This is a genomic window from Hoylesella enoeca JCM 12259, assembly GCF_000613405.1.
Lineage (GTDB): Bacteria > Bacteroidota > Bacteroidia > Bacteroidales > Bacteroidaceae > Prevotella > Prevotella enoeca.
This window is the reverse complement of record NZ_BAIX01000003.1, coordinates 1-57671: the sequence shown is the minus strand read 5'-3', so window position 1 is coordinate 57671 and position 57671 is coordinate 1. Positions and strand designations below refer to the sequence as shown.

38 protein-coding genes and 8 pseudogenes are annotated in these 57671 nt (G+C 47.6%); 10 read left to right on the top strand and 36 right to left on the bottom strand.

The window, feature by feature from the left end; all coding sequences use genetic code 11:
* Positions 1–148: 148 nt before the first annotated feature.
* The 5 genes and pseudogenes from JCM12259_RS01845 to JCM12259_RS01825 all read right to left on the bottom strand — a co-directional run bounded on the left by JCM12259_RS01845 (position 149) and on the right by JCM12259_RS01825 (position 6015).
* The gene (locus JCM12259_RS01845; RefSeq protein WP_025065204.1) at positions 149–931 is read right to left on the bottom strand and encodes a glycosyltransferase family 2 protein; all 783 of its coding nucleotides are present in this window, start codon (positions 929–931) and stop codon (positions 149–151) included.
* Complete coding sequence (locus JCM12259_RS01840; RefSeq protein WP_025065203.1) at positions 928–2202, bottom strand: glycosyltransferase family 4 protein; 1275 nt, start codon at positions 2200–2202, stop codon at positions 928–930. Before JCM12259_RS01840 ends, JCM12259_RS01845 begins: the two co-directional genes overlap by 4 nt.
* Before the next feature lie 475 nt (positions 2203–2677).
* Entirely contained in the window at positions 2678–3712 is a 1035-nt protein-coding gene (locus tag JCM12259_RS01835) for a M28 family peptidase (protein ID WP_025065202.1), read from the bottom strand.
* A gap of 7 nt (positions 3713–3719) precedes the next feature.
* Positions 3720–5536 (bottom strand): annotated as a pseudogene (locus tag JCM12259_RS13245) (membrane dipeptidase).
* Entirely contained in the window at positions 5533–6015 is a 483-nt protein-coding gene (locus JCM12259_RS01825) for an Lrp/AsnC family transcriptional regulator (protein ID WP_025065201.1), read from the bottom strand. The pseudogene JCM12259_RS13245 and the gene JCM12259_RS01825 overlap by 4 nt, the downstream one beginning before the upstream one ends.
* Before the next feature lie 655 nt (positions 6016–6670).
* On the opposite strand from JCM12259_RS01825, the gene JCM12259_RS01820 reads away from it, so the two are divergent.
* Entirely contained in the window at positions 6671–7831 is a 1161-nt protein-coding gene (locus tag JCM12259_RS01820) for a PCMD domain-containing protein (protein WP_025065200.1), read from the top strand.
* Positions 7821–8576, top strand: a complete 756-nt coding sequence (locus JCM12259_RS01815) for a porin family protein (protein WP_025065199.1) — start codon at positions 7821–7823, stop codon at positions 8574–8576. The genes JCM12259_RS01820 and JCM12259_RS01815 overlap by 11 nt, the downstream gene beginning before the upstream one ends.
* Before the next feature lie 414 nt (positions 8577–8990).
* On the opposite strand, the gene JCM12259_RS13240 is transcribed toward JCM12259_RS01815, so the two are convergent.
* The 3 genes from JCM12259_RS13240 to JCM12259_RS01800 all read right to left on the bottom strand — a co-directional run bounded on the left by JCM12259_RS13240 (position 8991) and on the right by JCM12259_RS01800 (position 12704).
* Positions 8991–11495, bottom strand: coding sequence for a M1 family metallopeptidase (locus JCM12259_RS13240; protein WP_051559063.1), 2505 nt, complete (start codon positions 11493–11495; stop codon positions 8991–8993).
* A gap of 117 nt (positions 11496–11612) precedes the next feature.
* On the bottom strand, positions 11613–12098 hold the full coding sequence (locus JCM12259_RS01805) for a hypothetical protein (RefSeq protein ID WP_025065198.1): 486 nt from the start codon (positions 12096–12098) through the stop codon (positions 11613–11615).
* Positions 12099–12242: 144 nt separating this feature from the next.
* Positions 12243–12704, bottom strand: coding sequence for a copper resistance protein NlpE N-terminal domain-containing protein (locus tag JCM12259_RS01800; RefSeq protein ID WP_025065197.1), 462 nt, complete (start codon positions 12702–12704; stop codon positions 12243–12245).
* A 282-nt stretch (positions 12705–12986) separates the two neighbouring features.
* On the opposite strand from JCM12259_RS01800, the gene JCM12259_RS01795 reads away from it, so the two are divergent.
* Positions 12987–13820, top strand: a complete 834-nt coding sequence (locus JCM12259_RS01795; RefSeq protein ID WP_025065196.1) for an OmpA/MotB family protein — start codon at positions 12987–12989, stop codon at positions 13818–13820.
* A gap of 200 nt (positions 13821–14020) precedes the next feature.
* Here the strand turns inward: JCM12259_RS01795 and JCM12259_RS01790 are convergent, their stop codons facing one another.
* The 18 genes and pseudogenes from JCM12259_RS01790 to JCM12259_RS01710 all read right to left on the bottom strand — a co-directional run bounded on the left by JCM12259_RS01790 (position 14021) and on the right by JCM12259_RS01710 (position 31321).
* On the bottom strand, positions 14021–14593 hold the full coding sequence (locus JCM12259_RS01790; RefSeq protein ID WP_025065195.1) for a chromate transporter: 573 nt from the start codon (positions 14591–14593) through the stop codon (positions 14021–14023).
* Between the two features lie 25 nt (positions 14594–14618).
* A complete protein-coding gene (locus tag JCM12259_RS01785; protein ID WP_051559061.1) occupies positions 14619–15188 on the bottom strand; it encodes a chromate transporter in 570 nt (189 codons plus the stop codon).
* Entirely contained in the window at positions 15167–18889 is a 3723-nt protein-coding gene (gene purL / locus JCM12259_RS01780; RefSeq protein WP_025065193.1) for a phosphoribosylformylglycinamidine synthase, read from the bottom strand. Before purL ends, JCM12259_RS01785 begins: the two co-directional genes overlap by 22 nt.
* 176 nt (positions 18890–19065) lie before the next feature.
* A pseudogene (locus tag JCM12259_RS17690) lies at positions 19066–19177 on the bottom strand (IS30 family transposase); the annotation flags it as partial.
* A 156-nt stretch (positions 19178–19333) separates the two neighbouring features.
* Positions 19334–19603 (bottom strand): hypothetical protein, encoded by a 270-nt coding sequence (locus JCM12259_RS17030; RefSeq protein WP_234396511.1) that lies wholly within the window; start codon positions 19601–19603, stop codon positions 19334–19336.
* Complete coding sequence (locus JCM12259_RS13235) at positions 19504–20253, bottom strand: DUF6261 family protein (RefSeq protein ID WP_234396510.1); 750 nt, start codon at positions 20251–20253, stop codon at positions 19504–19506. Before JCM12259_RS13235 ends, JCM12259_RS17030 begins: the two co-directional genes overlap by 100 nt.
* A 63-nt stretch (positions 20254–20316) precedes the next feature.
* Positions 20317–20580 carry a hypothetical protein gene (locus JCM12259_RS01770; protein ID WP_025065192.1) on the bottom strand — a complete coding sequence of 88 codons (264 nt, stop codon included), beginning with the start codon at positions 20578–20580 and terminating at the stop codon, positions 20317–20319.
* Between the two features lie 30 nt (positions 20581–20610).
* Positions 20611–21027 carry a hypothetical protein gene (locus JCM12259_RS16400; RefSeq protein WP_051559059.1) on the bottom strand — a complete coding sequence of 139 codons (417 nt, stop codon included), beginning with the start codon at positions 21025–21027 and terminating at the stop codon, positions 20611–20613.
* Positions 21027–22208, bottom strand: a complete 1182-nt coding sequence (locus tag JCM12259_RS15695) for a hypothetical protein (protein WP_148299541.1) — start codon at positions 22206–22208, stop codon at positions 21027–21029. The genes JCM12259_RS16400 and JCM12259_RS15695 overlap by 1 nt, the downstream gene beginning before the upstream one ends.
* Positions 22209–22248: 40 nt before the next feature.
* On the bottom strand, positions 22249–22467 hold the full coding sequence (locus JCM12259_RS01760) for a hypothetical protein (protein WP_025065191.1): 219 nt from the start codon (positions 22465–22467) through the stop codon (positions 22249–22251).
* Positions 22468–23016: 549 nt separating this feature from the next.
* The gene (gene rnc / locus JCM12259_RS13225) at positions 23017–23898 is read right to left on the bottom strand and encodes a ribonuclease III (protein ID WP_374188295.1); all 882 of its coding nucleotides are present in this window, start codon (positions 23896–23898) and stop codon (positions 23017–23019) included.
* Positions 23899–24024: 126 nt separating this feature from the next.
* Positions 24025–25287 (bottom strand): beta-ketoacyl-ACP synthase II, encoded by a 1263-nt coding sequence (fabF, locus tag JCM12259_RS01745; protein WP_025065190.1) that lies wholly within the window; start codon positions 25285–25287, stop codon positions 24025–24027.
* Positions 25288–25395: 108 nt separating this feature from the next.
* Positions 25396–25632 carry an acyl carrier protein gene (locus JCM12259_RS01740; protein WP_021584835.1) on the bottom strand — a complete coding sequence of 79 codons (237 nt, stop codon included), beginning with the start codon at positions 25630–25632 and terminating at the stop codon, positions 25396–25398.
* 167 nt (positions 25633–25799) lie between these two features.
* A complete protein-coding gene (locus JCM12259_RS13220; RefSeq protein ID WP_081784139.1) occupies positions 25800–26738 on the bottom strand; it encodes a lysophospholipid acyltransferase family protein in 939 nt (312 codons plus the stop codon).
* Positions 26739–26993: 255 nt separating this feature from the next.
* Positions 26994–28819 (bottom strand): annotated as a pseudogene (locus JCM12259_RS13215) (ABC transporter ATP-binding protein).
* Between the two features lie 185 nt (positions 28820–29004).
* Positions 29005–29544 (bottom strand): RNA methyltransferase, encoded by a 540-nt coding sequence (locus JCM12259_RS01720; RefSeq protein ID WP_025065189.1) that lies wholly within the window; start codon positions 29542–29544, stop codon positions 29005–29007.
* A 1-nt stretch (position 29545) separates the two neighbouring features.
* On the bottom strand, positions 29546–30022 hold the full coding sequence (locus JCM12259_RS01715; RefSeq protein ID WP_025065188.1) for a SufE family protein: 477 nt from the start codon (positions 30020–30022) through the stop codon (positions 29546–29548).
* Positions 30023–30040: 18 nt separating this feature from the next.
* Positions 30041–31321 carry a peptidase U32 family protein gene (locus JCM12259_RS01710; protein ID WP_025065187.1) on the bottom strand — a complete coding sequence of 427 codons (1281 nt, stop codon included), beginning with the start codon at positions 31319–31321 and terminating at the stop codon, positions 30041–30043.
* Between the two features lie 276 nt (positions 31322–31597).
* Here JCM12259_RS01710 and gpmI point away from each other — a divergent pair.
* Positions 31598–33117, top strand: a pseudogene (gene gpmI, locus JCM12259_RS13210) (2,3-bisphosphoglycerate-independent phosphoglycerate mutase).
* Between the two features lie 138 nt (positions 33118–33255).
* Here the strand turns inward: gpmI and JCM12259_RS01700 are convergent.
* The 10 genes and pseudogenes from JCM12259_RS01700 to msrA all read right to left on the bottom strand — a co-directional run.
* Positions 33256–36495, bottom strand: a complete 3240-nt coding sequence (locus tag JCM12259_RS01700) for a S41 family peptidase (protein ID WP_051559053.1) — start codon at positions 36493–36495, stop codon at positions 33256–33258.
* 319 nt (positions 36496–36814) lie between these two features.
* Positions 36815–37654, bottom strand: coding sequence for a pyruvate formate-lyase-activating protein (gene pflA / locus JCM12259_RS01695; RefSeq protein ID WP_025065185.1), 840 nt, complete (start codon positions 37652–37654; stop codon positions 36815–36817).
* A gap of 140 nt (positions 37655–37794) precedes the next feature.
* Positions 37795–40041 (bottom strand): formate C-acetyltransferase, encoded by a 2247-nt coding sequence (gene pflB, locus JCM12259_RS01690; protein WP_025065184.1) that lies wholly within the window; start codon positions 40039–40041, stop codon positions 37795–37797.
* Positions 40042–40692: 651 nt separating this feature from the next.
* On the bottom strand, positions 40693–41745 hold the full coding sequence (locus tag JCM12259_RS01680) for a discoidin domain-containing protein (RefSeq protein ID WP_025065183.1): 1053 nt from the start codon (positions 41743–41745) through the stop codon (positions 40693–40695).
* Entirely contained in the window at positions 41712–42875 is a 1164-nt protein-coding gene (locus JCM12259_RS01675) for a DUF1735 and LamG domain-containing protein (RefSeq protein ID WP_025065182.1), read from the bottom strand. The genes JCM12259_RS01680 and JCM12259_RS01675 overlap by 34 nt, the downstream gene beginning before the upstream one ends.
* 19 nt (positions 42876–42894) lie before the next feature.
* Positions 42895–43994: pseudogene (locus JCM12259_RS13205) on the bottom strand (glycoside hydrolase family 18).
* Positions 43995–44021: 27 nt separating this feature from the next.
* Entirely contained in the window at positions 44022–45578 is a 1557-nt protein-coding gene (locus JCM12259_RS01665; RefSeq protein ID WP_025065181.1) for a RagB/SusD family nutrient uptake outer membrane protein, read from the bottom strand.
* A 34-nt stretch (positions 45579–45612) separates the two neighbouring features.
* Positions 45613–48565 (bottom strand): annotated as a pseudogene (locus JCM12259_RS13200) (SusC/RagA family TonB-linked outer membrane protein).
* Positions 48566–49289: 724 nt separating this feature from the next.
* Positions 49290–49787, bottom strand: coding sequence for a Dps family protein (locus tag JCM12259_RS01655; RefSeq protein WP_025065180.1), 498 nt, complete (start codon positions 49785–49787; stop codon positions 49290–49292).
* Between the two features lie 227 nt (positions 49788–50014).
* Positions 50015–50578, bottom strand: a pseudogene (gene msrA, locus JCM12259_RS13195) (peptide-methionine (S)-S-oxide reductase MsrA); the annotation flags it as partial.
* Between the two features lie 497 nt (positions 50579–51075).
* Between msrA and JCM12259_RS13190 the strand changes: the two are divergent.
* The 6 genes and pseudogenes from JCM12259_RS13190 to JCM12259_RS17020 all read left to right on the top strand — a co-directional run bounded on the left by JCM12259_RS13190 (position 51076) and on the right by JCM12259_RS17020 (position 57612).
* Positions 51076–52424, top strand: a pseudogene (locus tag JCM12259_RS13190) (DUF2851 family protein).
* A 245-nt stretch (positions 52425–52669) separates the two neighbouring features.
* The gene (locus tag JCM12259_RS01640) at positions 52670–53077 is read left to right on the top strand and encodes an acyl-CoA thioesterase (RefSeq protein WP_025065179.1); all 408 of its coding nucleotides are present in this window, start codon (positions 52670–52672) and stop codon (positions 53075–53077) included.
* Between the two features lie 122 nt (positions 53078–53199).
* Positions 53200–54327, top strand: coding sequence for a DNA-processing protein DprA (dprA, locus tag JCM12259_RS01635; RefSeq protein ID WP_025065178.1), 1128 nt, complete (start codon positions 53200–53202; stop codon positions 54325–54327).
* Positions 54328–54537: 210 nt separating this feature from the next.
* A complete protein-coding gene (locus JCM12259_RS01630; protein ID WP_025065177.1) occupies positions 54538–56418 on the top strand; it encodes a DEAD/DEAH box helicase in 1881 nt (626 codons plus the stop codon).
* A gap of 58 nt (positions 56419–56476) precedes the next feature.
* Entirely contained in the window at positions 56477–57058 is a 582-nt protein-coding gene (locus JCM12259_RS17025) for a hypothetical protein (RefSeq protein WP_234396509.1), read from the top strand.
* Positions 56983–57612 carry a TlpA family protein disulfide reductase gene (locus JCM12259_RS17020; RefSeq protein ID WP_234396508.1) on the top strand — a complete coding sequence of 210 codons (630 nt, stop codon included), beginning with the start codon at positions 56983–56985 and terminating at the stop codon, positions 57610–57612. The genes JCM12259_RS17025 and JCM12259_RS17020 overlap by 76 nt, the downstream gene beginning before the upstream one ends.
* The last annotated feature ends 59 nt before the right edge of the window (positions 57613–57671 follow it).

Below are 57671 nucleotides of genomic sequence, written 5' to 3'. Positions count from 1 at the left end.
ATGTAGATGCCCACCATCAATTTGATATTGATGGTGGGTTGTCATTATACCGTCATAGTTAGGAAATTAGGGGAGTTTGAGTAGTAACTAAATTCTTTTCCTTTCCTCAATTTTATATATGCTCATTATGAATGAGTCACAAAGGAGCTTAGGTTTGGCATGCGAAAGCAGCACGAACGACAAACCAACCATGCATCATGATCGTGCTAAGAAGACCGTAATGGTGTGTCATCAAGCGAAAACGTTCTGCAAGCGATGCCTTATGATTCTTCACACTCATCCCTCCCTCCAGATAGTCGACCACTACAGCATGCACGTTGCGCAGCGGAAGATGGCGCTTCTCGGCCTCTTTCATTATGCGGATGCACCAGTCTACATCGGCCGACAAATGATAACGCAGGTCATAGGGATTGTTTCTTGCAAGGTCGGTGCGAGCATAAAAAGCTTGATGGCACACCAACATCCCTTGTCTGAATGATCGCCATGTGAGTTGTTCGGGTGCAGCCAGTCGGCGATGATGCAGGAAACGCCCTTCCGAGTCTACGACATCCGTATCGCCATAGAGTACGCCTGGCAATGCCTCGCCATCTCCCACGCTGCTCGCAATGAGGTCGAGCGTGTCGGCAGAGGGCAATGTATCGCCGGCATTGAGATAACAAATATAATCGCCCGAAGCTTTGAATAGTCCTTTATTCATGGCGTCATAAAGCCCGTTGTCTGGTTCCGAGAAGATCGTCACGGTGTGTCCTGTCTTCGCTTCGTCGGATTTTACCTTATACGTATGGGCCATTTCTATGGTGCGATCACGCGAGGCACCATCAATAATCACATGTTCCACATGCGGGTAAGTCTGCATCAAGACACTGTTTGCGGTACGTTCGAATACCGCTTCGGCATCGAACGTTACGGTGATGATGGTAAAGCGTATCATAAATGGAATTCTTTCATAGCCAACGCCTGGTTATATACCTCGATATAGCGGTGCGACACACTGGTCTGTGAATACTGCGCCTGCACCTTCTGTACCGTGCGGCAACGGAGTTCATCGCGATCGGCTTCGCACAGCGTCCAAAATAGTCCCGTGGCAAGGTCGGTAGCATCTTTAAATTCAGCTACATAACCATTTGTTTTGTGGTCGATCATCTCGGGAATACCGCCTACGCGAAACCCGACACATGGCACACCGCATGCCATCGATTCCATAATGGTGTTCGGGAGATTGTCTTCCAGCGATGGAAGTACGAAAACATCGGCCGAATTATAGATGTCTACCAGTTGCTTTTCATCTGAGACGTATCCTAAGGAATAAACGGGCAATGGCAGAGAGTCGGCTATCGCTTCCGAGTGTCCGCCCAAGATGGCCACGCCTAAGCGATCTTTCAATTCAGGATGGGTCTCGGTGAGTTTTCCGACAGCATCGATTAAAAAGTCTATTCCCTTTCGTTTGTCGGTCACACGCTGCGACACGAACAGTATCAACAGTCTGTCGGTGGCGAGTCCGGCCCGTCGTCGTGCCTCATGCTGATCTTTCGGACAAAAGATGCGGGTGTCGATTGGGTTTGGTATAGTCGTTACGCTTTGTCCACGAAGTAGCGCACTCTGCCGTGCCTGACCTCCCAACCATTCGCTGCAAGTGACATAATGAATGTTGCGATGATACAAAACACGTTTCTTTCGACTCCAAATCTTATGGGATAAATCTGTTTTAGATCCGCCACCTGGCAGCAACGGACAATCTTGGCAAGCTGTTTTGAATCTCGGGCAACCGTGTGTGTAATGACAAATAGCCGTGGCTGGCCACACGTCGTGCATCGTCCACACCACCGGTTTACCTGCATCCAATATCTTACGAATCCCTTTCAGCGAAAGCATACCTTGATTGATCCACGCCAAATGGATGACATCCGCTTCCCGAAATTCGGGCAACGATGTGATATCCGAACCAGAGTTGGCTATGTCTATTTCAAAAAGATGATCGCGTGTGAAGTGCAGTCGCCAAAAGATGCACCATCGTTCCCACAGGAAATGCCATTTAAGCAAGGGCGAACGAGGCAACTGGGCCACAGTGATCTGATCCGTCTGTTTGTCCCTAACCAGCATTTTGGCTTTCACACCATTGTTGTTCAGTGCATCCATCAGCCGATGAGAGGCCACAGCCGCACCGCCCGTCTTCTCGCTGGTATTCACTATCAGTACACGCATCGTTATCTTGTTCTTATTCCAAATACAAAGATAACATTTACCGGTGTATCTGCAAAGGAAACCAATTAAAATGCTTCGGATTTCCATTGTGTACGTACACAAATCATTGATATATATCAATAAATGGGCGTTTTGCTATAAAAAGCATCCCGAAAGTATTGTGTGCGCACAAAATTCATCGTATCTTTGCATCGTCAAAAGGTTAATAGATTGTTTAGGTTAGTAGTAATAGATTTAGGTTTTTAGTTATTAGGTTTAAGGTAGATTTTACAGATTGTTTAACGGGTAACAATGAAGGCCGTGAGGTTTTCATTCTGTTCGAAAAAGATTTAAGTTAAACATAAGAGGTGCGCCGCAGTTCGTTGAGAATTGCGGCGTATTTTTATGCTTTCTAATAAAGGCTTATTCAACTCACAAGTAAGTCTTTTTCATCGTGCGATTTACGCTTACTTGGAAGCCGTTTAACCATTAATTGTCAATCCTCCATTGGCAATTGATAGAGCACTTGAATGATGGTCTGCCCCACAGCTTTCAGTGTTTGTGGATCGATGTGCGCCAAATCATCAGACACGGTGTGCCAAGTGGGGCCGAAACTGCTTTGTACACAGTCGGGATAATAGGGTATAATATCTATTGTCGGGATGTTGGCAATCTTGTTGAGAGGGACGTGGTCGTCGGTGATCATCCCTCCTTTGCTCATCGGAAAATAGCTACCAAACCCCGCTTGGCGGGCTGCTTGCCATACTTTTTGCAGCACTTCGGGCGCGTATTGAGCCGACATAGCTTCTTGATAGAACTTAGCGCCTTGACCGCCGACCATATCCAACAGAATGCCGAAACGTGGACGAGGATTCAAACGGAAGTTGCGTGCAAAGTATTGGGCACCCAACGCCCAGCTATCTTCATTGTCTTCAACGTTCGCCCAACGTGGTGTACCCCAGTCTTCGGCATCGAAACAAATGAAGTCTACGCCGATTTTCAATTGCTTGTCGGTGCTGATCAGACGCGCAATCTCCATCATCACGGCTACGCCACTGGCTCCGTCGTTGGCCGCAAGGATAGGTTTGCGCCAGTTGATAGAGTCCGGATCGTTGTCGGCCCACGGTCTGGCGTCCCAATGGGCACATAAAAGTACACGCACAGGAGCCGTCGGGTTGAAGCGTGCAATGATGTTTTGGCTTTGCAACGCAGTACCGTCGTAACCTTTCAATGTGGCTTTCTGTACCTCGGTTTCACATCCGTACTGTTTGAATTGGCTGATAATCCACGCTGCACAACGGTCATGCGCTGTGCTGTTCATCGTTCGTGGACCGAAATCGCACTGCATTTTGACAAACGTATAGGCACTGTCGGCATTGAAAGCAGGCCCCAACGGATTCGGTTTCTCAGCCTCTTCGACAGTTGCCGACTTGTTTCTCTCGTCGAGATGAGCCATCAATGGCTTGTAGCTCAAGGCCACAACGACAAGCAATGCGATGATAGATGACATTATGATTGTTCTCTTTTTCATACGGATTTCAGTCTTTTTGCTGCTGCGCTTGCGTCATCACGCGCAGCCAATTGCCGCCCCATATCTTAGCAATATCACATTCGCTGTACCTGCGTCGCAGTAGTTGGAGAGTGAATTGAATGAGTTCGGACGAGTCTGCAAGCCCGATGATGCCGCCATCTCCATCAAAATCGGTTCCCAGACCTACGTGATCGATGCCCATTATACGGATAGCGTGCTCGAGATGAGCAATGGCATCGGTGATATTTGCAGCTCCGTCTTTGCGCAAGAAGCCGCCGTAAAGCGTGGTATGTGCCACTCCTCCTTTGGCCGCGAGCGCCCGAAGTTGGTCATCGGTGAGGTTACGCGGTACGTCGCAGAGCGCTTTACAGTTACTATGACTGCACACAATGGGCGTCGAACTGATGTCGAGCGCATCGTAAAAGCTTTTTTCTGCACCGTGACTCAGATCTACCAAGATGCCGCATCGGTTCATTTCGCGGATCACCTGTTCGCCGAATGCACTCACACCATTATGCGTTTGACTGCCACGAGCACTGTCGCAGATGTCGTTGTCACCGTTATGACAAAGCGTGATATAGGTTACTCCGCGTTGCGCAAAGTGTTTGACATTGGCCAAATCACACCCGATTGCCAGTCCGTTCTCGATTCCCAGAACGATAGATTTTCGTTCTTGACGTTTGTTTTCATACAGATCGGCCGGCGTTCGGGCCAAACTCAGATACCGGTTGTTGTTACGCACGATCTCTTCAATCCTATCGAAGATGAGATTTGCATACTCGGTGGGTCCCGAAACATCAAAATCTACCTTTGAAGAGAAGCTCTCTCCCGCCTTCGGTTGTGTAAATAAGCCACCATTGTTACTGCATCTTGCCGCCCGTCGGTCATTTTATGCAGGTCGACTAATATCCGTTTATCGCGTTGGTCGAAGTGAATGCCCTGCGGAAAGAACATCGGCGTGTCGCAATGAGTATCGAGTGTGAGTATCTTTGCGTGCAAATGCTTGGCCGAATGGAAGTCATTCGCCTCGTCGACGAGCCATTTGAACACGCGCATACCGTCTTCTTCCAACCATTCGGGATGCCATTGCACACCCAAAACAGACTTAAACTCGATACTTTCGATGGCTTCAATGGTGCCGTCGGGTGCCGTCGCGGTAACTCGGAAACGCTTGCCCGTATCGCTTACAGCTTGATGATGCAGCGAGTTGACATAGATTTCGTGGCGCCGGTATATATTATATAAGGTAGAATCTACTTCAATCTTCACCGTGTGAGTAGGCTCGCTGTTCTCTGCTTCTTGCGAATGCTTAATGAGTTTTTGAGTTTTTGAGTTTGTAAGTGGATGAGTTTCTGAGTCTTTTTTGAGCTCATCAGCACGATTTTCGGCAATATCTTGCATCACCTTTCCACCCAAAGCGAGGGCCAAAGTCTGTATTCCGCGACAGATTCCAAGCATCGGAATCTGTCGGTTATAAGCCAAACGAGTGAGCAAGAGTTCTGCTAAGTCGCGCTCGGCATTGATTCCGTGCAGATGAGGTGACGGTTGTTCGCCGGCCCAAAGCGGGTTATAGTCGCCGCCACCGGTAAGAAGTAAGCCGTCGATTTGGTCGAGTGTGTTGATGATGACATCTTTGTCGGTCACCGGCGGGATAATAACGGGTACGCCTCCGGCCGCAACAACCTGCTCGTAATAATGATTGCGAAGCATTGCATTGCCGTCGGCGAAATTGGCAGTAAGGCCGATCAGCGGGCGATGCGATGCCTCGGGATAAGCCGAATAGATCGGAGTGAGCACCTCATTCAGGTCAAATGTCTTGGTCATTGCTGTTTGTTTCCTTTCTCGTCGGTATTGATGGGGATTTCACGCTTGATACTTTGTTCGAGCGAAATCAGCGTTTCGGTCGATACCACGCCTGGAATGGTCTGCAACTTGTTGTTGAGCAGATCCATCAGTTGCTCGTTGTCGCGTGCATAGAGTTTGAGAAGCATCATATACGAACCTGTGGTGAAGTGGCATTCCACGATTTCCGGAATCTCCACTAATCTGTTGACGACATCTTTATACATGCTGCCGCGTTCGAGTGTCATCCCCACATAGGTGCAAGTGGCATATCCGAGCGCTTTCGGGTCGACCTCGAATCCGCTGCCAACGATGATTCCGTTTTCCATCAGATGCTGCACCCGCTGGTGTATGGCAGCTCTCGACACCTTGCATTCGGCCGCTACATCCTTGAACGGAATGCGTGCATTGTGCGCCAGAATACCCAAAATCTTCCTATCGAGACCATCTATTTTCTCCATCGCCCAGTTTGTTTTATTTGAATCTAAATGTCAGAATAACGTAGCAAAAATATATATTTTAATTGATATAGGCAACATCTTGCTTTATTTTTTCCTCCTTTTGATCGCATGTGATGCCTTCATTCAACTGGGGATTGAGAGTCGATCATTGAGGATTCTTTGATTGAATTTCAGACAAACAGATACAAGCAAATCGTGTTTCACCATGAAAGAAAAGAATGGAAAAGACAAAAGAATGATCAATGAGAGCTGGAAGGAATTTTAAGGAACCGTTAGTCGCATTGCAAGTAAATGTTAGTTGTCATGCGATTAATGTTTACTTGCGATGCGATTAACGGTTCATGAGAAAAGGGGCAGCCATCAATGATCAATCATGTATTGGTTTTCGCTCTTCTGTCTGAATCTTGATCGAAGCATTTCACTTATTGATGACACTGTTGCAATGCTGTCTTTTTAACCCTGAGGATGAATGATTCTTTTGTCAAGAAACCGCTTGTTTAAATCTCTTTGGGAACAAAATAGATTTTCTTGGGCTATCTACGAGCCTCAAAAAGACTCTTTGAGGAGTTAAAAGAGTAAATTTTGTAAGCAAAACTTTTGCACATTTATCGATTTTATCTATATTTGCAACCGATTTTTAAACATCTTGTAAGTCATGAAGTTGTATCGGATCATTCCATTAGCAGCCTTTTGTTGTCTACTCACTTCTTGTTTCAAAGACGAACCTTTGAATGCAGAGTGCGACATAGAAGAGATTGCTGTTCATGCGGCTAAGCCGTCAGAGACATTCTTCTATTTGTCAGACACGCTGCGTCCTGTGCTCTCCAACGAGCGAAACATTGTCTTCAACGTGCGCCGGAAAGCCGAAGTCGGCTCTTATGCACTGACTTTCAAACTCACACCGGGGGCTGTTGTCCAGCCTGCCAACGGTTCGATGCAAGACTTTTTGAAAGGAAATGTCACCTATACTGTCACTTCTGAGGACGGCTGTTGGCATCGCACCTACACCATCGGATTCCGTCCCACGCTCCGAACAGTCAATGACACCCTTCACTATGACTTCGAAAACTATTATCTTCAGCCTGAATACAAGAAGTTTTATATGTGGCACAACGAGTTGGCTGACGGCAAATGGGGAAATGATTGGGCGTCGGGCAATCCGGGATTTATGCTGGCTGCCTATCAGGATCCACCCGAAAACTATCCCACCATACCTGAAAAGGATGGTTATGATGGTGCTGCCGTGTGTCTCACCACACGCAGCACAGGATCGCTCGGAGCCTTGTTTAAGAAACCGATTGCTGCCGGCAATCTTTTCTTAGGCGTCTTTAATGTTTCGGAATCGCTCACAAATCCTTTGAAAGCAACCTACTTCGGCATTCTGCTTGACAAACAACCGATGAAGATCACAGGTTATTACAAGTACACCCCGGGGCAGAACTTCACAGGACCGGATAACAAAACCATCGAAGGAAGAACTGATCAAGCTTCTATCTACGGTGTGTTTTATCGCAATCGCAATGATGCCGGCGAGGCTGTTTACCTGGATGGAAGCAATGTCAAGACCAGTCCGCTCATTGCAGGATTGGCTGATCTGAAAGAGATTAAGCCCACGACAGAATGGACTCCATTTGAAATCGAATTCCAATACACGTCTGATGTGGACTACGATCTGCTGCAAAACGGTGGTTACAACTTCACACTTGTCTTCTCGTCGAGCAAAGACGGCGATAAGTTTGAGGGTGCCGTGGGCAGCCAACTGATGATAGATAAAGTAAGAGTAATCTGTAAGGAGGAAAACAAAGATGATCGTTAAGAAGTTATTTGCAGTGCTGTTGATCGGCACATCGGCATTTGCAGCACAGGCCAAAGGCATTGTCGACAATGCCACTTTCAATATCCGGCTGGGTTATTCACTCGGAGGAACTGCCCCAGTGGGACTTCCCAACACCATCAGAAGCCTCAACAGCTTTCATTTCCGACCCAATTTCTTACTCGGATTGGATATGAACAGCACCATCGATCAGCGTTGGGGATGGCTTACAGGTGTGCGAGTCGAGCGCAAAGGAATGTATGTCGACGCCACCGTGAAGAATTATCACATGGGCATCGAATATGGAGGTCAGTCTTTGGAAGGCTATTACACGGGCCACGAAGTGACCGAAGAGAAGCAGCTGATGATCACAGTGCCGGTGCAAGCCACCTATCATCTTTGCCACAATGTGAGCCTGCGGCTGGGTCCTTACATCTCATTCGTGATGTCGAAGAAGTTTGAAGGCTATGCCTACGACGGTTATTTGCGGGTCAACGAACCCACAGGTGACAAGGTGGTCATGGGCAATACGCCGAGCAATCGCGGCAGTTACGATTTCTCCGATCGCATGCGCAGCCTGCAATGCGGCCTGAATTTCGGTGCAGATTGGCGTTTCTATCGTCAGGTGGGCGCCTTTGCCGAACTCTCGTGGGGTCTCAACGGCATTCACCACAGCGATTTCAAAACCATCGAACAGACGCTTTATCCCATTTATGGAACCATCGGTCTGACTTACAGAATCAAATAGTCGACCCTCGATTTTTGTTGAATTTTACCATAAACAGCATCCGATCTCTCTCTGATCAGGTGCTGTTTATGATATCGTTTCGTTTCGGGTAGAAAACGAAACATAATTGATAACTTGTTGATAGCATTTTGGATAGAAGGACAAAATCGAATTGTTAATTCACAAGTCTCAATCTCTGATTTTCAATGGGATTTGAAAGAGGATTCTAATGAACCGTTATTCGTCGTGTAACTAACTGTTAATTGCGCTGCGATAGATGCTTCTTTGCTATGCAGTTAACGGTTAAAGGAAAGTCCCCTCAGGCTCCCTCAAAAAAGAAAAGAAATGAGTAAAGAAAATGATCAACTGTCAATAGCCAACCACCAACGATCCACTACCTTAATAAATAATACGCATTTTCTTTCAATTTGTTCATCAATGGCGTAGGATAATGGGGATGAGCGGCAATCCATTGACATACGATTTGCCGGGCCTCAGGGCTTTTGTGACCCGCGAGTAAGGCCGAAAGCATGATCCGGGGAAGAAAATATCACCCGTTTTTTGTATCTCTTCCAAAGCGTCTAAACCCGGCAGGAGATAACGATTGCTGTAAGGCTCGCGCGTTGGGGCATTGAGCAGAGCGAGCATTGCCTGTGCCCATGGTTCGACAGACCGATTCTCACGCTGCAACAGACTGTCGAAAAGCTGCTGTTGAACCAACGTGTCGGGATTGCAGGCACGTGAAACAAAGTCGAACTCACGCTGTGCATCGGCATTTTTCAGCCTGGCACGCTGCACAGTCAATATCTCTCGCCATTGCGCAGGGCGCATTACTGCTAAATGATAAGCCATGTGCGTATAGTCGTTGACAGTGATTGACGAATCGGCACACGTCCTCCAAATCTCGTAAATCGCGTCGATCACATCGGGCGCAACAGCCGATGTGCCCAAGACTCGCAGTATTTTCTTGCGCACCGACGGCAATGCGTGATGGTAACCATACGTCCACAAGTTGCGTTCGGCATCGATTCGTCGACTGTCGGATGTACTATAAGAAGGCATTTCGGCCGAAATACGCCGCAGATAATCGATGCACGTAGAAGCGATGAGGTCATTTCGCTCACCGGGGAAGCCGCGGAACAAATATTGGAAAGCGTATTTAGAATTGATGTTGCGCGCTAAATAATTCTCATAAAGCGTCATCATCATTGCAAAACGAGGTGTCTCGGGCTGCATAAACCATGTGGCAAGCGCTTCGGTCTGTGCCTGATCGGTCGATAAAAAACGTCCATAACCACTCCCATCATAATTGGGATAAAGAGCCAGCGGCTTATTCGCCAGCAGCGCTTCACAGTGACCCGCCAACATGTTTTGCGTGATCAGAGAAAGCGAATCACGGTAAACCGCCCCAACGACAAACTGTTGCGGCCAGACGAGTCCGCGCCCGAAAGGATCGGTTTGATCCGTTTTAATCTTTCCGTCAACATATCGACAGACGATCGTTGGCATCCCTTTCTGTTTCACCCATACATCACTGAAAGCGGGAAGATCGGCTTCGGGTTTCACGCTGTCAAGTATATGAATGAGCAAATCCCATGTTGCATTGCCGTAACTAAACTTTTTCAGATAGCACTGCAATCCTTTTCGAAAAGCTGATTCACCCATTCGCTGTTCCAGTTTACGCATCATCACGGGCGCTTTGTGATAGATAATATAACCGTAAAGCAGGCCAGCGCGATTGAGATTATCCAACGGTTGTTGAATAGGATGCGTTCCTTCTGTGCGATCTGTACTCATTGCGCGGGTTTGATAAGCCTTTAAGAAGTTGAGATCATGATTGATTTCAGGAAATTGTTCACGTGCAATCTTCGTGGCCATAAAGTTTGCAAACACCTCTTTTGTCCACACATCGTCAAACCAACGCATTGTGACTAGATCGCCAAACCACATGTGTGCCGTTTCATGTGCAATCAATTCGAGCCGTTTCAGTTCCTCATCGGGCGTGGGATTAGGACCGAGAAAGAGCGTACGATCACGATACTGAATGGCTCCCGGATGCTCCATTCCTCCGAATTGGTAACCTGGAAGAATGGCGAATCCATATTTCCGGAAAGGATAAGAGATGCCGGTATATTGCTCAAGCCAACGCAATGAGAGAGCTATTTGATCGAAAATTTTATCTAATTGAGCGATTTTCTGTGGGTCAGTCTCACGATATAACGCTTCGAGTTCACGTCCGTCGCGCTGCGCTTTACGCACTTGAAACTTGCCGGCAGTGAAAGAAAAGAGATAGGTTGGTATCTTCTCGGTTTGCGAAAAGATATAAGTTACTTGCTTATTATCTGTATTCGCACTCACGTTTAAGCGTTTTCCTGGTGCATTGGAAATCACTTTCCAATCCTCGGGAACAGTGAGTGATAGGGAGAATTGTGCCTTCAAATCGGGTTGATCGAAGCAAGGAAAAACGCTGCGAGCATGATCTGGTACGAAGAGTGTGTATAAATAGTCGACATTTCGATTAAGAGACTTGTTCTCGGAAGTGCCTGCCAAAATGACTTCATTGTGTCCGTTACGCAACCATTTACCGGGAACAACAATATGTTCGTCATTCACTTGCACTGGTCTTAACCGTCCGTTGACACGTGCTTGTCCCGTTTGCAGAGTTCCTTGAAAGTCGATTTGCAAATCCGTTGAGGCATTTCTGTTAAAGCGAATGGTGTCTATGAACGTAACCTTTTTGGTTAATCGCATAGGAATTTGAAATGAAATGCGATAGGAAACATCACTGATCTCTCGTGCTCTACAAGTTGCCAATGCTCGCGACACGCCCTTTTCCACCTTTGCATTCATTTCCTTTGTGGGGTTGAAAGCCTGCATCGGCATAACCATTGACAGTGTCAGTGCCGTTAAAATACATAGGAATATCTTGTTTGTTTTCATCTTGTATCTGTTTGATTGGGGCAAATCGCTTTATTTTTCGTGGTTATATGTAAGTTCATACCGTAAAAATCGCATAAATTTAAAAGCCTAATATCGCATAAATTCATCCGTTTTCATTCAATAATTCTCGATCGCTTTACGCCTTTTTGCACGTTCTTTTTTCGACACATAACCCTTTTCGAAAATACGTAACCAACCGAGAAAGTCCATTCCCGACGGCGTTTGGCCCGTCTCAAAAGTGCTCTTCTTAATACTTTTCATGATGTCCGGACTGATGCGTGGCGCTTTGGCTGTAATAATCACTTCGTTGACTGTGATACTTTTCGGCAACAGAAAGATTGTGTCTTGCATCTCTTTCCGATTGAATACACGCGGAATGTAATTGTTGTGGGTAACACTAATACTACCAAAAGCTATCGGAATGGCAAACCGACCATCACGACCTGTGTTGTAAATCTTGTTGTTATCGGTATAGATCTTAACGTTTGCGATGGGTGAGCGAGTCTCAATGTCCAACACAATACCCGTTGTTTGTGCCTTGCACACACACTGATTAAGCGCAAGGAGAGTGATAACGGAAAGGTAGAATTGTGCTTGTCCCATCGCTGTTTATCGCTTATCGACAAACCCATACGGTCATTTGTCCGAACGATTAATCATCAAATAAAAGGACAAAAGCCAAACGGCATCTTCTAAATGACAGTCCAACTTTTGTCCCTTTACGCTTATTTCCTTACCGAAGATGCGCTATTTTTTGAGCTTCAAATCATATTTCGCACCACCGGAAACAGCTTCTTTCAAGTCTTTATCCACCATCCGGAGCGTCGAATCGTTGAGAAGCAGGAAATATTCGGCATCTTCTTCCTTACCGAGATTCAGTTTATAACCCGATTTTTCCTTACCATCCACGGTCTTCTTCACATCTTCCTTTTTCCCGTTATAGTAGAAAGCCTTATCAGCTCCGTTCTCTGCTTCCAGATAAGTCATCACGAGCGAGAACCCATCTGTGCTGTCATTAGCCAACGCCAGTTGGTAACGAATACCAGGACCATCGGCTGCCGGAATCACACCTTCATAGCGAACAGAGTCGCTGACCATAGAATCCACTGCGACAGAATCTGCGTTTTCCGCGTTGGCTTCTGTCTTTCCTTTTTGCTGGCAGGACGCAATCAATGCGCAAGCAGCCAGTGCCATCAATGCTTTTTTCATCATACGTTGATTTGTTTTATTATACGCCACAAAATAACAGACATTTTCTCAATATCGTGTATTTTGCCCGTTAAATAATCTCAATCTATCACCTCTTGACGTGTTTCCCAACAAATCGTAATCTCTCATCATAAACGTAACAGGTTGAGAACAAATTCGTTAATGTAAGATAATCGCTTAGCAGCGAGGTTAATTTACACTAAACACATGTTGTTTATCCATCAAATCATTGTCAAATGAATATCTTTGCAGCACAAGTAACCATTTATTAAGAAAACAAATATGAACAAAAATCTCTTGACATTCATGTTAGTGGCAGGCACACTGATGGTCAGCAGCTGTGCCAGTAAAAAAGCATTGGAAAACTGTCAGACCGAAAACCGCGAACTGACCAATAATTATCGCAATACAAAAGAGCAACTCGCTGCCAGTCAGGCACGCGTCATGAGCCTCGAAGAGCAACTCGCCCAGCAGAAAAGAGACTATGCTGCACTGCAACACTCACTGGATCAGAGCCTTTCAAACACCAACTCCAACAATATCAACATCTCTAAATTGGTGGATCAGATCAATGAAAGCAATCAATATATTCGCCATTTGGTGGAGGTGAAGACCAAGAGCGACTCACTCAACATGGTGCTGACGAACAATCTGACACGGTCGTTGAGCAAGGAAGAGATGCGTGAAGTAGACGTGCAAGTGCTCAAAGGCGTGGTCTATATATCGTTGGCCGACAACATGTTGTATAAGAGCGGCAGTTATGAAATCAACGATCGGGCAGCCGAAACACTGAGCAAGATCGCCAAAATTATCACAGATTATAAAGATTACGACGTGCTCATTGAGGGCAACACAGACAATGTACCCATTTCGAGAACCAACATCCGTAACAATTGGGACCTCTCTTGCCTGCGCGCTTCAAGCGTAGTGCAGTATTTGCAAAATCATTATGGCGTCGATCCGAAACGTATGACAGCCGGCGGAAGAGGTGAATACAACCCGCTGACAACCAACAACACCGAATTCGGAAAGCAACGCAACCGTCGCACACAGATCATCATCACGCCTAAACTCGACCAGTTTATGGATTTGATTGATAAAGCGCCGGAAAACTAATTGGCAATTGACAGCAGATGGTTGATCGCTGACCATTTTCTTTAATTCATTCTTTCCTCTGTCCAGGAGATCGAGAGGGGATTTTTATAAACCGTTAGTTGACTTACAACTAACGGTTTATGGTATGATGCCTCATGCTTAGTTATCGTGCAACTAACTGTGAATTGCACAGCGCCAAATGATGAGTTAATTTTCGGTTGTCAATATAAGAGTAGCAGACCGGCTACGGCTGCATAACCGATCATCCGTATAGGATTGATTCGTATTATCTTTGTGCCGACGAAAGTGGCGATGAACAGCCCTATGCTTATGCAAAACTGCCACGGGTGATCGGGGCTGCTGAAGTTTTCGGGAGTCATCAATAGCAGCGCAGCAGCGGCAAGCAGGCCTACGACTGCGGGTCTGAGACCGGCAAAAATGTTTTGAACCGGTGCCGTGTTCATATATTTCATAAACATTTTACTGATGAGTATCATCATAATTAACGACGGAAGCACCAATGCAAACGTTGCGACAGCACTGCCGAGAGCAGCTATCGCATTGCCGTAACCGGCATTATGAACTGCCGTGTAACCGCAATATGTGGCCGAATTGATGCCGATCGGTCCCGGCGTTATCTGTGAAACGGCTACGATATTGGTAAATTCGGCGGCCGAAAGCCAATGGTGATGTACTACCGTTTCGGCTTGAATGAGCGATAACATACCGTAACCGCCGCCGAATCCGAATAATCCTATCTCGAAGAAAGTGATGAACAAATAGACGAAAAGCATATTTTGAGTTTATGAGTTGTTGCATTCAGGTTTCTTTTAAGAACTTCCCGTAAAGATAACCGCCTATTCCTGCGATGATGATTACGTACACGGGATTAACGCCCAAGAGCCAAATTGCAAGGGCAGAGACCAACGGAATCCAACAATTTGTTAGCGAAATATTCGTACTTTTAGCTAAATTGAATGTGGGAGCGGCAATCAATGCCACGACGGCCGGACGTATGCCGCGAAACATTGCAGCTACAATCGTATTGTTTTCAAATTGCTTGAAGAACATAGCTATCAGCAGAATGAGCAGGAACGAGGGTAAGGTTGTGGCTAAACTCGTGCACAATGCACCTCGGAGTCGGCGCAGTTTGTAGCCGATAAAGATGCTCATATTGATGGCGAAAACGCCCGGACAGCTCTGGGCAACGGCAATTAGATCGATGAAATCTTGTTTTTCGAGCCATTTGTATCTATCAACGACTTCGGCTTCGATAATGGGGATCATCGCATAACCGCCTCCAAGGGTGAATGCTCCTATTTTAAAGAAAGTCTTGAAGCTGTCCCAATAGAATCTGTTCGTGTTGCTCATTTTCTCTCTTCTATCCATTTTCGTGCATTGACAAACGCCTCAATCCACGGTGTGATGTCATCAGCGCGGTGCTCATTAGGGTAGAATGCGTTCTGCCAGGGAAATATGGCGCGTTCTAAATGAGGCATCATCGCGAGGTGACGGCCGTTTGCTGAGCAGATGGCTGCAGCGTTATAGTCGCTTCCGTTGGGATTACCGGGATACTCGGCATAGTTATATTTGGCAACGATTTGGTATTGGTCCTCGGGCTCGGGTAAGTAAAATCGTCCTTCGCCGTGGGCGACCCATAGTCCGAGTTTGCATCCGCTGAGACTGCCGAACATCACACTGTTGTTCGATGGGATGCTTAATGTGAGATAAGCACTTTCAAATTTACGCGAGTTATTGTGACAGAGATGGCCCCGATGACGGTGTTCGGGATTGATTAAATTCAATTCTGCCATCAATTGACACCCGTTGCAGATACCCAGGGATAATGTATCGGAACGCGAATAGAAACGATCGAGCGCCTCTTTGGCTTTCGGATTATAGAGGAAAGCACCTGCCCAGCCTTTTGCCGAGCCCAAAACATCGGAATTGGAAAAGCCTCCGCAGAACACGATCAGGTGGATTTCATCCAATGTTTCGCGGCCGCAGATAAGATCGGTCATCGTGACATCTTTCACATCGAAGCCTGCGAGATAAAGTGCATAAGCCATTTCGCGCTCACCGTTGGTTCCTTTTTCGCGGATGATGGCAGCTTTGATACCGGTCGGTTTACGACGGTCGGCATCGAGGTCGTATTGAGAAAGCCTCCCCGTAAAGTCCTTTTTAAATTTGAACTCGATAGGTTGCTTCTTGTAATTCACGTATCGTTTCTTTGCCATTCCGTTCAAACTCTGCTTGGAATCGAGCAAATAAGAGGTCCGGAACCACGTATCGCGCAAGGCATCTATATCGAATGAATGTGTTATTTCGCCTTTCTTAACGATGAGTGTGCGTTTATCAGGGGTCGGATAACCGATTTTTGCAAATCCGATTCCTCTTTCTTCTAAGTAGTTTTGCAGTTCGTGCTTGTGCGAATCGGCCACTTGGATAACGATTCCGGGGTTTTCGGCAAAGAGATTCTTCACTAAGTCGTCGTCTGCTAAATCGTGAAGATTGATGTGTAAACCGCCTTTTGCATTGGCAAAAGTCATTTCCAACAATGTGACAATCAGTCCGCCGGCACTGATATCGTGTCCGGCCATAATCCATTTGCGGTTGATCAACTCCTGAACAGCCTCGAAACAATCTGCGAAATATGCAGCATTAGATACGGTCGGCACGTCATCGCCCACCTTTCCGAGGCTTTGTGCAAAGGCAGAACCGCCTAACCGCTGAGCATCGAAGCTGAAATCAATGTAATAAAGAGACGAGTTCTTATCGTTAATAACCACCGGTGACACCACGTTACGCACATCTGAAACCTCACCTCCACTCGTAACAATAACCGTTCCGGGTGCAATCACTTTCTCACCATCAGGATATTGTTGAGTGAGTGACAGCGAGTCCTTACCCGTTGGGACGTTGATTCCAAGTTCGCAACAGAAGTCCGACAAGGCTTTCACAGCCTGATAGAGTCGCGCATCTTCGCCTTCGCGCGACCGACAGGGCCACATCCAATTGGCCGAAAGCGACACACTGCGCAGTCCTTCACGCAAAGGTGCCCACACAATATTGGTCAACGACTCGGCAACTGACAGCACAGAGCCTGCCGAGGGGGATGCAAGCCCCGCCTGGGGAGCGTGCCCTAAGGCTGTAGCAATACCCTTACGACCGCGGTAGTCGAGCGCAACCACACCACAATCTGATAACGGAAGCTGGATCACTCCTTGACATTGCTGCCGCGCAACCTTACCGGTCACGGAACGGTCTACTTTATTTGTCAGCCAGTCTTTGCACGCAACGGCTTCTAATTGCAGTACGCGTGCAAGGTATTCATCGATTTTTTGCAGGTCGTAAGTTACGTTTTCATAGTGTCGTTCTACCGTCTTATCCGTCATTATAGTCTTAGGCGAATGACCGAACATCTGTGATACATCAAGATCGAACGGCTTGATGCCATCCTTTTGGACAAAAGAGAAATGCGCATCGCCGGTCGTTTCGCCTACGACATACAGTGGAGCACGTTCCCGTTCGGCAATTTTTCGTACGTGATCGATGTGTTTTTCATCGATGAGTAACCCCATTCGCTCTTGGCTTTCATTTGCAATGATTTCCTTGGCAGACAGTGTTCGGTCACCGATAGGCAGCTGATCCATTTCTATTTTACCGCCACATTCCTCGACAAGTTCCGATAAACAGTTGAGATGTCCTGCTGAACCGTGGTCGTGAATGGACACAACGGGATTGTCATCTGCCTCTACCAAGGCACGCACAAGGTTGTAAGCACGCTTCTGCATCTCCGGATTGGCACGCTGAATGGCGTTAAGCTCAATGCCGTTGGCATATCGTCCTGTATCAACTGACGATACAGAGCCGCCTCCAAGACCGATTCTGTAATTGTCACCACCCACAACTACCACTTTATTTCCAGGCTGCGGAGCTTTCTTTAAACAGTCTCTTCGGGTGCCGTAACCGACTCCTCCGGCTAGCATAATCACCTTATCATAAGCCAAGAGGTCTTCGGACGAGGATTCTTCTTGATGTTCGAACGTGAGCACCGAACCGCAAATCAACGGCTGTCCGAACTTATTCCCAAAATCAGAAGCACCGTTCGAGGCTTTGATCAATATTTGTTCAGGCGACTGATACAGCCAGTTACGGGCTGGGATTAAGGCTTCCCAATCTCTCAACGTGGTATCGGCGCCTTGTAAACGGGGATAAGCTGTCATATAAACAGCCGTTCCCGCGATGGGCCAAGAGCCCGTTCCGCCTGCCATTCGATCACGAATCTCACCGCCTGTGCCTGTTGCAGCACCGTTGAAAGGCTCCACTGTGGTAGGGAAATTATGTGTTTCGGCTTTCAACGAGATGACACTCTCTACATCTGTCACTTGGAAATAGTCGCTTGTCGACTGATCCTTAGGTGCAAACTGTTCGATGATCGGCCCCTGTGCAAAGGCTACATTATCTTTATATGCACTCAAAATACGATTCGGATTCTCATGGGTTGTCTTCTTGATCATTGCAAATAGCGACGACTCCATCTCCTTTCCGTCGATGACGAACGTACCTCCGAAAATCTTATGACGGCAATGCTCTGAATTGATTTGCGCAAATCCGAAGATTTCAGAGTCTGTCAGCGGACGTCCGTTGGCCTTTTCAATGGTGTGAAGATATTTTATTTCCTCGGGCGAAAGCGCCAAACCTTCCTGCTCATTATATGTTTCTATATCGTTGATATATTTGATCGGTTCGGGTTTACGGTCTATCGTGAAGATGTTCTGATCCAAACCGTCATACATTCGTTGCAGCATTGGGTCGTGTTCGGCTTCTTTTGAGGCAACGGGAAAATATTCCTCAATACGCAAAATGCCGTTAAGATTCATATTCTGTGTAATCTCAACGGCATTCGTACTCCACGGAGTGACCATCTCTCGACGCGGTCCCACATAATAACCGGTCAGTTCCGGTGCATCGATCAGCGTGGCATCGCCATACAACCAGCACAGCTCGTTTGTCTCGTTTGTACTCGGCCGATGGTCGAAAGCTGTTGCAATCACGGTCTCTTTGGATGTTTTGAAGAAAAGAATCATAGTCGTTCTGAATATAATAGGTGATGAATGATGTTGCAAAGATACGCCAATTCGGTTGAAGAACAAAATAAAATGCAGAGTTAATAGATGGTTGGGCATAGCAGCCGGCGCACCTCTTTGGTCAATGGCTCAGACTTTTTCCCGTGTGGCAGCCTCGTCATGAAGAGCATATTGGTGGAACGCTTTCGACGCTTCATCGCCTTGTCATGTGCCTTGAACCAAGATATACTTACCCGATGGACTGCTGTTGCGTTTTAATTCACGCGAAAGCATAGATTGACAGATGCCCCAACCCAACCTGCCGCACCACCCCCAACCATAGCAAAAGGGTGAAAAGACAGGCTCAACAGCCATCTTTTCACCCCTTCACCTTTTCACTTTTAAATTATCCTTTCACTTTTTCACCTTTAAGACGCCTTTTCACCTTTAAATCGCCTTTTCCTTTTAATCTTCCTTTTCCAGCTTACCCTCTTTGTTCTTCCTGACCCACATCGTCCGTTTCGGGTCGGTGGTATAGGCCAATTCATAGGCTTTCTTTTTACCCGTGCCTTGCGTCTTGCCGGTGAAAGCGAGGACGTTGGGAGCGATGCCGTTTTCTTCTTCGAACTTCCGGATCAGCGGATCGAGTTCTTTGCGGAGCGCCTCGGTTTGTTTGTCGGCGCGGGCTTTGTTCGTGGCGGCCCGACCGGCCAACAGTGTCCGACGGTTGTCCACCAAGTTGTTGTATTGCGTGATGAGCGCAGTGATCGGGGCCGACGGCTCCAGCTCGTCGAGAGCATCGATGCGGCGGAGCACGGCGTTGAGGCTTTGTCGGTGGCGGCGCGCAGCGGTTTGATGTCGAACGAGCCGGCGGGCGCGCCCGACTTCACCCGAGCGTGGAACAGCGTGTCAAACGCTTTGTTGTCGGCATCGAGCAGGTTGATATACACCTGCGCTTGGAGTCGCGCCACGTGCCGCAAGAGATCGGCCGTGCGCAAATCGGCCACGAGGTTTTTGATCAGGCCCGTCTCCTTGTCGTAGTTGCTCGCGGCCACGTCGGGATAGGCTTTCATCACGCGGTCCACGGCTTCGGCGGCGGTCAACACGGCCTTGTCGGCGCTGTTGAGGTGCAGCGCCACGAGCAACCGAAGCGACTGATAGGATTTGTCGCGTTTGCGGTCGGCCTCTTCCAGCGCCTTGGTATCGGCCCCGGTGCGCGGCTGGTTCAGCACCCGATCTTCGTCGGCCACGCAGGCCGCGAGCGGACCCAGCACCGCCGTGAGTTTCTCCACTTTCGCCTCGTTGCAAAGCTGCAGCACGCGCGACGCAAACTGATAATGCTCCATGTTTTGGAGCCGACTGTAATAAATGGTTTGTAGTGTCATTGTTTTTTGATTTTAAAAGTTAAACGTTTGAGGAAAAAAACACAAGCGACGGACTGCTTTTGACTATTTTTTCCCGTCGCTTGCAAGCGAAACGCTGTTTTTCGCGTTTTCTGCATTTCGCTTGCGAGCGAAAGCCAGTTTTCGCTGTTTTTTGTCCGTCGCTTGCAAGCGAAACGCTGTTTTTCGCGTTTTCTGCATTTCGCTTGCGAGCGAAACGCTATTTTCGCTGTTTTCTGTTTTTCCCAAGTTTGGGAGAGATGATTTTTTGCGTTTTCTCATCTTCCCAAGCTTGGGAAAGCTTACGGTTGCAGTTTTTCGCTTATCCATTTATGTGGGAGAGTCGTCTTTGCAGCCTTTCTACTTGAATAATGTGGGCTCTGCTCTTAAGGAATACCCTCCGACAAAGTGGGATATCATGATTTGGGTTCCGTAGTTGAATATTAAGTCATAGTATGCATGTGAAGGTGCATCATGATATGGGCTTGAAGAGAAATAGCATCCTTTCTCTCCAACAAACGACAACATCCCTAGTCCGCCAGCTGATTGATACATTCCCAATGGCGGAAGGAAGAAATAATTTTCGCATTCTTCCGCAGTTGGCAGAATGTTCGAGGGGAGCGAATAATGGTGAGACTCTCCGCTTGTCCGATAGTCGGTGGTAACGCCTCCTTCTGTATACCCGGCTTTAATGTCGGCTATGGTAACGCCTTCGTCTTCTGCTATTTTGGATTGCTTTTTCAGCCATACGCCATTTCCTTTGTAGAGGTGCCCCATCAGGTATAAAGCTCGTCATTGTCCGCTCTTGCCTCCCCTTTCATAACATACCATATCATCTCGTTCACGTTGGGACAGTCTTTGCAACTGTTGGAAGCTTGCTGCAATGGGGAAAGAGCCCCTTGATTGTGCCATCGGTCAGGGTCGGTTGCGGCGCTTTGCGGATAGTGGCCCGTGGTGGGAGGCGTTTCATCGTTAGCGGTAGGCTGTGCACTCTCATGTCCGTACCAGCAGTCTTTCTGAGCGTCCCACATGTAGTACTTATTATCGTAGGCGCGGGTGTCGAGATTGGCGGTGAGGTCGTGGATTTTTCCAGCTTCGTATTGCTTGGCAGGAATTGATTTTGTAATCGTTCCCTCGATGTTGGTAACGTCGTCTTTCAGCCAATAGCGTATCTTCAGTTTGTGGGTGCCTGGCGCAATCACCATGTAGGCACCATTTTTGGTGATGTCGGTGGTAGAGGTGTTAAGGTCGAAGCCTGCACCGGTATGGAGTGTTATTTCTTTGCTGGCACCACTTATGGGCGAAGCGGAGAGACCTGCGGAGGAGATGCCGTAGGTACCGGCAATGTCGTTGTCGGCACTCACTTCGATCTTGATGAGTTTGCACCGCTGGAAGATGGCGTCTGTGGTGCGTGGTATCAGGCATAGGTAGGACGCCTTGTGGTCTAACTTGAAGCCATATTTGCCTGACCCGCCCGTGGCTGTGGCTACACCGCAGTCGCCCGATGCGCCGGCATGGTCGAAGTTGTTGGGGGCCGACTGTGTCTGCGTGGACTTGATCTCTACCTGTGGCGTGCCTGTGATGGGCAGGTTGGTATAGATAACGTCGTGCGTGGCACCCGTGTAGGTGCCGTTCAGGGTGAACATGGCCTTGGCCTTGTTTGGCAATTCGTGGAATGAGGCTGCGTCACTCTCGTGCCATGTATTCGTGTTGTCTTTCACCCAAATTTTGTCCGTGGCAGCCCAGATTACCTTGGCACTCCCGCCTTTCGTGTGGTCTACGATCGCTGTACGCGTTGTGGTGCTCGGACGGGTCTCCCCGCTGAATACGGTTGTTCCGGCAGGAATGCCGTTAGCGCCCTGCTGCTCGTTCTTCGCTACTTCGTCGTTGGCGCATCCTGCCGCGATGAGCGTCAGAGCCAGCAACATGCTTACTTGAAATAATCTTATCGTTTTCATTTCTTCTCTAATTTCATTGTTTGTTATTACGTTCTTTTCATCAGTCTTCCCAGAGGGAGCCAAACTTATTCTCATCAGAAGAAGCGGTTTTCTCCTCTTCCTCTTCAAACCATCCTTGCTTGGCATCACCGCCACCGGCGCCCGGTCCAATCATACCGGCGTTGCCACTGGCCGCCTGCAGCAGTTGCTCCGCTTCGACGGTGAACGATTCGCACACGGGCTCCATATATGCCCGCTTGTCTGTTTTCTTTTCTTTCATTGTCTAATATTTAATTGATTTTGGGGTTAAATATGCGCTTATATTTCTCTTGTTGGCTTAATCCTAAGAGCACGCGTTGCCGAACAAAGGGAACTCTGTTGAGCCCTTTGTTTATTGGTGTTCAGCCGTCTCCTTACGCGCGCGCGTAAGCGAAGACCTAAAATGTCTCTACGCCAGGTGCGATGTGTGTGTGTGTGTGTGTGTTAAGACTTTTTCCGAGATATGCAAATATAAAGCGTTAAAAGATGCAAGAGAGTTGCTGCTCTTTTGCATCGCGCTACGGCTGTTTATATTTGTTCTTATTGTCATATCTTTATTTGTTCAAGCCCCGTCCTTCTAACTTAGGGGGCGAAAGTCGGGGGCAAAGGTAAGGAAACTTTTTAAAACAACAAAAGAAAAGAGTAATTATTCTGCATTGTGTCCAAGAACACTTAGCTTTAAGAAGCGGTTTGATTTCATAAAAGATGAAGCGGAGCAACTCTCAATGGAGTTACTCCGCTTGATCTTTTGACTTAATTTCAAGTCGATATGGCAACAATGAGCTATGGCTCAATTGTTTTCGGAAAAGGCGGCAGCCTCTGCGGCGGCGATGATCTCTTCTCGATCCATATCGTCTTCGGTCTTTACCGCAATGTCGCTCAGGTCGAAATCGGGATCTTTTGAATCTGAATCGACTGCCGGCTCTTCATACGAAACTGGTTCGGTAATAGCTGATTCCGTTTCCGATTGCGGGATAATAAAATCGTCTTTGACCTCTGTTTCAGGCACGATTTCAACTGGTTCTTCCTCCATCTTGGTACGTTCGGTCTTGGCTGCAAATACTTCGTCAATGAATTGCGGCTCTTTTTTCAAACGCTCCAAGGTGAGTTTAGAGGCCAACTGTTGGCTTTCTTTCTTGCTGAACCCGCTTCCTTCGCTGCATTTGACGGTTTCTAACACCACAGCAAACTTGAAAACAGGATTCCCTTGTGAGTCTTTCTCCTGCTTGATCAGCTCGAATCGCATCTTGATTCGGTTCTTCTGACACCACTCGATCAACTTACTTTTGAAGTTAACTTCCTTATATGCCACACGATCGATATTGATCATCTTACCGAGAATGCGTCGTTCGATAAATTGCATACACGCATCGTAGCCTCGGTCGAGGTAAATGGCGCCGACAAGAGCCTCGAACGCATTTCCTCCCATAGAACTGTTATGAGAAGAACTGCGTCCGGATGACATTATTAAACGGCTTATACCCATCTCATCGGCTAATCGATTGAGTGTCTCGCGTTGCACAAGTTTACTGCGTGTATTGGTAAGAAAGCCTTCGCGTTTACCCGGAAAATGTCGGTAAACGATGTCGCCCACAGTGGCGTCGAGGATTGCATCGCCGAGAAATTCAAGTCGTTCGTTGTTCAATGGCTTGCCTTTCTTGTTCCGATGCATTACACTCTTGTGCATCAAAGCTAACTTATAATGCTGATATCGTGCGGATAAAAGCCGATTACATTGTATAAAGACAAATAAAGCTCCTTATCCTTGCGGAAAGGGAGCCTTATTCTGTCGATCAAATCATTGAGCATACTTCTTGAAGATAACGCAGGCGTTGTGTCCTCCGAAGCCAAACGTGTTGCTTAAAGCAGCACGCACTTCGCGCTTTTGAGCCTTGTTGAACGTGAAGTTCATCTTGTAGTCGATCGCCTCATCGACATCTTCATCGTTGTGATTGATCGTTGGCGGAATAATATCATTCTTTACGGCCAGCACACAAGCCATAGCCTCTACGGCACCGGCAGCTCCGAGGAGGTGACCAGTCATCGATTTGGTAGAGCTTATATTGAGTTTATAGGCTGATTCGCCGAAAACATCCTTGATAGCTTTGGCTTCTGAGATGTCGCCGACAGATGTCGATGTGCCGTGAACATTGATATAGTCAATGTCTTCGGGCTTCAAACCGGCGTCTTCGAGGGCGCGTTGCATCACAAGTTTGGCTCCGAGACCCTCCGGATGACTTGCCGTGATGTGGTAAGCATCGGCACTTGCACCCTCGCCAACCATCTCTGCGTAGATCTTTGCACCTCGCGCTTTGGCGTGTTCGAGCTCTTCGAGGATCAGACAACCTGCTCCTTCGCCCATCACAAAGCCATCTCGGCTTGCGCTGAACGGTCTCGAAGCGTGCTCGGGATCGTCATTGCGGGTTGAGAGAGCGTGCATTGCGTTGAATCCGCCCACTCCACAGGCACAGACTGCTGCTTCGGCACCGCCCGCAACGATGATGTTGGCTTTGCCCAAACGTAACAAATTGAATGCGTCTGCCAATGCATTGCTTGACGAAGCACACGCAGATGTCGTGGTGTAATTGGGCCCGTGGAATCCGAAATGGATGGAAATCTGTCCCGCTGCGATGTCGGCGATCATCTTCGGAATGAAGAAAGGACTGAACTTCGGTCCTTCGTCGATGTGCTGACCATAATAAATCACTTCATCTTCAAAGGTTTTGATTCCGCCGATACCCACTCCATAGACCACGCCGATACGTTCTTTGTCTTCTTTTTCCAAGTCGATACCGCTGGCTTTCACACCTTGTATAGCCGAAATCAGTGCCAACTGCGTGTATCGGTCGAGTTTGCGAGCTTCTTTGCGATCGATAAAATCGTTCACATTGAGGTCTTTCACCTCGCAGGCAAAGTGTGTCTTGAATTTGGAGCTATCGAAATGCGTAATAGGTGCAGCACCGCTTTTGCCTGCAACGAGGCTCTGCCACGTTTCTTCGGGTGTGTTGCCCACAGGAGTAACGGCACCTAAGCCTGTTACGACTACTCTTTTTAATTCCATGCTGATTGGTTTAGATAAAAAGAGACTGATGAGTGTTAGTTGTTCCTTTATATATTAACAAAAAGCGGAGCAACTAACACTCGTCAGTCGCGAGTGATTACGGGAGACTTACTTTGCGTTCTCCTCGATGTATGCGATAGCGTCGCCCACAGTCTGAATGGTCTCTGCCTTATCGTCGGGAATAGAGATTCCGAATTCTTTTTCGAACTCCATAATCAACTCAACCGTATCAAGCGAGTCAGCGCCAAGATCGTTTGTGAAACTTGCTTCAGGCTTTACTTCTGCCTCATCTACACCGAGTTTGTCTACGATAATAGCCTTTACTTTTGATTCAATTTCTGACATAATCTTTCTTTTTAAATGGTTTGTAAATCATTTCAATGATAAAAATTCGGCTGCAAAGGAACAACTTTTTATTCATTCATGCAAACTTTTTGGACAAAAAAGCACTGTCTATTGCACACTTACCTATCAATTGTGCAAGAAATAGGTGAGTGAATGAGCAAAAGTGTCTACTCTTTCACTCTTTTCCTTGCATTATACTCTTCGTGTGTACGCTTCCAACGGTTGTGACTCCACAAATAATATTGTGGTGATCGACGGATATTTTCTTCGAGAAGAGCAAAGAATCGGCGTGTGATTTCGTATTCGGGAAGCGTGGCCGGTGTTTTGGTGATGAGTCGGTAAGTGCAAGTGTAGTAGCCGCGGCGCGGTCTTGACATCTCAACATAGTAAACAGCATTGTTCATTTTGCGCATGATGCGTTCGGCACCGGTGAATACCGGCGTATCGTGATGCAGAAAAGGAACCCACAAATGGATGTTTTCCCAGCGCGGCGCTTGATCTGAGATGTAACCGAAAATACTCATGATGCCTTGTCGACGATAGTCAACGAGATAGCGCAAGATGTCGTTTTTGGGTACGGGAACACCACCTACGCGCGAGCGAATGGCTCGGAAAAGTCGGTCGAAAGCTCGGTTGCGCAACGGTTTGTAGATGAGTCCAGACCGGGCCGAACTCGGGAGTTCGATGCCTACACACGAGAGCCACTCCCAATTGCAGTAATGCCCGAGGATGGCGGCCACAGATTGGCCCTCACGAAAGCATTCGACGATTTCTTCGGAGTTGTGGATGGTGAAGCGTCGACGCAATTCTTTGTCGCTGATGGTAAGCAATTTGACGGCTTCGAAGAAGTAATCGCAAAGCCAATGATAGAATTGTTGCTCGATGTGTCGTATTTCTTTGATCGATTTTTCAGGGAAAGATGATGTGAGATTATATCGCACTGTGCGACGCCGATACCGCAAGACTCTATATACAATAAGGTATTCGAAATCGGAAATGCCATAAAGCAGGCATAGCGGCAGACGCGAAAGAAGACGGAAAAAACCGACAAGCACGGCTCCGCCTATTGTCGAAAAGGGGGAGGATTGATCCTTTGAGGTCCACATTTTTCGCTCTTTTATTCTTAAATTCAACTCAATTTCTGTCGTTTTCTTTCCCTTTTGAGGAAGAGAGGGAGCCAAATCCCTCGTTGTGTTTAACTGTTAGTTACACGGTGATTAACAGTTAATGGCGTGGTGATTAACGCTTAGTTGTCTCGCAGGTAACGGTAATTTGCAACCTCTCTGATATTTCACTGAGAATCAAAGGATGCCGTTCCTTGTTGTCGATTCAGTTTCTTTCGGAGAGCATCAAGCTGCATTTTACTGCTGCATTTCATGAAGTTTTCGGTAATAACCGTTTTGCGCCATCAGTTCGTCGTGTGTTCCGCGTTCCACAATGCGTCCGTCGTGGAGCACGCAGATTTCATCGGCGTTCTTGATTGTAGACAGTCGGTGAGCAATGGCAATTGTTGTGCGTGTCTTCATTAGTCTTTCGAGGGCGTCTTGCACTAATCTTTCGCTCTCAGTATCTAATGCGCTGGTTGCTTCATCAAGTATAAGGATGGGCGGATTCTTTAAAATCGCACGGGCAATACTTACTCGTTGGCGTTGCCTCCTGATAAACGGCCGCCTCGATCGCCGATATTCGTGTCGTAACCGTGTTCTGTCGCCATAATGAAATCGTGCGCGTTAGCAATGCGAGCGGCCTGTTCTACCTGTTCGATAGTTGCATTTTCTACGCCGAATGAGATGTTATTGAAGAACGTGTCATTGAAAAGGATGGCCTCTTGATTGACATTTCCGATGAGCTGACGCAGGTCGTGGAGCCGCATATCACGTACGTTGATTCCGTCAATGAGTACTTCACCCTCCTGCACATCATAGTAACGGGGAATCAAATCGACCAATGTCGACTTTCCGCTGCCGCTTTGTCCCACGAGGGCTACGGTTTTTCCTTTCTCTATTTTGAGGTTGATATGGCGCAAAACCCATTGTTCTCCATAGCGGAAAGACACGTTGCGAAACTCGATGCAGTGGTTGAAGCCGTTGAGTGGAACGGGCTTTTCGGCATCGTGAATCTCTACTTCGGCTTTCAAAATCTTATCCACACGCTCCATCGAAGCCAATCCTTTGGGGATGTTATACCCTGCTTTGGAGAACTCTTTGAGCGGATTGATGATGCTGTAAAGCATTACTAAGTAATAGATAAACGTAGGACCGTCGAGTGTGTGGTTGTTCAACACGAGCGTTCCACCAAACCACAGCACGACAACAATCATTACCGTGCCGAGAAACTCACTCATCGGGTGAGCCATTTGTTGTCTGACGTTCACCCGCAACAGGTTATTGCGATAGTCGGAATTCACTCGATCGAAGCGTGCATTCATCTTTTCTTCGGCACAGAACGCCTTGATGATGCGCAGACCGGTAAGCGTTTCCTCCACCTGACTGATGGTATCGCTCCACAAAGACTGTGCTTTGATACTCTTCTGTTTGAGTTTTCGGCCTACGAACCCCATAAACCAACCGAAGATTGGGACAAAGATGATCGTGAAAAGTGTGAGCTGCCACGAAATGACGAGCAGCGTAACGAAGTAAGCGATGATTAAAACGGGATTCTTAAAAAGCATATCCAACGACGACATAATCGAACTTTCGATTTCCTGTACGTCGCCACTCATCCGCGCGATGATATCTCCCTTACGCTCATCAGAGAAAAAGCCGATCGAGAGTGATGTAATTTTGCGGTATAACTGATTGCGAATGTCGCGCACAATACCTGTTCGGATGGGGATGATTGTGGCCGAAGAGAGGAAGTAAGCACCTGTTTTGAGGAACGTCATTAATGCTAAGAAGAGGCCGATGGCAAGTAATGTGCCCGTGGCTCCCATCTGATTGATTAGCATCTGGACGTAATAGTCGACATTATTGGTAACTACTCCTTTCAGGTTATGCCAATTCCACGCCATCAGTTGGCTGGCTTTTGCGGCACCATCTGTCTTAAACAGGATCTGCAAAATAGGTATAAGGGCGGCAAAAGAGAAGATATTGAGCACGGCCGAAAGGACATTGAACACTACCGACAGCGCCAAATACCGCTTATAAGGAGGCACAAACCGCCTGAGAACTTGTATAAATTCTTTCATCGAATGATTGTCTTTACTTACAAAACAGTGGCAATTCGTAGATACTAATCAGTATGTCTTGAATGCGAGTATACCTCCATGGGTATATTGTTTTATGGGTTTTAGTGAGACAAAGGTATCATTTATCGACGTGATTTGCAACAGAGTAAACCGAGAAATGAGGATAATTAACGTTTCTCTCCGCCTCATTTGCCCGGTAACAACAGACTTTTGGCAAACTCCCAAACCACGATTCCGGCAGCAACCGATACATTAATGGAGTGTTTGGTACCGAATTGCGGAATTTCCAAACAGCCATCGCTCGCATTGATAACGCTCTGTTGAACACCTTTTACCTCGTTACCCAAGACCACAGCATATTGTTTTCGGGGATCCAAAACGAGTGTTTCTAATGACGTCGAACCCTCAACCTGCTCAATACTATATACGAAATAGCCTGTGGAATGAAGTTGTTTGACGGCCGCCTCGGCACTGTCGAAATACAACCAGTCAACAGACTCCTCCCCACCGAGTGCAGTTTTGTGGATCTCTGCATTGGGCGGGGTGGCTGTTATACCGCAAAGATACACTGCCTCTACACGAAATGCATCGCAGCAGCGAAATACCGAGCCAACGTTATACAGCGACCTGACATCGTCGAGCACGACAATGAGCGGCAGCTTCGGGGCTTCCTTAAATTCTTCTACCGTCAAACGGTGCATCTCTATGGTACGAAGTTTGCGCATGTCAACTCTTTTTCAGTGCCAGCGCATACATCTTGATCTGCTTCACCATTGATAACAGACCGTTGGAACGAGTAGGAGACAGGTGTTCTTTCAGGCCGATACGGTCGATGAAATAGAGCTCGGTGTCGAGGATTTCCTGTGGAGTGTGCCCGCTGACTATGCGAATCAGCAAGGCGATAATGCCCTTGGTGATGAGCGCATCGCTGTCGGCAGTGAATACCAAAAGGCCATTGTGCAGGTCGCATTGCAGCCAGACACGACTCTGACAGCCGTCGATCAGGTTGCTTTCTGTTTTATATCTCTCGTCCAATGGGGCCAATTCGTTTCCCAAGTCGATCAACATCTGATACTTATCCATCCAATCCGTGAACGCGGAAAACTCCTCAATCACTTCATTTTGAAGGTCATTAATCGACTGGCTACTTTTAACTTCTCCCGAAGAAAAAGACTTTTCGTCGTTATATTCGTTATTGTTCATATTTCAAATCTTTATCTGTTATCGGGTTTCCCCTCTTTTGGAGGGAGCAGGGGAGGCCGCTCTCACGATTTTAAACACCTTATCTCCCGGTCTCACTTTTCCCGGAACGGGAATTGAAACGTGCCAACCTTTCTCGGCTTTCGGCACCGGTTGTAATTCATAACGAATCTCTGCGGCATCGAAATACAGTACACCCGTAGTGGTACCGGTGATGAGTAATCGATCGTTTAACGTAATCTCGGATGCCTCGACAGCCAATTCGGCCACGCCCAAACGTGAGAAATACTTGACCACTTTGCCCACTAAGACTTTCTTCTCGGTAGCTTTATTGCCGTAATTCTTCGTCCATTCGCCCATCGTCTGACCCTGATAGTAACCGTCCCAGAAGCCTCTGTTGAAGACGGTAGCCAACTGTCGGTCCCACGCATCTTTCTTTTCGTCGGTAAAAGTGCCATCGACCACGCTCCGAATGGCCTCTTTATAACATCTCACCACGGTATAAACATATTCCGGTCCGCGTGCTCTGCCTTCGATTTTAAATACCCGCACGCCTGCATCCATCATCCGATCGATGAAGCGCACGGTCTTCAAGTCTTTCGGACTCATTATGTATTTGTTGTCGATTTCAAGTTGGTTGCCCGTCTCATTATCCGTAACCGTGTACGACCGACGGCAGATCTGCACGCATTCACCACGATTCGCCGACCTGTTTGCATCGTGAAGACTCATATAACACTTGCCGCTGACGGCCATACACAGCGCTCCGTGGCAGAACATCTCAATGCGAACCGTTTCTCCCCCGGGGCCTGTGATGCGCTGTTCTGAGATCTGTCGGTGAATCTCCGCTACCTGATCCATATTCAATTCGCGTGCCAACACAACTACATCGGCAAACTGCGCATAGAATTTCAGTGCCTCGATGTTGGATATATTCAGCTGAGTGGAGAGGTGAACCTCCACACCTACCGCTCTGCAATACATCATTACGGCAATGTCGCTGGCAATAACAGCCGATACATTGGCTGCTTTTGCCGCATCGATAATATCGCGCATCGCCTGCAAATCGTCGTTATAAATCACGGTGTTCACCGTGAGATAGGTCTTGATCCCGTGCTCCCGACACGTTGCGGCAATATCTTTCAGATCGTCGATAGTGAAATGGTTGGCTGAGTGCGACCGCATATTGAGCTGTCCCACACCGAAATATACTGACCCGGCACCTGCTTGTATGGCTGCCGCTAAGCTCTCTCTCGAGCCCACCGGAGCCATTATCTCAAATTCATTAATGTCCTTGTTCATCGCTGCAAAGTTACTGTAATTTATACATTCGCCCAAATCCGCACTCCAAATTATTCATTGACTGTCGATGGTTGACTGCCGATCGCTCACCCGTTGGTGTATCTCCTCCGCTCAGGGAGAGCCTAAGAGGAATTTGATCAACTGTTAATCGCATCGCAACTAACCGTTAATCGGCGTGCAACTGACCGTTAATCGCTGAACAACTAACCGTTATTCGGAAAATAATGGCTACCTTTGCACGCAGAACATGATGATGATTGAACAAATAAAAACATTATGACAAAGAAAGCTTTATTGATGATTCTCGACGGTTGGGGAATCGGAAAACATGGCGTGGGAGATGTGATCTACAACACGCCGACACCTTATTTGGATTATCTAAACGCTGTCTCGGCTCATGCAGAACTGCAAGCCTCGGGCGAAAACGTGGGACTTCCCGACGGACAAATGGGTAATTCGGAGGTAGGCCATCTCAATATTGGGGCCGGACGCGTGGTGTATCAGGATTTGGTGAAGATCAACCGCGCTTGCAAGATGGTTCGATTCGAGAAAACAAAGGCATCGTTGAGGCTTACACTTATGCCCGGGAGTCGGGCAAGAAACTCCATCTGATGGGGCTGACAAGCAACGGCGGCGTGCATTCTTCACTCGATCACCTCTTCAAACTCATCGAAATTGCCAAGGAATACGGGCTCAAACAGACCTACATACACTGTTTTATGGATGGCCGCGACACCGATCCGAAAAGCGGTGCTGGATTTATTCGCGAACTTACTGATCATTGCGCGAAAAACGATGCAGCTGTGGCGAGCATCGTGGGACGCTTCTATGCCATGGACAGAGACAAGCGTTGGAATCGCGTGAAAGAGGCTTACGACCTCTTGGTTATGGGGAAAGGCGCGCAGGCCGACGATATGGTGCAGGCTATGGAAGCCAGTTATGCCGAGGGAGTGACCGACGAATTTATCAAGCCTATCCACAATTCGACTGTCGATGGAACGATTTCGGAGGGCGATGTTGTGATCTTTATCAACTTCCGTAACGACCGTGCAAAAGAGCTTACACAAGTTCTCACTCAGCAGGATATGCCCGATGAAGGTATGCATACGATTAAGAATCTGCACTATTATTGCATGACGCCTTATGATGCAAGTTTTAAAGGCGTGGAGATTTTATTCCCGAAAGAAAACGTTGAAAACACACTCGGCGAATATCTCAGCGCTCAGGGCAAACGGCAATTGCACACGGCAGAAACCGAGAAATATGCGCATGTCACGTTCTTTTTTAATGGTGGACGCGAAACTCCGTTCGAAGGCGAAGATCGTATACTGGTTCCTTCGCCCAAAGTGGCCACTTATGACCTGCAACCGGAGATGAGTGCCTATGAAGTAAAGGATAAATTGGTGGGCGCTATCAATACACAGGAATACGATTTCATTGTCGTCAATTTTGCCAATGGCGACATGGTGGGTCACACTGGTGTGTATCATGCCATCGCCAAAGCTGTTCACGCCGTCGACAATTGTGTGCGTGAGGTTATCGAAGCTGCTAAAGCTAATGGTTATGAGGCGTTGATTATCGCCGATCACGGCAATGCCGACAATGCTATCAACGAAGATGGTACACCAAATACGGCACATTCGCTCAATCCGGTACCCGTGATTTATGTGACAGACAACAACAGTGCAACGATCCGTAACGGTCGTTTGGCCGACGTGGCACCATCTATTCTGCACATCATGGGACTCGAACAACCTGCTGAAATGACTGGAGAAAACTTGATTTCAGATCATTGAAAGATGATTACTTGCAGCTCATTAACTCGCTGATTTGTCTACTCATCACCTTGTTTACTTGATAAACAAATCAACGAAAACAATTACCGGGAGGATATTCAATTGCAGAATATCCTCCCGGTTTTTGTATTTCAGCCTTTATTTAGACGAAGATAGCGGCGCAAGATTGAAACTTCGGACGGCCTTCTCAATCTGTCGGTCGTTGCCATTGAGATAATCCTCGGGCGAGTTATATACTTCGATGTCAGGATTCAGCTGTGTATTTTCTCCCCATCTGCCGTGCATATCTTGGCAACCGACTTGTGGAATACCAAAGACCATTGTCGGATCGATGAGCGATTCCCACCAAACGGCGGTCATCGTACCTGCTATCGGAGCGCCGATCAGCTTGCCGATGCCCAACTCTTTGTATACGAACGGGAAGCCATGACCGTTGCTGTAATCGTCTTCACATATCAAAACACACGACGGTTTAACCCATTTGTTGAACGGATCGCGTCCGATATACTTGCCGTGTGCAATGAATTTCTGATACTCTTTGCCGCTGAGCAGCGTGCAAAGATCATCGTGCAGCCAGCCGCCTCCATTGTGACGCTCGTCTACAATGACAGCTTCACGATTACGATTCTTATCGCTCAGCAGTTCGTTATACACCGTTCTGAAGCTCTGACTGTTCATTGCCTTCACGTGAACATAGGCAATCCGCCCACCTGAAAGACTGTCTACAAGTTGGCGGTTGTGGTCAACCCACCGTTTGTAAAGCAGTTCTTGTTGTGCATATTTGCTGATAGCGCGTATCGTTACATTGAAACGCTTGTTCGTTTGAGGGTTGAACACGGAGAGACGAACGGGCTTTCCGACCTTGCCGTCAAGCATATAGTTGTAGTCGGAATCGCGAACGATCTTCTGTCCGTCGATTTTTTCGATGATACATCCGGCCTTCACACTCGTGTTTTGGAGTGCAAGCGGACTGCGTTTGATGACTTCTGCGATTTTGAGCCCGTCTCCGTTGTAGTCTTGATCATAGAAAACTCCGAGACAAGCCGTAGGTAAATTCGTTCCATAACCAAAGTAACGGGCGCCTGTATGAGATGCATTCAACTCGCCGAGCATCTCGCTCAGCATATCACGAAAGTCAAAATTGTTGTTGATATACGGCAAGAAGCGTTCGTAAGTCTTGCGATAGCCGTCCCAATCGACGCCATGTAGCTTAGGATCGTAGAACTTATCCTTCACTTGTTGCCATATATGGTCGAACATATAACGGCGTTCCGCATACGGACGATAGTTAAACCGAGCCTCGAAGTCGATGTTTTTAATGGCTTTTGAGCCGATTTCGATCTTTTTAATGCCTCGATAAGCACACAGATAAAGATTCTTAAATCCTTTGTCGGGCTGTAAAGCGCCGCCTCCGACACCTTTCAACACAATCTCGGTTTTATTCTCTTTCAAGTCGTGTTTCCACAAATCATAGTCTCCTTCGAATGCAGCCTGATAATATAAGGTGTCTCCTCCGGGGCTGAGAACGGCATCGCCGAGATGCGAAGAATTAACAGTGAGCCGCACGATACGGTCTCGACAGTTAGCAAAATCAAACCGGAGCAACTTCGATGTGTCGTCTTTCTCTGTTTTGTTTTTCTTCTTTCCTTTCTTATTCTTCTTCGTTTGGGCAACGGGTTTGTTGTCCTTTGCGATCTGATCGGCCAATTCCCGCTCTTCTTTCGACATCCGGAAACGGTCGTAAGCATCAAGATCGAAGAACATAATATATACATCTTCCTCGGTACCCCAGCTGCCGTGGCTGCGGTATCCGGCTCTATCGCTGCTGAAAATCATTGCTTTTCCGCCCAATGCCCACTTGCCATTGCCATCGCTGTAACCGCTCTGCGTAAGGTTGTGAATCTCTCCCGTGCCGGCCGCATTGACCAAAGCGATGTCACGGTTGTTCCAACCGCCGTTGCCGATATAGGCAGAAAGCAACCATTTACTATCCGGACTCCATTCGAACCAGATATCGCCGTCGCTGTAAGAATAGATATATTTGCCGTCCATTGCCGTGTGAACAGCCTTTGTTTTGACGTCGATCACGCGGAGATCACCGCGATCTTCAAAGAAGGCTACGCTCTTTCCATCGGGGCTGAACTGCGGCATCTGCGAGGTTTTAGCCGACTTTACCAACTGTTCTTCAATGATATCGGTGGCGTAAGTAAAGTTTTTCTCATTGCTGTTCTTGGGCTTTGCCATATAGATTTGCCACAAGCCGCCGCGCTCTGAAGCGTAAACAAGACTCTTGCCGTCGGGTGAAAAGTCGATGTCTCGCTCTTGTTCGGGCGTGTCGGTAATCTGTTTCGTCGTCTTATAGTCCACAGATGTTACATAAACATCGCCGTGAAGAACGAACGCAATTTCATTACCCGTGGGTGAAACTTTGATTTCCGAGGCACCGTAAGTCCAATTCTGCCGCTCGAGATCGAGGTCGCTGCGGTCGGCAACAACACTCACATTCACCCGCTGTGGCTGTCCGCCGTCACGCAAGGTATAGATTTCGCCATCGTATCCGAAGCAGAGTGTGCCGTTGTTCGACACCGTGAGAAAGCGCACCGGATTGCCTTTGAAGTGTGTGAGTTGCGTTGTTTCGGCTCCGTCGGCACTGCGTTTGTAGACATTGAACGTGCCGTCGGTCTCGCTGAGATAATAAAAGTGCGTGCCGTCTGGCGCCCAAACAGGGTTTCGGTCTTCGCCTTTGAAAGTGGTAAGCTGTGTATATCGGCCATTCTTTAACAACCAAATGTCGCGTGTTATCGGCGACTGGTGGTGTTTCCGATACGGATCCTCATAGCCTTTTTGGTCGTGATAGAGAATGTCTCCACGTTGGTTGATGCTGATATTGAGCATTGTCAGACCCGAAAAGAGCCTGGGACGACCGCCGTTAGTACCTACTTCATACACCTGCGGGAACGATCCGCCTGCGAAAATGATGGATTTCTGCGTGGGCATACCGTTTGCTGAGAACAGGATATGTGTGTTGTCGCGGAAGGTCTGCGGGTATTCGTCGCTGCTATCGGTAGTCAATCGTTTGGGCGCACCGCCGTTGCGGTTCATCAAGTAGATGTCCATACTGCCCTCACGATTCGATGCAAAGGCGATGTTTTGCCCATCGGGACTCCACACGGGATAAGCATCATAGGCCGCATTGGACGTCAGTTGGCGGGCATTCCCGCCTCCGACAGGAACGGTGTAGATGTCGCCCTTGTAAGAAAACGCGATGGTCGAGCCATCAGGAGAGATCGCACTATAACGCATCCACAGCGGATGTGTTTGCGCACTTGCTGACAATGAGAATGTCAAAGCAGCCAAGGTGAGTAGTTGTTTTATCATTTGAATTATGGGTTAAACTGTTTGCAAATATACGAAATATTTGTCAACACCGGTTGGTTTGTGGTTAGAAAAATCACCATTCCGCAAGATTTAATCGTCGTGAGATCATGAGACTGGTTTCAACTAACTGTTAATCGCAGTGCAACTCATGCTTAATCGCCGTGTCATTCACTGTTAGTTGTCGTCTAACTCACGCTTCGTGAAAACAGCACGCGCACTGCCAAATGAAACGTCCCTCTCCGTTTGAGAGAGGGATTGGAAATAAGGCGACTTTCGACCCACCATTTGTCGAAAGCAGGAGCAATAAAACTTGTGCTTATCAGACAGTTCTTTCCTCTTGGGAAAGAGGGAGATCGAGGGCCTCGTTCAATATCCGTTGTGCATTGTCTACACGCTCCTGCGTGGGCGGTTCGACGTCGCGGAGGGTATAAGGAATACCGAGTTCGTCCCATTTATACACTCCGAGGGCGTGGTAAGGGAGCACTTCGATACGCTCGATGTTGTGTAATGTTTTTAGGAAATCGCGCAGACGGTAAAGGAGTTTGTCGTCGTCGGTGACGCCGGGAACCAAGACGTGGCGGATCCAAATGGGCTTTCCGATGTCAGACAGATAGCGGGCACAGTCTAAAATGTTGCGATTGGTCCAGCCGGTAAGCTGCTTATGCCCTTCGTCGTCGATGTGTTTGATGTCTAAAAGTACAAGATCGGTGTACTTCATCAGCTCTTGAAATTTCCCGAAAAACGGTTCGCGACAGGTAAACGGGCGTGCAGCTGTGTCGAGACAAGTATTGACTCCCTGTGCTTTTGCCTTGCGGAAGAGGTCTGTAAGGAAATCGATCTGCAAGAGAGCTTCGCCTCCGCTCGCCGTGATTCCGCCTTTCCGGCCCCAATAAGAGCGATAATGGAGTGCCTGTTCGAGCACTTCGTCGGCCGTACGAAGGTCGTCTGACTGCGGATCCCACGTGTCTGGATTGTGGCAGTAGCGGCATCTCATCGCGCAACCTTTTAAAAATACGATGAAGCGAATGCCCGGACCGTCTACTGATCCGAATGTTTCGACGGAGTGGATGCGCCCGAAAGGAACTCTCTTCGACTGTTCGGGAGAAGGCAAAGAGGAATCAACCGGGTTTTCTTTTGAAGTTAAATCACTGTAAATCATAATGCTATTTGTTTTCGGAAAGAAAAAAGTCCTCCTGTAAGAGGAGGACTTCTAAACAATTACTAACTTTAAACTGTCCTCCGAAAAATAATGACGGAGAATGTGGCCTCTCGTCACCGAGAAGCTGGCTGAAAACAATCTTACATCCGTTGGTGAGCTTGACGTGCAATGACATCGAGTTGTTGTTCTTTCGTCAAGTCGATGAATTTCACGGCATAACCGCTTACCCGAATGGTGAAATTAGCGTATTCCTCCTTTTCAGGATGGTTCATCGCATCGATTAACTTGTCAACTCCGAAGACGTTCACGTTCAAATGATGTGCACCTCGGTCAAAATAGCCGTCCAATATGCCAACTAACGTGTCTACTTGTTCGGCTTCTGAGTGGCCGAGAGCAGACGGGCTGATGGTCTGAGTATTTGAAATGCCGTCGAGGGCGTATTCATACGGCAGCTTTGCAACAGAGTTAAGAGAAGCCAATAGGCCATTCTTTTCTGCCCCATAAGATGGATTTGCACCCGGTGCAAGCGGTGCTCCGGCGGGCCGTCCATCAGGCATCATACCCGTATATTTACCGTATACCACGTTGGAAGTTATCGTCAGGATACTCGTTGTGGGCTCAGAATTACGATAGGTGTGGTGCTTTCGGATCATCTTCATAAACGTTTTGAGCAACCAAACGGCAATTTCGTCGGCGCGATCGTCATCATTTCCATAACGCGGGAAGTCTCCTTCGGTCTTAAATTCGACAGGGAAACCGGTCTCATCACGCACGATCTGCACCTTTGCATACTTGATTGCGCAGATGGAATCAACCACATGGCTGAATCCGGCGATACCGGTTGCAAAGGTTCTACGCACATCCGTGTCAATGAGTGCAAGTTCGGCAGCCTCGTAGAAGTACTTATCGTGCATATAATGGATAAGGTTCAGCGTGTTGACATAGATGTCGGCGAGCCACTCCATCATATTTTTGAAACGTGGCATAAACTCTTCGTAGGTCACGATATCACCCTCGATAGGCCGTAAAGCAGGGCCGCACTGCTCGCGAGTACGGGCATCTACGCCACCACTGATGGCATAAGTGAGGCACTTTGCTAAGTTAGCGCGGGCTCCGAAGAACTGCATCTCCTTGCCGGTTTGCGTTGCGGACACGCAGCAACATATCGAATAATCGTCTCCCCACACCGGACGCATCACGTCATCATTCTCATATTGAATGGAACTCGTGGTGACAGAGATCTTCGAAGCATAGTGTTTGAAGCCTTCCGGAAGGCGAGAGCAATAGAGAACGGTAAGGTTCGGCTCAGGCGACGGCCCCATATTCTCAAGCGTATGGAGGAATCTGAAATCGTTTTTCGTTACCATCGAGCGGCCGTCTTGTCCCATTCCGGCCACTTCGAGAGTAGCCCATACGGGATCGCCAGAGAACAATTGATTGTAAGAAGGTATACGAGCGAACTTCACCATACGGAATTTCATCACGAGATGATCGATGAGTTCTTGTGCTTCCGACTCCGTTAGCGTGCCTTCTTCGAGGTCTCTCTGAATGTAAATATCAAGGAATGTAGACACGCGACCTACCGACATAGCGGCTCCGTTTTGTGTTTTGATGGCTGCAAGATAACCGAAATAGAGCCACTGTACAGCCTCTTTAGCATTCGATGCAGGCTCGGAGATGTCGTAACCGTAAATCTTTGCCATCTCTTTCATTTGCTGCAAAGAGCGGATTTGCATTGAAACCTCCTCACGAAGACGGATAATATCCTCGGTCATCACACCGCAACCGACGTGCGCCAAGTCGTCTTTCTTCTCCTCGATAAGGAAATCTACACCATAAAGAGCTACTCGACGATAGTCTCCTACGATGCGACCGCGACCGTAAGTATCAGGTAATCCCGTGAGGATATGATTGTGACGGACCAACTTCATTTCGTCCGTGTAAGCGTCAAAGACACCGTCATTATGGGTCTTATGATACTCACTGAAAATCTTGTGCAACTCTTTCGAAGGTTCATAACCATATGTTGTGCACGCCTGTTCGGCCATTTTGATGCCTCCGTAAGGCATAAACGCACGTTTCAGAGGCTTATCTGTCTGCAAGCCTACGACTTGTTCAAGCTCCTTAGTGCCCTCTCCGATATATGCTGCACCATAAGCCGTAAGACTCGAAACCACTTCCGTCTCCATATCGAGCACTCCACCCTTGGCACGTTCTTCCTTTTGGAGTCCTTTCAAGATAGTCCACAGTTTGTCGGTGGCTGCTGTCGGACCAGTAAGGAAGTCTTCGTTGCCATCGTAAGCAGTGTAGTTGTTCTGAATAAAGTCACGAACGTCTACCTCATCTGTCCATTTGGTTCCTTTAAAACCTCGCCATTGTTGTTTCATAGAAATCACTTTTGTTTAATGATTAAAAGTGCCTTACGGCACCCGTTGTCTGTATTGAATTTGAATTTCGGTGCAAAGGTACTACTGTTTTTTCGTTGTAACAATACCCATAAGTAATGATTTTGCAATCTCTACATTGCAAAACATAAAATAAGTAGAAGTGATTGAGGAGGCCAAAAGCGTGGTCTCGCGCATCGGAAGTTGATTCACTCACGATAAGTGAGTATGGACGCATCGGTTCGATGACTGTTCTCATAGCCGCTTGATCGATTGATAATCACTAAGTTTTCTGTCAGTTGATAACTGATGAGATCGTGCGCAAAGATAGACAATATATATGACACCAGCTATGAAATAATTGTTAAATCTTTTATTCACGCTAAAGTCTATTCTCGAAAACTATCGGGGAATCTCGTGCTCCTCACTCTTGGACAAGTGATGGGGATCAATGGGCATGTGAACGAACGGTTGGTTGCGCGCTGATTAAGGGTTAGTTACAATGCGATTAACCATTGGTTGCATGACGACTAACCGTTAATTGGAATTTGAAAATTAGCAACTCTCAATTGAACTGAAACGTAAAAAAATCCCCCGCACACTCGAAAGCAGTGCGGGGGATCATAAACGGTGTGGCCGTTGGGCTGCACTCGTTTATTGATAAACCTTCACTTCGCCGATGGCCATATATCCACCGGTATACGTTTTAAGTGGAATCACGCGAAGATAAAGAGCCGTTACAGGATTGTAAAAACGAATATGGAGCGGTGTCGGCTCATCGACTCCGGAGAGTGTGATGGTTCCTTGGTCGGTCCATGTGCTCCAATCGTCGCTCGTTTCAACTCGTGCCTGCGTCAGGAAATACTCTGAATAGCTCCCGTATGTCGTAGGATAAATGGTGATTCCGGCCACAGACACACCGCTTCCAAAGGTGAACACCAACTTGGGATTGCGTCGGAGATAGCTGGAGTAATAGTTTTCCATATCGCCGTCGACTAATTGTGACAGCGTGCGATTATACGCATCATAGAGTCCGAAAGACGAACCGGGAATCTCGGTGAGACCATCCATATTGCCGTTTGGTACGATATTGGTAGACCGTACGTCAGCATTGATCTGCACTTTATTATAATTTGTGCCCACAGCAACACCTTCGGCCGACTCGATCATCACTGCCGTAACGCCATTTTTGCCGCCGGCTGCCAATTGATCGATGCTTTTTCCTTTCTTGATCACCACCTTTACGGGAGCCGCAGACTGAATTTCGCCTTTGGCAATGGTAACGGTGGCGTTGAGAATGTCGATGGAACCGGCATCCATTACAACTGCTCCATCATTCTTGACAGCCGCAGACGGTGCTTCCTTGACAGTGACTCTCACGTCCTGTGTTACCGGTTTGTTCAGCTTTACATAAAAAACGGCGGTGTCGTTAGGCACGATTGGCCCTGCGGGTGTCTGGAAAACACGGAGCGAGAAGTTGTTGCCTTTGGGCGTATTGGTATTGATATATGCCTTAGCATCATAGTTTTCGGCCGGCGTGGGATAGAGTGTACTACCACTTCGGGCTCGCTCTGGCAGGCTGCCAACAGTAAGGGCAGCGCCAAGAGAGCGGGAGTTGTTTTCTTTATGATATGTTTTATCATTTTCATTTTCATCTAATGGTTGTTGATTGATTACTTGCCGTCGATGCGAACATCCTGAATCCATTCGGGAACAGATACCACTTTACCTGTGTTCCCGTGTCCGGTAGCGTCGTTAATGATATCGCCCTTGCCTTCGTTCATCTTCCAATAAGCCTCGAGTCCGGATGTTTTCGGAGCGCACGAATACATATTGTTGACGATTTCAGACTGTGTGCGAGCCTTGGTCCATAGCCGAAGTTCACTCACTTTGACATTAGCGCGGAGGTAATCGGTGTTACCGAAGTTGAGATTCTTAGCCAGATTGGTCACCTTTCCGGGCAGATCCATTGATGAGTCGAGCACACCGTTGACATAGAGAGAGAGCTTTTTGCCTTCGCAAACAAATGCGAGGTGATACCACTTGTTGGTTTCGAAAAGCATATTACTATTCATCTGCGTGCCCTGTGTCTTGATTTGGAGTCGGTTTCCTTCGATAGGCGCATCGCCGAAACGGGTGTAAATCTCACCGCTTTTACCTGCCGGAGCCCATCCTCCGAATAAAGCCTGGTTGTTAAGATGACCTATGCCGGTGCCCAGTTGGTCGATATTGACGCACATTTCGAGTGTCCACTCTGTGAGCGCCAGTTCTTCGCGCATGGTGAAATGAATGTTATGAGTGGAATTAATGACCGGAACGGGCTGGATAACAACCTGATCCAAGATATAGACAATGGTGCTTCCGGAAGGCAACACATTCTTGTGCCCATCCTTACTCATGACTTTTAAAGCCACGGCATACTTCGCTCCGCTTTCCTTCAAAGCTTTAGTCAGCGGATTGACAATGAGTTTCAACGCCGGTGAAGCAGACTGTCCGGGATCGATCGAAACCTCGCTTGCAGAGAGAGTAAACTGTTCTTCGGGCAACGCTTTATATGAAGTTTCGTTGCGTTGGTTATAAGCAGAGATAGCTGCTGTATCTGCCACGACCGTAAATGTGCATTTCTCGTCGGTCGGATCAGACAGACGCACGTTCAGATCTTGAGTCACCGCCTCTGTACCAAGCGTGATTTTGACAGACGTGTTACCGTCGGTCTGTGTCTGAGCAATATAGGCCTGATCGGTCAATACGGAATATTCGGCATTGTTGCACGATGAGAGTGCAAACGTTCCGACAGCCATACCGCACAGAATCCATGATGATATGTTGTGTTTCATTTTGCTTATTGTTTAGAGATTAATTAATGGACGGATTCATGATTTGTATGGCCCGACGCAGGAAAGGATAAGTAACAGTTGCTGACGAACCGTATTCATATTCCATATGATAACTTCCCACGCCTCCTTTTCGATAAGACTTGCCGTTGTATTCGGGACTCCAATAAGCGAAACCGAGCAGCGACGGCACCACAGTTCCATCCGGAGTGGTGAAGTTTACACCGCCGGAGCTGGCATAACGCTCGAAGTTTTCGCAGACGATCAGCTTCTTGGCTACCTGCTCGGGAGTAAGATATGCCTTGAAATGTTCGACTTGTCGGGCATAGCGTCCATTCAAACCGCTGTTAGAACTGCCGCCATACGCCTGCAAAATGAAGTAATCGAAATGCGAACCAAGTGAATCTAAGAATGCTTCGGGCTCTCCGTCGACCACCAACAAACGGCCGGTGCCCGACTTGGGACCGATTCGTTTCGAGAGCGTTTGCACAAACTTGGTCATTACCTTTTTGTTTTCCCAAAGCTCTCTATCGGTTGCAAAGGGTTGTGCATAGCTGGGTTCAGCATCGATATCGAAGCCATCGTAACCATATTTATCAATTGTATCACAGAGCGCATTGGCATATTTCTCTGTTGCTGCGAGCTGAGAAGCCTCGTCGTTTCCCCATCCCCAGAACTCATGTCGCCATTCCTTGAAAGACATTCCGGCAGCTCTCTTATCCTCAGGAATCTCTGGTGTGATCTGATCTCCTATGTCAAAAACCAGGCAACAGATAAGAGCTTGGTGCTTTTGGTCTGTTGTACGAAGCGAAGATCACGCAATTGAGCTTCCGATGGATTCTTCCAGTTACCCCAAAGAGACACGAAATCGGTGCTGTCGGGCAGTCCGGCAAGTGAGTTTTCAAGTACAACGCCGCTACCGGTCCAGTTTCCGAACCAGCCGAACGACATCTGGTGATCGCTCTTTTTGTATTCGCGAAGCTGCGCATAGTAGGCTTCGCTCTTGTTGGTTTTTGTTAAATCTGCCGGGTCTTTAATCTCTGTGTCGGTCCAATCGCTGCAAGACGATAGGGCCATTACGCCGCAGGCAGATAACAGAAACGTCTTCAATATATTCTTCATTGTGTATATTCGTTTTACGTTTTACAATTATTTCTTCTGCCACCACATTTTGGTTGCATAGTCATCGGCACCGCCCAAGAGTTCGACTGCTTTGACATAGTTGGCCGCATTGTTGATGGTCTCATCGTTATCGAATGGGATTCGGTTCGGCACTTTTATGGTATAGCTGCCCGTACTCTGTGCAACGGGGAAGACTTTTGGGTAACCTGTGCGGCGAATTTCATTCCATCCCTCTTGTCCTTCGGGGAAAAGCGCAATCCATTTCTGCGTAATCAGACGCTCGAGTTTCACCTCGTCGGATGCCGAATCATCCCATTTGATTGTGATAGAACTTACTGCCGACTGGTCTTGTCCATATCCTCCAGCTGCGTCTTGATAGTTTGCCTCGGTGGAAGTGGCATCTGCCAGGTAAGCATCTGCACCAGAAGCACCCCATTGGTCGAATGAAAGCTTTACGCCTTCTTCATACAATGACTGGACGGATCCACCCATTCCGCTCCATCCGATCAATGCACCCTCGGCGCGGCAGAAGGCCATTTCGGCTGCGGTCAACCACACACCGCGTGTGTTTTGCGTCACATTAGCGGCCGAATAAAGCTTATCCGCATTGGCTTTATTGCCTATTTTGGCGCCAGCTAAGCATCCAATGATAGCCCGCGAACCCGAAGTGACAGGTGCTTTGAAGTATTTTGTGATACGAGGATCCTTGAATCCTGTCATAAAACTCTCCAAATCAGCGCACGCCCGACTGTCACCCCACTCTATGGAAGTCTTATATTGTCCGTTGGGAATATACGTAATGGCGCAGTTATCAGCGTTTTCAGTAATCACACCAGCCTTAACAGCAGCCTCACCAACCTGCTTTGCCCATGTGGGATCAGCATAACGAGCACGGATAGCAATGCGGAGTTTCAGCGAATTGGCAAATTTGAGCCAGCTACTGAACTTTCCTCCGTACACTTTATCATACTCTTCACTTGATTTCAAGTCAGGATTTGCAGCCAATAAAGGTTGTAAAATCGTAGTGGCTGTATCAAGACAGGCAATCAAATGCTTGTAAACTTTCTCCTGAGAAGAATATGCATTGGGATCGCTTTCAGCCCCGATGGGTAGCGGTCCATACATATCTGTCAGACGAAGAAACTCTTGACTACGCAAGATCAATGCCCAAGCGTAGTTGATTCCAGAGCGATTGGTCAGGCGAGCAACTTCATTAAAGGCTGAGACTACTTTCGGCATCGCGTCTTTAAAAGGATAACGCACCCAGCCGTTAGGGGCATTGAAGCGTGCGAAATTCTTCTCGGCAAAACCGTTGTTGGCGTAAGTCATATAGCGACCCAGGTAATTTCCGATGAGATCTATATTCATTTGGTAAGCGTTTTCCTGCTCGGGGAACGCTTCGTTCTGCATCTGTATAACAAAAGATGCAGTGATATAGTTGTCTCGTTTGAGCTCTTCAGCCGACGCTTTGGTACCCGGTCGGTTGGCCGATTCAAAGCCGTCGGTGCACGAAGTCAATGCTCCGAAACCCGCAGCAATGATTGCACAAGAGGCGAAAGCTTTGCTTATATTGTTGTATTTCATATCAATCTTATCTATACATTATATATATGGTTGCTTAAAACTTCAACTTTACGTTGAAACCTAACGTGCGGAGACTCGGCTGCATAAAGTAGTCGAAACCCTGATAGTAGGTTCCTGTGGACGCTGTTGACTCGGGATCGAATGGTGCTTTGCAGTAAATCATGAACAGATTGTTGGCTGTCAAGCCCAACGAAAGCTCCATTCCGCCAAGCATTTTACGTGGGAATGTGTAACCGATATGTGCTTCTTGCAAGCGTGCATTGGTCGCACTGTAAATATATTCAGACCAAATCGGGTTGTCACCACCCACTACCGAGTAGTAACCTTCGGCTGAAACGACACCTGTGTTAACCCGAACACCGCCAGCATTACGGGCATCTGCCGAAGCCTTAGACACGCCATAAGCGTCGAGAAGAGCCTGTGTCTGAGAGAGAACGATACCTCCGAAACGGGCTGTAAAAACGAAACCAAGGTTGAAACCACGCCAACTGAAATCGTTGGAGAAGCCGATATTTCCTTTCGGTAATACCGAACCGCGATATTGCGGATTAGAGAGATTCTGCTGAATGACGTTACCCTTTGAATCGAGAGCGATATTTCCTTCTGCATCGCGCTTGAAATCAGTGCTCGTATAGATGTCACCCATTGTGCCACCCTTCTTCAAAATCACTTCTGCTCCGCTCAAACCGCCTTGCTTTACTACCTCGTTGGGATCGTCAAGAAGGTCTATAATCTTGTTGCGATTGGCACTGTAAGTCAGCGAACTGCTCCAATCAAATTCACCCCAAGACTTGTTATAACCGATAGTCAACTCAATACCACGGTTGCGCACATTACCCGTTTGAATGTACTCAGAGTTATATCCCTGAGCAGCCGTAATCGGACGGAGGAACGTTTGTTTGCGAGTGTTCGACTGATAGAGTGTCAGATCCAGCGTCAAAGCATTTTTAAAGAAGCGCGCAGTGATACCGGCTTCCCACGAATCGGTACGTTCGGGATAGAAAGTTTTAGGGAATTTGTAAGTCACTGTCTTGTAAGTACCCGATTTCGGGTCGTATTCGTAACGCCATTTAGATGTGATATTAGGTTTGATAGCCGAACCAACCGATGCCCACGAGCCGCGAACTTTCAAGTAATTGATGAACTCCGGTAATTGCGCCATCGATGAGATGACAGCCGAAGCACCCACAGAGGGATAGAAGAACGACTCGTGCGAAGTGCCGTCGAGTGCTGAATCCCAGTCATTACGACCTGTCAACGTGAGGAAAAGCATACTGCGCCAACCCAATTCGACGTTTGCAAAGAGCGAGTTAATATAGTGTTTGTTGTAATCATAGATAGGACGATTATCGTTAGTGGGCGTCCCATAGTCGATGGCATTAGGCGTGAAGACATTCGACGGAGCCTTCAAACCACCCTGAAAACCAGTTATATCATATTTGGTTCGTGAGAAAGAACCACCTAAGTTGGATGCAATAGAGAAAGTCTCGAACGACTTATTGATATTGAACATCAAATCGCCGTAGAGCGACTGGTCGTTGATTTTATCGTAACCATAGAATCCATACTTCGAGTGTGCAAACAAATAGATTGTTGAAGCATAGCGTTTATCTTCCTGTTTGGTAGCTGCATCGTCCCAACGCAGACGTCCGGTGATGTCCACCCAATCTGTAATCTTGTACTTAATACTACCACTTACCATATAGCGATTGCGCTGGTTGGTGCGGTTCATGCGCTTAGCCACCCAATAAGGGTTCTGCATTTTGAGCGCATCTCCATAGTTCCAGTTCTGCACATGGATGCCGCGTGCAGGATCGAAAATTTCGAATGTGCGGATGGCATCAAAGCTCTCGCCGCGTGGGAAGAGGTAAGTCGATGTCAGCGGGTTGAAATATTGGCCCTGCGCCATCAAGTTACGGTCATTTTCTTTGATGTAGTTGAAACTGAAATCGACAGTCATCCGATCTTTCAGCAACGATGTGGTGTTACGGAAAGTGAAGTTATAACGATCGTATTTGTTATTGGGAATGATTCCCGAAGCATTCGTCGTACCCACCGAAAGATAGGTTTGATTCTTGTCGGTACCCGTTGTCAAGGCTACGTTATTCTGTATGTTGGTACCCGTATTGAAGAAATTCTTTGGGTCATATTTGCCGTAAGCCGATGCCGTACGCGGTCCCCAAGACTTCACTTCACCCGGTCTGTTGATGTATTCATTCTGGAATTCGGGCATCTTGAATGGATTGGCGAACTGCGAACTGTGACTAATTGTTACGCTCACCTTACCCTCTTTTCCTTTCTTTGTCGTAATCATGATCACGCCCTGAGCTGCAGCCGAACCATAAAGAGCAGCTGCGGCCGGACCGCTTAACACGCTGATAGATTCGATGTCTTCCGGATTTAGGTCGGCAATACCCTCTGATCCCGGCTGGCTCGCATACATATTGCTCGACTTGTCACCCTGAGACGTGTTGCTGATAGGCACACCGTCGATGACATACAGTGCCTGGTTGCTCTGCGTAATAGATTTCGGGCCACGCATAACCACACGCGTTGCACCACCCATTCCGGCCGAAGAGGCATTGATGTTGACGCCGGCCACCTTACCGGAAAGTGAATTCATAAAGTTGGCACTCTTCACTGTGGTGAGCTTTCGCCACCAACCTTCTGCACATTGTAACTCAACGCCTTCTCTGAGCGCTTGATACCGAGGGCCGTTACCACCACTTCTTCGATCTGACGAGACTCGGGTTGCAGGACGATTGAGAGTTGTCCGTTGGCCGGAACAGTCACTTCCTGGGTCTTATACCCCAAATAACTCACCACGAGAACACTTCCCGCAGGAGCCGAAATGGTAAATTTTCCGTCGAGATCAGTCACTGTGCACCTTGCGCACCTTTCACTCTGACGGTCGCTCCGATGACAGTTTCACCGGTATTGTCCGTTACCACACCCGTAACTTTTACATTGCCGTCTGCCGGCAGCATACGCGTTCCACTCGCAATAGTGCGAGGACCGTTCGCCGCCAGTGCCAAAACATATCTTACCGAGGTGCTGCCACCGATGTGGGCAGAACTCTTGGCCGATGCATTGATGCACAGGCAAGGCAAAAGAACGGCTAATGTTAGGATCTTTTCCTTCTTCATAAATGATGTTAGTGAATGTAATGTAATGTTGTTTAAGATATCTCTTTCGTTTGCAAACCATACTGATTTCACAGTCGACAAATCGGTTGTCGGCATGCTTTATTTACAAAACACGGTTCCGGTGTTTGCCAAATGTGATTCAGTTAGGCAGGATGTTGATTCAATTTTAATGCTTTCAGCCTTACTCTTATAAGTATATAAGGTGCGCATTTATTGTTGTTATTCGGTTTCGTTCCAGCTCTCTTTTTAGTAATTGCGGTGCAAAAGTACAACAAAAATATTAATTGTACAAATTGTTTTTCAATTATTTACATTTCGGTTGTCTGCTTATCTCAATCTTATCTCCTTATTATTTATTTCTCATCCCCATCTATCCTCTACCTAACTAACGCTTAATCACCTTACAACTAACTGTTCATTGCACGATAACTAACCGTTCTTTGCAATGTGAAAAACCGTTAGTTAGAAACGCGCTCACCTCTCCTCTTTTTTCACCAAACAAAAAGAGCGGCATCACTCAATGACGAGTCAGCCGCTCTTTCCAAATCGATTGTTCGCTATATTGTTATCTTTCGCACGTTTCCGAATGCTTGGTCAGGAATGAAGTGATCATCCAAACGAGTTTCTCTTGACCTGTGAGGAAGTCATCCATCAATGCAGTCGTCACCTCGTCGTCGGCTTCTCCGGCCAGTTCCACCACCTTACGCTCCTCTGCGATAAGCACTTTCAAAGCCTCGAGAACCTTTTCCAACCCGGCATGTCCGGTCGGAACAAAACCGTCTTCTTGCAAAGTTGCCACGCGGAGATAGGCACTGAAGCGATTCTCAGGCGTGCTTCCCAACTGCAACAGACGCTCGGCGATCACGTCAACTTTAGCTGCTGCGTCGTTGTAAAGCTCCTCATATTTGGCGTGAAGTGTGAAGAAACCTCTACCTTTCACATTCCAATGCAAGCCGCGAAGGTTCATGTAATACACCTGGAAGTCTGCAAGCAGCTGACTCAGAGCGCTCACCACACCACCAACTTTCTTCTCATCTAATCCTAAAACATCTAATGTCTTCATTGCTTTAATTCCTTTCTATTGTTTATTGATTCGTTTTTGATCTCTGGTGCAAAGATAGTTCCCTTTTTCATTCCGCACAACAGATAATGACAATAGTCATATAGATAATATCTATAAACTGTCAATGAATACCCTGTTTATCGTGTGTCGTGAAGTATTGAGAAATCTTTTGGCTCGTGAAAAAATATCGAACGGGACAGTTCGAAAACTTAATGGCTGTTCGGTTGTTTGTTAGCCGATCGCGCCATATCGAAGAGTGCCTGCGGGATATGGCAATATCCGCTCGGGTTTTTCGTCAAATAATCCTGGTGATAGTCCTCGGCTGCATAGAAATTTTTCAACGGAAGAACCTCGACAGCAAGTTTTTTGTGATGCAATGCCGCCTGTTTAGCCATTTCGGCAAGTATCAGCGAGCGGTCAGCCGGATCTTTATAATAAATTCCTGTGCGGTATTGTGTACCGTGATCATTGCCTTGCTGGTTGACACTTGTGGGATCGATGGTCTGGAAATAAAGCTGCACAAGCAGCGAAAGCGGCAACTGTCGTGGATCATAAGTCACATGGACAGCCTCTGCAAAACCTGTCTTATCGGTGCAAACCTGCTCGTATGAGGGGGCTGTTCCATGTCCGTTGGCATATCCCACTTCTGTTTCGAGCACACCATCAATCTGTTTTAGAAAGTGTTCCGTACCCCAGAAGCATCCTCCTGCTAAATAAATCTCTGCCTTTGCTGTCATTTTTTGATTCTCCTTTTGTTTGTTTTGGCTGTTGCTGACACAACTTATACACATCAGAACAACGCCTAAAAATATTGGTTTATACATCTATGCGCCTATGATTCTATCTTTTTTTGTGAGCTACAAAACTACATAAAAATCCCTCGTCGACAGTCAATCTGCTTCTTAATAATTAAAAATATGATGTTTACAATACTTAATGGACAGCAAAGATCATTCTTCTTTCATCATCCATCCTGCACCCCTCACTCCTCATTTAAGAAATAAGCAAATCTCACTTCTTAATGATCAAGTCCTCATCTATTGATTACTCCACTTCTGATTAACGGTTAATCTTCGTGCAATTAACGCTTAGTGGTGCGACGTTTAGGCGTTAGTTGCACGATGACTAACGGTTAGTTGAAAGCAGAGAGAATGAGAGTGGGGTGGCATGGGGCATCAAATGCTGCATGTAAAACAGATTTCGAACCATTTGGCAATCATAAATTATGGGGCACAATGACCGAATTTCAATTATTTTTTATAGCTTTGCACCAATAAGAATCTATCGGATGATCGGCGAACAACTGCTGCATTATTGCTGGAAACATCGACTCTTTCCGCTGAAAGAGTTGAATACGGCTGATGGAAAGCCCCTCGAAATTCTCGATGTGGGCCTTTATAACACGGATGCCGGGCCTGATTTTTTCAATGCCAAAGTGAAAATTGACGGCACGTTATGGGTGGGGAATGTTGAGATTCACCGTCGGTCGGCCGACTGGTATGTGCATCGACACGAACAAGATGCACGTTATGACAACGTGATCCTGCATGTTGCGGCCGTCGTTGACACCGAAGTCCGAACCCGAAGCGGGCAAATCATTCCGCAAATGCAATTGGATGTGCCCGCAGAAATGGCGCAGCGTTATGACGAATTGATCTCGACAGATGCTTATCCACCGTGCTATGAAATCATTCCGAGTCTCTCGCAACTCATGGTGCACAGTTGGTTGAGTGCGTTGCAGATTGAACGATTGGAGCAGAAGACGCAAGACATCGGTCAGCGTGTGGCTCGTTGCAACGGTTCTTGGGCTGATGCTTACTTCCAAACACTGGCGCGTAATTGCGGGTTTGGTGTCAATGGCGATGCTTTTGAGGAATGGGCGCAATGCGTTCCGCTTCATCTCGCCGCGCATCACAGAGACAATCCCTTTCAGATTGAGGCGCTGTTTATGGGTCAAGCAGGCTTGCTTGATCCGAATTCCATTCCCGAACGCAACCGGGAAGCGGCTTTGAAAGATGCTTACTTCAACCGACTGCGCACCGAATATCAATACCTTGCGCATAAGTTTGGGCTTCAACCGATGGCCGCCGAACGGTGGAAGTTTCTGCGATTGAGACCACAGAACTTTCCGTATATCCGTATCGCACAACTTGCTCGATTGTATTGCTCGTGCCGGGCAGGACTGAGCGAGATGTTGGAATGCACTGTGCCGGAACAGGCAGAGACATTGTTAGACACGGCTGTTACGCCTATTGGGAGACACATTACGGTTTCGGACCGGCCGGCGAACGGCGAGAAAAACGCTTATCGCAGGCTTCACGCCGGTTGCTTATCATCAATACGGTGGTGCCGATGTTGTTTGCCTATGGACAATATAAATCGATTGATGCGTTGTGCGACCGCGCTTTTGCCTTTTTAGAAAGGCTTTCGGCCGAGGATAATCACATCGTGCGGATGTGGCGCAACTGCGGATTGACGATCGAAACGGCTGCCGACAGTCAAGCACTGATTCAACTCAAGCGTGCGTATTGCGACCGAAAAGATTGTCTCAGGTGCCGAATCGGGTTTGAATACCTGTGTAGGAAAAGTGAAAAAGTGAAAGGATGGAAAGGTGAAAAAGATTGGGCGGACAAATAAAATGCCACAAATGGGAAGATGATCTGTAACTCGCTGAGAATTGATGATATGCTGTTCGCTTTGCGAAAGATGCCTTTTCGGGTCGTAATCAGATGCTTTTTGCACGATGATTAACCGTTTATCGCAAGGTAAAAAGGCATTAATCGAAATGGACTTTATAGATGATTGATCAGCAGTATGTTTCAAACCGAAATTCAACAATAGACTCATAAACTCACCAATTGATAACACTCATCAATAGAACAATGAACTATATCTTTGAAACGACAATGGAAGTGCGCGACTATGAGTGCGACATCCAAGGCATAGTAAACAACGCCAACTATCTGCATTACATCGAACACACCCGCCATTTGTTTTTACAGAAAACGGGATTGAGTTTCGCCGATCTTCACAAACGGGGTACAGATGCCGTTGTGGCACGTATGAACCTGCAATTCAAAACGCCTTTGCGTTGCGACGATCACTTCATTTCTCGACTCGGTTTACACAAAGAGGGTCTGCGATATGTTTTTCATCAAGACATCTTTCGTGCTTCGGATAATCGCCTTTGCTTTCGAGCCACGGCAGAATTGGTGTGTATCATCAACGGCCGTTTAGGTAACAGCGAAGAGATCGATGCTGCTTTCGCTTCTTATTTAACTGAGAATTGAGCATGGAGAATGGAGAGTTTGAAGGTTGACAATTGCTTATTCAACGATTCACTTTCATCCAATCATCGTTCGTTTTTCCTTGGGAAAGAACGAGAAAAGCTATTTATTAAATCCCGATAACAATGGATTCACAGGAGATTCTCAACACGATTGCGCTGACGCGAATCAATTATTTCAACCTTGTTGGGCTGTTGGAGCTCTATCGTCGATGTGGTTCGGCTACGGCAGTTATCGAACATCGTCGTGAAATTCGCGACATCCTGCCTGACGCTTCACCGCGACTGACAGAGGCTTTCCGTGATATTAGCGAACCCATGCGTCGTGCCGAAGCTGAATATCGGTATGACATTGACCATGGAATAGCGCCGCTCTGCATGACCGATGAGCGTTATCCGCAGCGTCTCCGAGAGTGTGCCGATGCGCCGTTGGTGCTGTTTTACAAGGGAACTGCTGACCTCAACCAAGCCCATATCATCAATATCGTGGGTACAAGACACTGCACTCGGTATGGACAGGACCTTATTCGCCGGTTCGTTTCAGAGCTTCGGCAATGCTGTCCGCACGTTCTCATCGTCAGCGGATTGGCTTACGGCATTGATATCTGTGCCCATCGCAATGCGCTGCAATGCGGATTCGAGACGGTGGCTGTGCTTGCCCACGGCCTGGATTACCTTTATCCGCCGCGCCACAAGCCCACGGCTGATGCCATGTTACAGCAAGGCGGACTGCTGACGGAGTTTCTTACGGGAACGAATGCAGATAAAGTGAATTTCGTCAGGCGTAATCGTATTGTCGCCGGACTGTCGGATGCGTGTCTGTTGGTGGAGAGTGCGGCCCACGGCGGCGGTTTAATTACGGCCCGATTGGCTCGCGATTACAATCGGGATGTGTTTGCTTTCCCCGGCAGTGTGGGCTTACCGTATAGCGAAGGGTGCAATAATCTGATTCGAGACAATGCTGCCGGGCTTATTACCGGGGCTTCCGACTTTGTGAAAGCGATGGGGTGGGAGGACGAACGACAGCTTCGCACGGCTCAACAACAGGGTATTGCGCGCCAACTCTTTCCCGACTTGACGGCCGATGAGCAGTTGGTCGTTACGCAGTTGCAGCGCACCAATGATCTGCAAATCAACATTCTTACTGTCCGTTCGGGACTGCCCGTAAGTCGACTCACAGCTCTGCTGTTCTCGCTTGAAATGAAAGGCGTGGTCAAAACGTTAGCAGGCGGCGTCTATCACCTACTCGTTTAATTTTCAATAACATACAGAGAGTTTACTCATTTACATCATTTCGGCTTCTGAGTAACGCTTACTTATAAGTCAAAAAAGCATAAATTAAGAGGCAACTAAGCATAAAACGAAGAATGTTCGCTACCTTTGCGGAGTTCAAACATCGATGTTGTCTGTTATGGCTTGGGGACAACGAATGGGTGAACAAGTAGTAACAGATAATAGAAAGATTTGAAAACATTTGAAGAATTGGGCGTAAACGAAGAGATTCGGCGCGCTATCGCAGAGCTCGGATTTGAAAATCCGATGCCTGTTCAAGAAGAAGTGATTCCTTATTTGCTGGGAAATGGAAATGATGTAATAGCTCTCGCACAGACGGGTACGGGTAAAACGGCCGCCTATGGCATACCGGTGTTGCAGAAGATTGATGCTTCTCGTAAGGAGACACAGGCCTTGATTCTGAGTCCGACGCGTGAGTTGTGCCTCCAAATAACTGACGATCTCAACGATTTTGCTAAGTATATAGGCGGCCTGCACGTAGCTGCCGTCTATGGAGGAGCGTCTATCGAGACGCAGATTCGCACCTTGCGCCACGGCGTTCAGGTGATTGTGGCTACGCCGGGACGGCTCATCGACTTGATGAAACGCGGCGTAGCAAAGTTAGATTCGGTGAACAACGTGGTGTTGGATGAGGCCGATGAGATGCTCAATATGGGTTTTTCGGACAGTATCAACGAGATTTTCGAGGGGCTTCCGGCTGCTCGCAACACCCTGCTTTTCTCTGCAACGATGAGTCGGGAGATAGAAAAGATTGCCAAAAGTTACCTCAATGATTATCAGGAAATCGTCGTAGGAAGTCGTAACGAGGGTGCAGAGAAGGTCAATCACATATACTATCTCGTGAATGCAAGGGATAAATACCTGGCTCTGAAACGTATTGTCGACTATTATCCGCGTATCTTTGCCATCATCTTTTGCCGCACAAAGGTGGAGACCCAAGAGATTGCTGACAAGCTGATAAGGGATGGTTACAATGCCGAAGCATTGCACGGAGACCTCAGTCAGCAGCAACGCGACCTCACGATGCAGAAGTTTCGGAAGCATCTCACGCAGTTTCTCGTGGCAACCGATGTGGCAGCGCGAGGCCTAGACGTTGAAGACTTGACGCACGTTATCAACTATGGTCTGCCCGATGACATCGAAAGTTATACCCATCGTAGCGGACGCACAGGCCGAGCAGGTAAAAAAGGTACCTCGATTTCTATTATTCACACGCGTGAAAAGTCGAAAGTCAGGGCTATTGAGAAGACAATCGGCAAGGAATTTGTCGACGGAACGTTGCCCACGGCACAGGAAATCTGCACCAAACAGCTGTATAAGGTGATGGACGAAATACTCAAAGTGGATGTGAATGAAGATGAAATAGCTCCGTTTATGGCTGAGATTACGCGACATTTTGAGTATGTAGACAAAGAGGATATCATCAAAAAGATTGTCAGTATGACGTTCGGCCGCTTCTTGGAGTATTATGCCAACGCGCCCGAAATTGAGAAACCGACCGGTAGGCGGGGTGAAAATACACGCGACAGAGGTGCTCGCGGCGAGCGGAAAAGCCGTGGAGAGCGAGGTGCTCGGCGCTCACATATGCCAGAAGCGGGCTTCCGTAGGCTTTTTATCAACCTCGGAAAGAACGACGGTTTTTATCCCGGCGAGGTGATGCAGTTTGTCAATAAGAATGTGAAAGGGCGTCAGGAGATCGGCCAAATCGATCTTTTGAGCAAGATTTCTTATATTGAAGTGCCCGAGAACGATGCCGATCGGGTGATGGATGCACTCAACGGAGCCCGTTATAAGGGGCGGGAAGTGCGCTGTAATGATGCCGATGAGGGCGGAAAAGGTCGTGAGTCGCGCCCGAGTAGAAGTGAACGGCGGACTAAGAAACACGGATCCGAGAGCGAACGTAAGTCGCGCAAAGGCGCGAAGAAAGCTGCTGCCACCCAGGAAACAGGTGATTGGCGCCAATTCTTTGTACATAACGACGTGAAATTAAAGGGTGAGGAGCCTGACTTTTCAGAAGAAGGATGGGCTCGGCGACGGCCTAAAACGAAATAATTGATATGTCTCTTGTAGCAATTCAATATTTACAAGTTTATAAACTAACAACAAAACAATGAAAAAATTATTATTAGGTGTTGTCCTGTTAGCCGTTGCGCAGACAGGGATTGCAGCCGACGGAAAGCTGCATATCAAAGGAAAGATGACGGGATTAGGTGATTCTGTCGTGGTGGGAGTAATAGACTATGTTGCTCAGAATTATGTATATAGAGACACGGTGCCCGTGAAAGGTTGCGAGTTCGATTTCTATGTGCCTCTCAAAAAGGTGGCGCCCGTGCAGTGTATTGGTCTTTCGGCCTTGCGCGAAAACCGTCAGGCAGGCTTCACTGTAGTCGGAGTGCCGGGCGAGGAAGTTGTTGTCAGCGGAGAAGCAACTGATCGTTATGACATCAACGGCTCTCGTTTCTATCAGCAATATCACGAAGCCGACGTGTTGGTAGAGCCTGTTTTGAAAGAGATCAACGAACTGATGACCGAGTGCCGGGCCCGAATGAAAAAAGGAGTAAGCGTGATTCTGTTGCCGCTTACTATGACAGCAAAGCGCCGGGACTGCAAACCAAGTTGGAGCAGACTATTTTCGGTTTTGCCAAAGCACACCCGACGTATGAGGCTTCGGCCGCTCTGGTCTCTCATTTAGAGGGCGAACAGATGCAGAAATTGGTTGAACTGTTGGCTCCCGAGGTGCGAGATGGTCGGATGAAAGACTATTATTCTGTCTTTATCGACAGCTATTTAGCACAGAAAGAATCGAAAGAGCGTGCCCAAAAGGTGCAGGCTGCCGGTACGGAAGCACCCGACTTTACACTCAATGACATTGCAGGCAAGCCGCTGAAACTGTCGAGTCTGCGTGGGAAGTACGTCGTTCTCGATTTCTGGGGGTCGTGGTGCGGTTGGTGTATCAAGGGCTTTCCGAAGATGAAAGAGTATTATGCCAAGTACAAAGGCAAGTTCCAAATCTTGGGAATAGACTGCAACGATTCCCAAGAACGATGGAAAGACGCAGTGAAGAAGCACCAATTGCCGTGGCTTCACGTATATAACGGTAAGGCAGAAGCCGATGCCGTCAAGCTCTATGCTATCCAGGGGTACCCCACAAAGATTATTGTCGACCCGCAAGGAAAGGTTGCCAAGACTTTCGTTGGTGAAGACCCCGCATTCTATACGTATCTCGATGGCCTGTTCAAGAAATAAAATGGATGGGTGAGAATGTACAAGTAATTTGGTAGATACATCGAATCGCGGCTTATCGG

Excerpts from the sequence above, each read along its gene's own strand:
- JCM12259_RS01640 (WP_025065179.1), top strand. The coding sequence starts at position 52,670 with ATGAACTATATCTTTGAAACGACAATGGAAGTGCGCGACTATGAGTGC.
- JCM12259_RS13240 (WP_051559063.1), bottom strand. The coding sequence starts at position 11,495 with ATGAAAACAAACAAGATATTCCTATGTATTTTAACGGCACTGACACTG.
- pflA (WP_025065185.1), bottom strand. The coding sequence starts at position 37,654 with ATGATTTACAGTGATTTAACTTCAAAAGAAAACCCGGTTGATTCCTCT.
- pflB (WP_025065184.1), bottom strand. The coding sequence starts at position 40,041 with ATGAAACAACAATGGCGAGGTTTTAAAGGAACCAAATGGACAGATGAG.
- purL (WP_025065193.1), bottom strand. The coding sequence starts at position 18,889 with ATGATTCTTTTCTTCAAAACATCCAAAGAGACCGTGATTGCAACAGCT.
- JCM12259_RS01825 (WP_025065201.1), bottom strand. The coding sequence starts at position 6,015 with ATGGAGAAAATAGATGGTCTCGATAGGAAGATTTTGGGTATTCTGGCG.
- JCM12259_RS01820 (WP_025065200.1), top strand. The coding sequence starts at position 6,671 with ATGAAGTTGTATCGGATCATTCCATTAGCAGCCTTTTGTTGTCTACTC.
- JCM12259_RS01715 (WP_025065188.1), bottom strand. The coding sequence starts at position 30,022 with ATGAACAATAACGAATATAACGACGAAAAGTCTTTTTCTTCGGGAGAA.
- JCM12259_RS01710 (WP_025065187.1), bottom strand. The coding sequence starts at position 31,321 with ATGAACAAGGACATTAATGAATTTGAGATAATGGCTCCGGTGGGCTCG.
- JCM12259_RS15695 (WP_148299541.1), bottom strand. The coding sequence starts at position 22,208 with ATGAAAACGATAAGATTATTTCAAGTAAGCATGTTGCTGGCTCTGACG.
- JCM12259_RS01675 (WP_025065182.1), bottom strand. The coding sequence starts at position 42,875 with ATGAAACACAACATATCATCATGGATTCTGTGCGGTATGGCTGTCGGA.
- JCM12259_RS01835 (WP_025065202.1), bottom strand. The coding sequence starts at position 3,712 with ATGAAAAAGAGAACAATCATAATGTCATCTATCATCGCATTGCTTGTC.
- JCM12259_RS01700 (WP_051559053.1), bottom strand. The coding sequence starts at position 36,495 with ATGATAAAACAACTACTCACCTTGGCTGCTTTGACATTCTCATTGTCA.
- JCM12259_RS01805 (WP_025065198.1), bottom strand. The coding sequence starts at position 12,098 with ATGGGACAAGCACAATTCTACCTTTCCGTTATCACTCTCCTTGCGCTT.
- JCM12259_RS01740 (WP_021584835.1), bottom strand. The coding sequence starts at position 25,632 with ATGTCAGAAATTGAATCAAAAGTAAAGGCTATTATCGTAGACAAACTC.
- JCM12259_RS17025 (WP_234396509.1), top strand. The coding sequence starts at position 56,477 with ATGAAAAAATTATTATTAGGTGTTGTCCTGTTAGCCGTTGCGCAGACA.
- JCM12259_RS01785 (WP_051559061.1), bottom strand. The coding sequence starts at position 15,188 with ATGGATAGAAGAGAGAAAATGAGCAACACGAACAGATTCTATTGGGAC.
- JCM12259_RS01770 (WP_025065192.1), bottom strand. The coding sequence starts at position 20,580 with ATGGATAAGCGAAAAACTGCAACCGTAAGCTTTCCCAAGCTTGGGAAG.
- JCM12259_RS01680 (WP_025065183.1), bottom strand. The coding sequence starts at position 41,745 with ATGGATTCAGGATGTTCGCATCGACGGCAAGTAATCAATCAACAACCA.
- JCM12259_RS01790 (WP_025065195.1), bottom strand. The coding sequence starts at position 14,593 with ATGCTTTTCGTCTATTTGTTCATCACTTTCTTCGAGATAGGATTATTC.
- JCM12259_RS01815 (WP_025065199.1), top strand. The coding sequence starts at position 7,821 with ATGATCGTTAAGAAGTTATTTGCAGTGCTGTTGATCGGCACATCGGCA.
- JCM12259_RS01795 (WP_025065196.1), top strand. The coding sequence starts at position 12,987 with ATGAACAAAAATCTCTTGACATTCATGTTAGTGGCAGGCACACTGATG.
- fabF (WP_025065190.1), bottom strand. The coding sequence starts at position 25,287 with ATGGAATTAAAAAGAGTAGTCGTAACAGGCTTAGGTGCCGTTACTCCT.
- JCM12259_RS13220 (WP_081784139.1), bottom strand. The coding sequence starts at position 26,738 with ATGTGGACCTCAAAGGATCAATCCTCCCCCTTTTCGACAATAGGCGGA.
- rnc (WP_374188295.1), bottom strand. The coding sequence starts at position 23,898 with ATGCATCGGAACAAGAAAGGCAAGCCATTGAACAACGAACGACTTGAA.
- JCM12259_RS01665 (WP_025065181.1), bottom strand. The coding sequence starts at position 45,578 with ATGAAATACAACAATATAAGCAAAGCTTTCGCCTCTTGTGCAATCATT.
- dprA (WP_025065178.1), top strand. The coding sequence starts at position 53,200 with ATGGATTCACAGGAGATTCTCAACACGATTGCGCTGACGCGAATCAAT.
- JCM12259_RS01800 (WP_025065197.1), bottom strand. The coding sequence starts at position 12,704 with ATGAAAAAAGCATTGATGGCACTGGCTGCTTGCGCATTGATTGCGTCC.
- JCM12259_RS01720 (WP_025065189.1), bottom strand. The coding sequence starts at position 29,544 with ATGCGCAAACTTCGTACCATAGAGATGCACCGTTTGACGGTAGAAGAA.
- JCM12259_RS13235 (WP_234396510.1), bottom strand. The coding sequence starts at position 20,253 with ATGACACTACAAACCATTTATTACAGTCGGCTCCAAAACATGGAGCAT.
- JCM12259_RS01840 (WP_025065203.1), bottom strand. The coding sequence starts at position 2,202 with ATGCGTGTACTGATAGTGAATACCAGCGAGAAGACGGGCGGTGCGGCT.
- JCM12259_RS01760 (WP_025065191.1), bottom strand. The coding sequence starts at position 22,467 with ATGAAAGAAAAGAAAACAGACAAGCGGGCATATATGGAGCCCGTGTGC.
- JCM12259_RS16400 (WP_051559059.1), bottom strand. The coding sequence starts at position 21,027 with ATGGGGCACCTCTACAAAGGAAATGGCGTATGGCTGAAAAAGCAATCC.
- JCM12259_RS01655 (WP_025065180.1), bottom strand. The coding sequence starts at position 49,787 with ATGAAGACATTAGATGTTTTAGGATTAGATGAGAAGAAAGTTGGTGGT.
- JCM12259_RS01845 (WP_025065204.1), bottom strand. The coding sequence starts at position 931 with ATGATACGCTTTACCATCATCACCGTAACGTTCGATGCCGAAGCGGTA.